The organism is Pseudoalteromonas sp. MMG022 (assembly GCF_021654245.1).
Lineage (GTDB): Bacteria > Pseudomonadota > Gammaproteobacteria > Enterobacterales > Alteromonadaceae > Pseudoalteromonas > Pseudoalteromonas amylolytica.
In genome coordinates this window covers 57,672-115,342 of sequence record NZ_JAKFZQ010000015.1, presented here as the reverse complement: position 1 = coordinate 115,342, position 57,671 = coordinate 57,672, and the positions used below count along the sequence as shown (strand labels likewise).

Genomic DNA, 57,671 nt, shown 5'->3' with positions numbered 1-57,671 from the left:
CCAATGCCTGAGCCACCATTAAATTGATAGATTAAGCGTTGATTCCATTGTGATTTTGCTAGCCTATCGCCGACTTCATCCACTGAAACAGGCATAATCAGCGTGTAGATAAAGCGGTTGATTGTACCTTGTTCGACTTTGAATAGTTTGTCTGTGCTGGTGTGTAGTGCTTCGCTGGAAATGGGGTAAGGCTGTAGGTTTTCGTCAATTGCAAAGTAGGAGAGTCGAGTTTTTACGCCACAATCTTTACTATATCCGATCACCTTTTTTTGTTCATCGTAAACGGGCACACCAAAGCCTTGTTGGTTGTCGATTTCTGGCTGGCCTAGCCCTGAGTCTAGCGTCATGCAAAAGAAAGGGTACTGATTGGGACCAGAATAGAGGTTTTTGCTGGGGCCAATCTCACCAAGCGCAATGGGGAAAGTAAATGTTTCTAAAGGGCGTGTAACCGTCGAAATATGAGGATAGAAATCCAGTAACAGATTATTGCTAGCAGGGGCTATCGCTTTGACCTGCCTGTGAGTGTATTCGTCTTGTGTGAGCATTGGCCATGTTATGAGTATGGCTGCTATGCCTACAAGCACCATCAAGCTTGCGGCTATCCACTTGAGGTATTTTCTCATACATCACCTATTTTTTATTGCCTGTTACTCTAAGTTTAGGGCAGCAAAATTTGTGACGTTGTTATCACTTTGTGAAAAGCTGATAAGCCAATGAAGCTGGGGTGAATTTAGTTTGTTTTTTTGTCTGAAACATTGATAGGCGCAACAAAGCGGTTAAAACTTTTTCGCAAACAGGTCCGTTAATCACGCTGTTTAGTGCTCAAGCAGTGACGACTTTATTGCGACCGCCTCGTTTGGCCTGATACAAGGCGCTGTCGGCCCGCTGTAAGGCTTGTTCATAGGACTTATCTTGTGGTGAGATTTGAGTCACGCCAATACTGATAGATATGCTGACAGGCATATTTTCCTGTGTATGCAGTTGATGGTTATTCAAAAGTGCCTGCTCAACTGACGTCCGTAAACGTTCAGCGGTAACCGTTGCATGCTCCAGAGTGAGATGTGGCAGAACGACAACAAATTCGTCGCCACCAAAACGGCAGGTGATGTCTGTTTGTCGCAATGTTTCTGTGCAAATCTGTGCAATCTTACGAATAGCAGAGTCTCCAGCATGGTGTCCGCAGGTATCATTGAGCAGCTTGAGGTGATCTAGGTCGAACATGAGAAGCGACACCGCGTAGCCATGCCTTCTAAAAGCATTAAAGTGATAACTTAGCTCTCGCTTTAATCTACGGCGATTGAATAAACCGGTCAGTTGATCGGTGTCGCTTTGTGCTCTGAGGCGTGTTTCAAGCTCATGACGTTGTGAAATATTACTGGCCACCCAAAGAACAACATCTTCATTATCTATTTTAAAATCCAGCGCTTTAATGCGTCCTTCAAACCAAATAGGCTCAGAAGGCCCCTCATCAGGTAAGCCGTTTACATCTTTATTGCTCAGTTCATACTCCTCAATGAGGAGTACTTTAGAAGCCAATGCACGTTCAATGGTGGCGATAAACCAAGCCGCTTTGTCTGGTTTGATTATGTCGCTGATATATTGACCTACTAGGCTACTACCATCGTGATAATAACGTTCATCCTGGCCTCCATAAATGGCCACATATCTACCACTGCGAGAAATTAAAAAGGCAGGATCGGGTAACGCCGCGAGTACTGCGGTCATCTGCTCAGCGTCTATCATTTGATTCCTCAGAGTACTACGAGATCAAAACTAATCCTTTATTATTGTATGTCATGCAACAAAAACGGCAACTTTGATATAAAATTTTACTGAAGAAAATGCGTAATAAAAGCAGGCAATCAACAGATTGGATGAGAGGATCTAGGGGCCGTTGCAACCTGTTATCAGTTAACGATATTGAGTTAAGTGGTCGTAAATCAAGGCATTTTTGGTATGCTGATAAACGCTCTCACCACTCGGTTTCTGAACTCGATATTGGTTGCTAAATTAGCATGTTGATATTCTCGGCAATAATCTATGGGGTCACCTGAGTGGCTGAGCAACTCATCACGCGCTTTACTATGGCTTTTTGTGCTCAACTGCCAGCTACTAAGCAGTGAATCAGGTGGCTCAGGCAGTTGCTTAAGAATACGTTCGGATAGGCTGAAATTACTGTCCATAGCCATTTTTATCGTGTCGTCATTGGCAGCTGCTAGCCACACTGTGCCGTGTTTGTTTTTACAAATCAAAGGCAGATATGGAGCCAAAGCAGGAAACACTGAATTTTTATAAACCGAAACTTGCCAGTAGGACTGTGCGATTTTTACAAATTGTTCAAAGCTCTGGATGGCCGAAAAACCTGACTCAGCAAGCGGCTTTATTTCAATTCTGGGCTTATTAGCATTTACGGTGTCGTTGGCGCAGTCGATGTACCATTTACCGACAACCATGGCATTTTGAAAATATTCATCTCTGAGTGATCCCCATACTTTTGTCAATGGCATATTTGTTTTTTGCATGTATTGGCGCATGGGAGATAAAGCTGAAGGGTCATTGTGCAGGTGTTGCTCAATCAACTTAAACATTGCATCGCGAATTTCTAAACAGCGGCCTAAAGGGTAGGGTTTATTCGACAACGAGGTACATTTGGGTGCCAAAAGTAAATCGACTTGCAAACGAAGGTTAGCAAGTTCGCGTTCCAGAGAGTCAATGTCTTTTAACGTCATATAGTTAGCAGCTGAGCAAAGTTTTTCTCATTATAGAGACATTTTAGCCTTGTTTGCCAGTACCAGTTATAATCGCCATCTTATAGGTGGCGTTGTGGCCACCTATAAGATGGGTTATCTATTCACTCACAGATAAAAACAACGCATCAAAATAACTGTCGTTGTCTGAACCATGGTTGCGTGTACCTGTCATAACAAAGTCCACAAACGCGGTATTCGTGGGTAATAACGCATTTGCAGAAACACTCTGCCACTGTGCGCTTTGTGAGCTAAGCGTTTGACTATCTGCTATTAACCCTCCGCTGACGTCGAAAAATGATAGCTTGATCGCGGGCGTATCATTGCCACTGTAGTTACGTATCTTACCGCCAAAATTCAAAGACACATTACCTGCTTGTATTGCTTCGCTAATATCTTGTAAGTCAATACGTTGCGCTACACTGCCGGATGCGCTCTCATTGGCACAAACACCGCCAACGGCAAAAAACTGATTGCCTTCATAGGGAGTTACGGCGTCACATTGCCCTGCGCTTAGCGATTCAATCGGCCCTGTGCCACTCCAACCATTTGTGCCCGTTTCAGCGCCTGGGTTTTGCAATAAGTTACCCGACGGTGTTTGCGCTTGAGTGATATGTTCACTAGGCGCCGCGGTTGGTCCACGGTCTGATATCACAGGGCAGTTAACGCTCTGGGTTTGTATTTTTAGACTAAGGGAATCGAAGTAGCTGTCATTGTCGGTGCCATTTTTGCGCGTGCCTGTTAGCACATAATCAATATAACGGGTTTGGGCTGGGATTGTGGTGCTGTTGGTGAATGCTTGCCAGCTAGAATTAGCACCTTGTAATGTGTCACTGGTGCCTAGTATTTGCCCTTGTGCATCTTTAAATTCCAAGTGAATTTGCGCAATGTCGCTGCCGTTAAAGTTGCGCATAAAACCTTGGAAATGCGCTTTGATCGAGCCTTGATCGATGATGATTGCATAGTCGCTTACATCAACACGCTGGAAGGCCGTGCCGACGTTTTGCTCGTTATTGCAAATACCACCAACAGCAAAAAAATGCTCACCGCTGTAAGGGGCGACAGAGTCGCATTGGTTGGCTGTTAGGCTTTCAATTGGACCTGCACCTTGCCAATGTTCAACACCTTGGTCTGCCTCAGGGTTAAGTAGTAGGTTAGGGCTGAGCGATGTGGTCTGTGTGGTACTAAAGGCAACGGGTGAGGACCACTCACTCCACGCCAATGCACGGTCACGCATACGCATTCTAAGACAATATTGCTGGTTGCTTTGTAAGCCGGATAACGTGACCCGATTTGGTACTTTACCTGCGCGGGTATCGCGTTCATTCCAGATATTTTGATGCTGATACCAAGTATCAAATACAGGGTTAGAAAAGTCGTCACACTGAGCGCTAACCTGCCAGTGGGCTGCGCCAAATTTGTCTAAATCCGCATCGGCAAACAATGATGCCACCGCAGTATTACAGCTTGGGTGAATATCACCTGCTTGTGGCCAGAGGATTTCAGGGGTATATGGCGCGGTGTTATTGAGTCTGACCTTTAAGGTGTCGCGAACGGTGTTATTGAGCGGGGTTTGTTCATCACCTAAGGAGATACGCTTGATCTCAAAGGCGGGATCGTCGCCTGCTTGTACATCAACCACCACAAACCCATACTCGTCTTGGCTCACTGAAAATTCGGTGTAATCAGCTTGAGCATATTCATCAAAATAATCTAAATTTCCGCCAGCGGATGCAACATTGACCATGGCATGTGTGTGATCGCGACTGGTTCCACGTGAATAGGCGTGTGTATGGCCAAAAAAGTGAATACTGGGCTTATTACAAGCGCTTGAAAACTGCTCTAACTTCGCAACAATTTGCCCGCTGTAATCAGTTTCTCCAGCAAGCCACATTTCAGACTTGTGAGGATGATGCATTTGGGCGAACAAAAAGTCTATATCTGTATTGCTACAAGTTTGTGCTAACAGGGTATCAAGCCATTGTAATTGCACATCTGTTCGATAGGCGGTATTGGTGTCTAACGATACCACTCGAATATTTGAGTGATCTTGATACCACCAGTGCTCTAAATGATTCGGCGAGCCATTTTTGGGCAGGTTAAAGTAATTGAAAAAATGCTCGGAGTCGTTCTCATGATTACCTGGGGCTGGGTAGGTAGGCACATGACGTGCAAGCGGTGCGATGGGGCCAAAAAATGTGTTGCGCCAACTGTCGTAGTGATTGCCGTTGTCTACCAGATCGCCTGGGATCAAGGTCATGTTTAAGCCATCGTGTAGGCTCACACCTAGGGTATTTTCAACATATGGGATCACGCCATTGTTTATTACTTCTCGAAACTTATTTGGGTTCGCTAAATCCTGCTGCATATCACTCATAGCAAGAATACGCGCGCTTTTTTCTTGTGCAGCAGTGGGAGGCGTTCTAAAGCTGTGAATATCACTCAAAGCATCCCCAGTTTTAACACGATAATAGTAAACGGTATCGGGTTGTAGCTCGGTTAGCTGCACCTCGTGAATGCGGCTAAGTAAATTGCCTTTTCTACTCGTGCCAGCGGTTTGCATAGAGAGTGCTGTGCTGGTGCCCCACAGTACAACAGACTCGTCACCCCCACTGGTTTCCCAGCTGATCCACATACTGGTGGGCGATGCAGTTTGTAAAAAGGGAGTGACATGAAAAGAGTGGGCGGCAACTGTATTTGAGCCAGCAAGTGTTGCAATGCTCATACTTGCAACGAATAACACGTACTTCATTGATAGTTCCTTGGTTAATGAAAACGAAGTAGCATCGCAAAGTAAGATTAAAGAATAATGTATATAGTGTTAATTTATTGTATTTTTACTCAAAAGGAATCGTGCAGTGCAAGCATCTTTGTTCATCCGCTGAACTATGGCGCGTTAGATTAGGCCGTCATACCGGCTTGCTTATAGTAAAGAGATTTATGATGTAGGTAGTGCTGCCACACCTTGTCCATTTGTTGTTGATAGTGGCAGGCTGTATCACGGCTGTGCAAACCCTTGTGTATCAGCATATCGCAAAGCTGCATGGCACTGGCCATGGCGTTGTACATCCCCTGTGATGAAAGTGGGTCAAAGCTCATTGCTGTGTCGCCAATCGCGTACCATTGTTTACCTGCCACCTGCTCAAGTTTAGAGGTATTGGCAGCTACCAACCCATGAAGCGTTTGAGTGTTTGGTATGAGCTGCTCTATAAGCGTTTTAAAGCCGTGGGTCATCCGAGCTTGCTGTAAAAATTGTTCAACATCTTGATGATCTTGCTTTTGCAGTTGTTCGGCGTTGAGTTGCCACGAGACTATTCGTGATTGAGCATTGTTTATTGCCTCGCCAAACTGATCTGATGGAATGGGCGCACTATACCACCAACCGCGTTGTGAGCTGCTGATCAAAGCCATATTTTTCGAGACGCTAAACTGTGCGCTGAGCCAAATAGACACAAGTTTATCGTATTGTTTTCGAGTAACACCCTGTTGGCGTGCAAATACACTATGTCTGCCACTGGCATCAATCACAACATTGGCACTTAGGCTCAGTGTTTGTTGTTTGTGTTCATACTCAAGGAACCAGCGGTTGTCGTGAAATTTGCTGGTAATGGGCTTGGCAGGCCAGATGCATTGTACCCCAGAGCGCAGGCATTGCAGCCGCAGTTGTGTTTCGAACTGAGTTCGGTTTAAGTGCCAGCCAAGACCATCTGGGTTGCGTAAGTTGTCTACTACAGCAGGTTGGCTACTTCCCCAATACGAGAGCATGCCTTGACTGACCAAGTGAGGACCGTTATCAAGTAGATGTTCAATCCCAAGAAGTTTCAAAATGCGCCGAGCCGCTGGTGGCAAACACTCTCCAGCCTTGGCCAGTGGGTGTGTATGTTTATCCAACAAAATGACCTGAAAATGCTTGCTCAGTGCCAGTGCAGCAATACAGCCTGCAATGCCTGCACCAACAATGGCAATTTGCGTTTTTTGGTTTGTCTCGGCGCGCATTGATTATTTACGTCCTGTAAAACGATTTGCTTTATCAGTTTTGCTTAAATCAGGACGAAGCAGTGCTTTATCAGCCTGATTGAACTCACTCAGCTTACGAGCTTTGACTGCTTTATGTTGCTCGCTGTTACTGGGGGTAATACCCACCTGCATTGACGCGGGAAAGTTAGTAACGCCAACTTTGGTTTGATCGAGTACTAATGCTAGTTGCGAAAACCCAGTGATCATAGAGTTGATTTGCGCTTCATAGTTGTTGGATGGGCCGATAGGTAAATCATCTAACCAAAACTCTCTTTCATTGAAGGCCGCTTGACGCTGCTCTAACGTTTTGCTTTCATCAATGACTACCTGATAGTTGTCTTGGTTGAGCATGTTGTTAGGAACACGAGCGGGCCAGAAAGTCGGCAAATATGGGTCATACGCCTGATTGTAACCGTCTCGGCAACTGGCGGTATCAGTTTGCCAAGGAATCGCCATCCAGCGTGTGATCCCACCTGCAACCTGCCCACTGAGTAGTGGCCCGTCAGGCTGGCGTGTGATCTCTGGGGTCATGACGGGACCGTAGTTTATGCCGTGCGTTGGCGCGGTATCGACAGCATGATGTAAACGATATGCTTCACTGTACATACCTGCGGTACGCATTGGCCACGTCATCTCACACCCTGGGTGAAACGCATCCGCTAAGCAAAACTCCATAGCTGCGCGTGTCAACATGTCCGGTTGCTCGCAAAGTGGTACGTCATCAATCGCTTTTGGTGGTTGATATTTAGGGTCATAATCGGCGATAAAGTCACCCTTAACCCACTGCGCCAAAGCATCAAGTTGTAGGCGGGTTAATGAGCTAAACTGGCGCGGTGAGTCATTGGCGTCAACGCTCATTGCATCACCGTAAATCCATGGCCATTGTTGTGGCGATAGCGCACTAAACTCGGGGTTCCAAGATGCGACGTTGGCAGGGTCATTGGTTATTGAAAACTCGGTATCAAGACGTCTGAAGTTATGATACAAGGTGCGACGTCTTTCTTGCCAAACAGGTGACGGGTTAGAAAGCTGGTTGAGCCATTGTTCACTGGTAAAGTCAAATGGGCTATTCCAACCAAAGCCCGCCAAGAAACCAGCGTTGACCCACTGTAGATTGGTCATACGTTGGAAAATTGGTAAAATATCGTGAGTGAATGAAGGTTTCTTGGGAGCAGGCAGCATACCTGCCGTTACCGCCACATCGCGCATAAGATCCCACATGGTACGTACCGACTTTTGTAGCGGCGCGTAATCTGGTGGCGCGCAAATCACCCAGGCGGGTTTAACCGTGAGCGTTTGCTCGTTATATACCACGGTTGCGGTGATAGGCCCATCGGAAGTGTCGTCATACCAGCCTTCGTTGTTACCAAAGGTGACTGCAGGCTCTCCTTTGAGGTTCTCTGACTTACCGTGGCCGCCTAGCATCACCAAGCGACCTTGCTCATCGGTGCGCATCTCGCCTAAATAAACGTCTTTGCCCTCAAACTTACCGACAAATTTGCTATTGGCACCATCTTGGTTTACACCGCTTACGGTATACTCTCCACCATCGATTAAAAGTGTTTTTCTATCTTCTGTACTCTTGTTGCGCAGGTATGACGGTGGCGCTTTGGCTGCTTCTGGGATATCCAGTGCCAGCTGAAACTCATACCAAGAAGCTTTTTGGTTTGCCAATCGAGCTTGCCAAGTAATCGCGGCATTGTCGCAAGTGAGTTCTTGTACCACTTCGCCAGCTTCGTTTAGACCATAAATACGAAAACGTGCTGCTTGTCGTTTTAATGCACCCGTAGTATCACGATAGAAATCTTCGCTTTGAATGGGTGGCTCATTGACCTCAGGGCCAATAAAGTAACCGTCAACGCTATTGCCAACACGCATCACCCCTATGGGTGGGTAAATAGCTGCGCTCACGATAGTTTTGTCAGAGACTGAGTGGGTCATTGAAATATTCCTTCATTGTTTATCAGGTTTGTACACCAAGGCGATGGCATGGTGGCATACTCACAGAGTACACATGCAATATCGCATTTAGGGCTGTTTTGACAAGGTCATCTCATTGACCCACAGCGCAAAACAAGAACGATAAGTGTATGCAGAATTTTAAAGTTCGCCAATTACGAGCGGTTACGGGCACAGATTATCAGCTGGGATGATTGCTGTTTTTCGTATATTTTCTAGTGTGTTATGGTGTGGTTTGCGATGCATACTTGGCCCTGACTAAGGCAACATAATGCTCTAAATTTTTGTTGCCACAGGTTGCAAAAGCCGTTGTTGTAGCGCTCAGATGTAGCATCCGGTCTAAGCGAAACTCTCTATAGTCATTTCTTAATTGGCAATAGGCCACTAACGTCCACTTTCCGCCCCAATAGACCATTCCTAAAGGCTCGATGATACGTTGGCTGTGTGCCTCATTGGCATCTTGATATTGTAGCTCTACACAATAATGAGCATTTATGGCATCTCGCAATAACTCGCTGAAAGCTTGTTGTTGCGCACCATGGTTGAAGCTGGCAACCAGATAAGGGGATTGTTCACTGAGTTGTTTTAATTGGCTTGGCAGTACCGCTTCGATTTTCTCCATTGCTGCTTTTGCGTGGCTACTGAGTGTTGGGTCAGTCCATGCACTGACCATCTTACTGCCAAGTAACAAAGCGGTTAGCTCCTCGAGACTAAACATCATAGGAGGTAGGGGGTGATCGTGTATGATGTAGCCAATTCCTGCTTCACCAGAAATAGGAACCCCAGAATTTTGCAGGCTCTCGATGTCTCGGTAAATAGTACGCTCGGACACTTCAAAACGCTCGGCCAGTTGTTTGGCCGTGATAGCCAGTCTCCGGCCCTTAAGCAGGTTGACGAGCTGAAAAAGTCGATCTGATTTATGCATCTGAACGTACGCTACTAAAAAATACCAGACTGAGCAGCTTAACCAGAGCAGGTACTTTGTGCAATGATCATATGGTGGGTCATATCTACAGATTGTTTGTCGATAAGCGTCAAAAAGTCCATACATACGGTCGAGTTGTTAAATGCTTCCGCGGTTCGCTTTGAGTCTTCCATTGATTGCCAGTAGATCACATCGATATAACCTTGGTTATTAGGCTGTTTAGCGAGTGAGCGATATAACAGGCCTGACTGTTTGTCGATAAACGTTTGAAAGGCATCGTTTAGTGGTAGAAAGTCCTGCTCGCTCACCCCAGGGGCTAGTTTAAACTTAACAATTTCAATAACATTTTGTGACATCATGATTTCCTTCTTAATGAATTGGTTTTGTCGTTAAGTAGTAAAGCATGAATGACTGTCAGGGAATGTCAGTAGTGTATGAGGCCAGCCAAAAGGAATGACAGCAGATAGCAGGCCTTACTCCGTCACATATGCTCAACGCTATGATGTACTATTGGGTAAGTAAACAGCGCCAAGTGTACAAAGTTTATCAAAAAGTGTGTGATGATGGCCCAGTATAACTTCCCGGTGAATGCATAGACCGCGCCGTATAAAACGCCCGCCAGAGTCGCGACCAACATATATTCCATGCCACCTGCAAAATGAGCAATGCCAAACAGCACACTGGATATAAGCAGTGCATAATAGGGGTTGATTAATGCACTGAGCTTGCTTTGAATGTAGCCTCTAAAAAATGCTTCTTCAACGACACAGGTCACCACTAAGTTATTGATAGCAAATATCCACCACCAACTGGGCAAGTGCAGATGTAACATGATCAATTCAAGCGACCATGCGCTTGCAAGTATTAGCGAAAACAGCAGGATAAATACAGCTCGCAGCTTGGTTTGATACTTCTCACCTACCGTTATCAAAGCGCCGTTATTTTGTAAAAGCGCAGGAGATAGCAGCAACAATACAAACAGCACGGCCGATTTATCAAAGTTAAAGTACAAGTCAAACGGTAAGCTATTGGAAGATTTTTGGACTTGTTCCAGTACAAGCAAATTATTAAATCCGGGTACCTGATGGGCGGCAAGCACAATACAGGCTATAAGTGTAATGGCTGTAATAGGGTAGCGAAACTTAGCTGCGCTAATACGATGAGCGAAATGTGCCAAAGACATAATTACGGCCAGCGAGACCAAGGCTTCAACGCCAACAATTTCGCCCAAAAACGCCACCATTAAGGTGACAAAAAATAATCCGAAACTGGCTTTTGTATGGATAAAAGCACTGAGTAAACTGGCCAGCAACAGACTAAAAGCAAAGCTTTCGATTAGGTCGGGGGTATGAAACACAGTTGGGTGATCCTTCTTTACTTGGCTATTTGGGCAAACTACAACGTAAACTGTCAATAACAGTATCAACAGCGCTTTGCCTCGCCTCCAATATTGTTCGACAAAATAACATAATAATCTTTTATTTCAACATGTTATATTTTCATGTTTGATCTTTTTTTGCCCATCATACGTTAAGTTTGGAGTTTTATTCATAAAAGGACTAAGCAATGAACAATAATCTGAGGCTCACTTTTGTCGTGAGTACACTGTTATCTAATCTAGCCTATGCCACGGATAATTTGGCGAACGTGCATGCTCACTTGCACGACACTAAGATATCCAAACCTCAGCCTGCAAAGGCAAAGCTCCACGGTTTCGGTCCGCAGTCGCCCAGAGATATAGACGACACAAAAGGGCTAAACCCAATTGTTTTCTCAGCGGCACCAAAGCGCAATGTGATGAACTTATGCAATATTCACTTTCATAAAAATGCTGAGCACAGAGGTGGGGAGTTTGACCTACCCGCTGTTGTCAATAATAACCAAGCAGGTTTTATATACTCTGGTGCGCTAAGCGAAGCCGAGCGCACACCAGTGCAGGCCAAAATTTGCCCTTCGGGCGATCAAGGACTGAGTTCTGGTGATACCATTGAACTTCATTATGTGCATAGCTCAGCACCTGTGAAGCCCGGCGTTACTTTAGCAGCCTGTTTGAGCGAACATATTAAAAACCCTCAACTCAGAGTTGAAGCGCAGGTAATGGTATTGACCAATGATGGTAAAGGGATAGATTTTAGTAAGATGACGCAGTTTGAGCGTGTAAACGGTTACTATCAAGCACCTAACATTCCGTCCGATACAGGCCGACCTGTAGAATACACAGGCTCTACGACGGGACCAAACTACAATCAAAAGGGTTCCCCCTTTAAAGTCACTTGGAATGTCAGACCACACGTTTTAAAGGTCGATATTTATAGTGTAGGGAAGTGGTGCCGAGATAACCCTTTTAAAGAATATGCAGCGCATGGAGTGAGAGATTTGGTTAGTGCTCCAGAGCATCTATCGCCTATTTTTAACTAGTGCTATTGCTAAAAATCTTATATTAATCAATTGTGCGACTTGTGTCGCACTTTTTTGTTTGGTAAAGTGCGACATATGTCACATAAGGAGGTTGCCATCTTGAAACCAAATAGTACAGAGCTAGAAATATTAAAATTGCTTTGGAGTTCACAGCCAAGAACTGCAAAAGAAATACACGATGCAATACAGGGCAAGTTTCATTGGTCCTACTCATCCACCCGAAAAACGCTCGAACGCATGGGCGAAAAGGGGTTACTGCTGATTGGTGAAGAAGGCAATAAAAAGTCTTATCAGGCCAAAGTAGATAAGGTCGCCACACTTGCGCTTTATGCGCAGGAATTTGCAAAAAATGTCTTTGAATTGGATGGGCCACTACCGGTTACTTTATTTGCAGATAGTCGACTCATTGAAAAAGAAGAGCTAAGTGAGCTTGAAAATTTACTGGAATCGTTATCAGCACAGGACAAAAAGGAAAGCTAGTATGGGTTTTGGGGTACTAATTGCACCGCTGATTAATGTGCTCATGTGGGTTTTGCTGTGCTTTATTCTGCTTGCATGTGGTCGTTATTTAAAACGATTCAACCCAGCAATGCCAAGTATGTGGTGGGGGATGTTACTAATCAGTGTGTTGCCTTTTGCTGGGGTAGATATACCGGCAAGGTTTGTAGCAATTCCAGAGGTGTTATTTGATGTATCTGAGCAAACCGAGCTGCTGCAACTGCACACCGAGTTGGTCACGCAAAGTAGCATGAATGGTAACTCAAGTATCTTGTTTATAATTTTATTGTGTATTTACCTCACAGTCACTTTTAAACGTTTACACCGCTTTTGGCATAACAGAAGAAGTGTTTTGAACTTATTAACGACAGGGGAAAAAGTAACTATCGGCACACATAATGTGAATGCCGTTATGCTACCGATAAATTGCTCGCCATTTGTAACAGGAGTTTTTAAAAGTCGGCTGGCTTTACCTAAATACTTTATGGAGCTTCCCAAGGAACAGCAACGAGCTTTGCTAAATCATGAGCTTGTTCACATAGATTATCGGGATCATCAGCTGTTAACCTGTTGGCATATCCTCTGTTGTATCTTCTGGTTTAATCCAGCTTTGGCCAAATTGGAGGTGGAATTAGGTAACGCCATAGAAGCTAGGTGTGACAAATCTACCTTGTCCAAATATGGGATCAACCCAAAAGTTTACGCCCAAGCTATGCTCACCGCGCTTAAATACAATAACACCCATTATCAACAGCATTCGACTATTGCTTTTGCATCACGAGCGATGTCTTTGGCTGATTATAAGCTGCGTTTAACACAGATCATGAGGCCGACTAAGAGTAGCCCGAGTCGTGTTGTGATTGCCTTGATGCTTTGCACGTTCACTTCTGTGGCGATTGTAGGCCATATCAAGTCATTATTTATTGTTCAACAACCAAACTGGCAAGCGCCAATCAACCAATATTCCATCAGTTCACACTTTGGGCATATTAGCGCGTTTAGAGATAACCGCTCACATGGCGGCGTTGATTTGGTAGCCCCTAAAGGGCAGCCAATTGCTTCCGTTGCTACAGGTAAGGTGCTGGTGGCTGATGCGCATACCTTGCCGGCTAACTATGGCAAGGTTGTGCTGATCCAACATAGTAACGGATATCAAAGTCTATACGCTCATTTAGACCAAATTTGGGTTGCTGAAGGAGACTGGGTGCCGGTTGGAAAGCGTATAGGAACCTTGGGCGAGAGCGGTAAGGTGACAGGACCACATCTACATCTCGAAGTCTTACACGAAGGTCAGCGTGTCGATCCATTAACTGTAGTGGAGTTGAATTAGGCTAATGAAAACATCTATTTATATCGCTTTTATGATTGCCATACTGAGCGCTTGTTCTGAGGGAGCGGTTTCACAGCCCGGCAAGGTGCAGGACGTGTCGACACCTACGGATGTAAAACAAGCAGCGAGCAAATCGCAGAGCGTTGAAGCCGATAGCAAACAACAAGACAACCCGTTGCAAACGACAATTATAACTATAGAGCAAGGACAATCTCTTATTGGTGTACTTAAGCCGTTTGGTTTTAGCGCCAATGATGCTTGGCGAGTACGAAAGCTTGCTAAGTCTACTTTGGACGTAGATCGAATTCGAGTGGGAGATAAGGTCAAGGTGGAACACAGCGGTGAAAATTTACGTTCTCTAACACTTGCCACAACGTTTACTGAGCGTCTGCGTATAGAACGCACGCCAAAGGGGTGGACAAAACGGGGTTACCAGTTACAGGTCAATTCTAAGCCTGTTATACGCTCTTTTGAGGTATCAAACAGTATCTTTGATAGTGCTCAAACTAATGATGTGCCGCTGGATATCATAAACCAAATGATCTTTGCTTACTCTCATTTTATTGATTTTCAAAGAGAAATACATAAAGGAGATAAGGTGCGTTTGCTGTTTGATGAGCAGGTAATACTCTCGCCTGATGCCTTGCAAGCACAGCATAGCAAACCCACTCAACTACGCTATGCCCGATTGTTCAACAATGAAGAACCAATCGAAATCTTTCATTTTGAAGATGAGGAGGTGCTTGATGGCTTTTATTTCAAAAATGGACGTCCTGCACGAGGCTTTTTATTGAAAACTCCCTTAAATGGTGCCCGCTTGTCGTCAGAATTTGGACACAGAAAGCATCCTATTTTGGGCTACACTCGACTTCATGCTGGGCTAGATTTTGGCGCGCCCCATGGAACGCCAATATTTGCGGCCGGTAACGGCAAGATAGAAAAAGCTGGTTGGGGAGGAGGGTTTGGCAACCGTATACTCATAGAGCACGGGCAGGGCTACCATACTTTGTATGCGCATTTGGATAGGTTTGTTGTGGGTCTAAAGCCAGGTGATAAAGTAACTCAGGGACAAGTGATCGGTTATTTGGGCAATACGGGGTTATCGCAAGCGCGACATCTGCACTACGAGGTGCATAAAAATGGTAAACCAATCAATCCATTATCACTAAAAAATGTAGTTCAAACGCCGCTGCAGGGGGCTTTATATGCAAAGTTTCAAGATCTGGTCATTGATGTAGAAGATACACTGCAAACCACACGCTTGGCTATGCGCTCGAACACGAGGTAAAGTCATTCAGTAAAAACAGGTCTAACATACTCGTGGTATGTTAGACCTGTTTTTAAGTTGGGACACTAGTAAAGTTAGTTGCGTGTTAGGCAGGTGTTTTTGGGTTGCTCCCCTGGTGCTAAAACCTGTACATGAGAGTATTTAATATCGCCGATAGTGGGAGTTATCAATGCTTCAAAGCGCTCGGCAGCGCTGCTTAGTTGCTTACCTTGTGCTTCAAGCGCAGTAAACTTATCTTTGTTTGCGTCTGCCAGTTGTTGAAGTTCAGCGGATACAGTTTGTTGCTGTGCTAGTAGTGTCTTATCCATGCTGAGCTTGCCATCCGTTACCACATAGGCTTGTTGCGTGAGCGCCTCAATTTGATTTCCCAGTTCACTCATTTTTGCACTGATCTTTTGTATTGGGCGCTCAAGTGTGTTCATTTTCTCTGATTGCTGCTTCATTATTAAGTAACTGTCTACTTGTTCAGCGCTCAGCGGTGCTTCAAGTACTTGCTGGCAGTGCTGAGATACGACTACGCGATAGCCATTTTTGTTGATTGGCGTGTGGTCTTCATGTGTTTGCGAGCGCATTTGTGCAAAAGAAGTAAAAGCGGCGGTGATGCTGATGATTGCGATAATGTTTACAGGTTTTAACATGGTTCTCGTCCTCTGTGCTTGGGTCTCGCGTATAAGTCGTCAAAACACGCACAAAGGTTTAAAAGTGTTGTGTTGAGGTTGACATAGGTTTTTAACTGTTCGGTTTTTGCGATGATATTGTGCGTAATAATGTGGTTTTATTTAACTAATTGGCTATGTACACTGAACTTGTTTTCACACTTATCCCTTCATGATTACCCATGATATTGGCCGCATCAGCGGCCTTTTTTTTGCTCGCTTTTCGCCAATTTAAATTATGATTGCTTGATTCATGTCTAAGCCAGCTTATGTGTACTAGGCTTTTATTCGATGCCATAGGGTTATTTTCTTGTTTAAGAGAGGTTTATATGAAAGGCAATCTAATCGCTACATTAATGGGTGTTGTTTTTTTACTAGTGGGCTGTGCGTCAGCCGGTAATACTGTCGCTGAAAAGCGTGCAGCAGTTGAAAGTATGCGCAGTGATGTATTGAGTCAGCTTTACTCTGAAAAACCAGATGTTCAACAGCAAATTGCAAGTTCAGCAGGGTATGCTGTTTTTGATAATGCTAATGTTAACGTCATATTTGCCAGTTTGGGTGGTGGTTATGGCGTAGCGGTAAATCGTACCACTGGTGCTAGAACTTATATGAATATGGCCGAGGCAGGCTTGGGACTGGGTATTGGTGCAAAAGACTTTAGCGTGGTGATGGTTTTCCACAGCCAAAGCGCATTGGCTCGCTTTATCGAGCATGGCTGGGCATTTGGGGGAAATGCGGATGCTGCAGCTAAGCACAAACATCAAGGCGGAGCTGTTGCTGCTGAAGCTGTGGTTGATGATGTAACCGTATACTCATTGACTGAAACGGGTCTGGCTTTGCAGGCTGTACTAAAAGGAACCAAGTTTTGGGTGGATGATGACCTCAATTAAGCGTTAGTACAAAGACCTATCAATAACAACGGCAACGCTTATGAGTTGCTGTTGCCTTTTAAGCAAAAATGATTTTTTTAATTTACGTATATTTTACCCTGAAATGGTTGTTATTAAGGTGGTTTGTTTGTTTTTAAATCAATAATGGCTGTATATTTTACGCTTTCTCATCTTTTTTGTTTTTTTACTCTACTTATTAACATATTAATATTGCGTTATGTAAAATTTAAATACACAGGAACACATGACTGAGTACTTTGGATGGTGAGAACACATGTGTTGTTTCAATACGTCATGGTTGATATGGATCTAAATAAGTGACAAGGAGATAGATGTATGTACATTTTTACGGAAAGCTGGGGTGTTAAAAACGTCTTCACGCAACTGCATACAAGTAACAACAAAAAAGGAAAAGCATTATTAGATCGCGTTTGGACATACTTATTCGGCGAAAAATCAATTGTCCATGTAGAGAAGGGTATACAAACACAAACCGAGAATCAGTTTTCTGTTAAAGACGTTACAAAGTATCATCTCAATGATGATTATATATACGTAAAGCACATGTTTGTTGAACTAAAAGGGCAATTGGTTAAACCAAAATTATCCAGTGAGGATATTAACTTCTTTAGAACCCTAGATAAGCTATCCATGCGATGTTATGTCATGGTTTACATTAAGAACTGCGTAACAAAGCGTTACGATCAGGTGCTGTTTTTAGATGATTTTGAAGCAATTCAAGGCATTAATATGAGTGAAGCAAACAAACGTTTGGTCAGTTTGCCTCAAGCAGCAGACATTATCCGAGCGATTCTGGCCCAGTGATAATTAACCTCAGCTGTGGATAATTACTCAGTAGTTTGCCACTTTGTTGTTTGTGTCTTCATCATCAATATAACTTCCAACAAGCTCAGATAAAGCCTCGTTCCCTCTAGTTTTTAGGCTTTGCATTATTTGGGCTTTCACTTTTGGTGACTTGTTTTGGCTAAGTTTAAAGTTGCCATGCCACTGCTCTATTGAGATGGTAAAAAACGCGATATGTTTGAACAAGGTATCTAGCTTATTTGTTTCAAGCGACGAGACCAGCCAAGGGTCGTGAAACTCGCGCTCAAAATGGTCAGTGATCTGTGTCATCATATCGCGCTTTAGTTGGTGATCTGCTACTAACTCAAAGCGTCCTTCAATCTGAACATTGGCATATAGCCACGAAGGAAGTGTGAGAGCTTCGCTGTGACTTGGTGAAATGTAACTATTTGGGCCATGAAACAGTAATTTCACCATACTATCGTTTTGCTGTACTAAAGGGTTGCTTTTTACCACATGACCAATAAAAACCCATTTGGCTTCATCAAAAACTAAAGGCGTATAAACAACCTCATTTAGGCCACTTAGATGGTTGTCAAACAAGATTGAAGCCAAAGGTGACTGCTGTACGAGCGATAATAAGCGCTCAGGGTGCTGCTCTTGGAAATATCTAGCTGGGTACATTATAACCACTCCTCGAGTTTAGGTTTTATTTCACTCCACTGCTCATCAATAATGCTAAAGCGCGCACTGTTACGAAAGTTACCATCAGCAAGGAGTCTGTCTTTGAAATGAATGCCTTCAAAGCGCGCACCGAGGCGTGCGATGGCGTTACGTGATTGCTGATTGTTTTCGTGTGTACAAAAAGTAACCCGAACCAAGTTAAGAGTTTCAAAGGCGTACTTGAGCAACAGATATTTACTGTGCGTATTAACATAGCTGCGTTGCCAAGGCACCCCAATGAAAGTATGGCCAATTTCTGCACTGCGGTTGAAAGTGTCTAGTCTGAACAAACGCGTGGTGCCTACTACTTGGTTATCCGCTCGATTGACGATTGCCATGACCAGCTGCTGTTGGGCATCAAACTGAGCGGTTTGCCAGAACCAATCATTTAATATTTCTGGTGTTTTACAATAGTTAGTTAAGATCCAGCGCCACAGTTTTGGATCTTGTCCTGCCTCAAAAAGGCCCGCTAAATGCTGTTGTGTTAAGGGCTGTAGTGCTACTTTCTGAGAGCTTAAGCTACGTTTTTCAAACATGTGTTATTCCTGTTTAGAGTCTTAATAAGGCTACTTTAATTCGATTTTTGGTTTAACATAAACAACCAGACTTTATTATTTACCTAGACCAGATTGGTGGCTATGCTACTGGCATTGGACAATTTAGATTGGATTCAAAATGCACCCTATTGTTTTTGAAGCTCAGCACAATAATGAAGCGATTTATCTACAACTTGCAGGGGCGTTGAGAGAAGCTATCAAGGCAGGCAAGCTCGTAACTGGTACTAAACTCAGCTCAGCGCGTGCCATGGCGTCGGCATATCAGCTTAATCGCCATACGGTTATGAATGCGTTACAACTATTGGTAGCAGAGGGATGGTTGGAAGCCAAAGAAAAGTCGGGCTACTTTGTAACACACACCTTGCCCATAGACTCAAGTGCACAGCAAAAGAAGCAGCCAAAATATGTCCCAAAGCAGCTAGTCTTTGCTCAGCCAATGAATGACCCAGTCACAGCTGAACTTGCCCAATATAAATATAACTTTGCGGGCGGCTTGCCAGATATAGAAAAGTTTCCGTTTATTGAGTTTAAGCGTGCAATGAGTAATGTGTGTCAAAGGGTTGATGCCAAGAAGTTGCATTATGGTGCTGTGGGCGGCGAAAATGAATTAAAATTGCAGGTTCAAGTATACCTTCAAAGCGCACGTAATTTACGCACTGAAGATCTAGTGATCTGCAATGGTTCCCAAGAAGCCTTGTTTCTTACTGCGAGAGTTTTTATCTCACCGGGAGACTATGTTGCTTGTGAAACTTTGGGTTATCCACCTGCTAGAAAAGCCTTTTCAGCCTGTGGTGCTCGTATCATCGACATTCATCAGGACGAGCAAGGGCTGTGTGTCGCAGATCTGGAAACGCAGCTTCAACGCTATAGCATTAAGTTGCTGTATCTCACTCCCTTACATCAGTATCCAACTACGGTGACTTTATCCCCCACAAGGCGTTTACAAATATATCAGCTTTGCTATCAGTACGGGGTGGTGATCATTGAAGATGATTATGACCATGAGTTTCACTATCGATGTCAACCCTTGCAACCTATGGCGTCGGATGACCCAGCGGGCATCGTCATTTATATATCCACATTCTCAAAAATAATGTTTGCTGGAGCAAGAGTGGGTTATATCTGTGCTCGCAAACAAATTCTAGAGCAAATACGTGCTCATAAGCAGTTAATTAATCATAAGAATGATGTACTGACCCAGCTTAGCGTTGCACATTGGATGCAAACCAGTCAATTTGAGCGGCACCTAAAACGTATGACGAAATTGTACAAATCTAGAAGCGAGGCTATGGCTGGTGAGCTTGCACACTATCAAAAAATGGGTTTGCCGCTACGTTTTATATATCCTGACGGTGGCATGGCCATGTGGGTAGATTGTGGGGTAAATGTATTAGGTGTTAAAGCATTAGCGGGCAAACATGGTATTTACCTGCAAACACAAGACGAGTTTTATTATGCAAATAGTAAGCGCTCGTTACAACCGAGCGCGACAGCGATAACTCATGTAAGACTAGGGTTTGCAGGGCAAGATACAGTTCACATGAGCCAAGGGTTGCAACAATTGATGCAGCTTATTCATCCTTTTTATCTGAGCTAAGCGTCGATAAACTCACTTTGCCAAACTTACCAAAGGTGATGACAAAGACTTTGTTAAACTCATCCTCAGCAATACTGACTTCCTGATGGCTCAAAAGGCGCACGAGTTCGGGGGTGGTGTTGCTGTGGCCTACGATAACCACTTCGCCCTTTAATTCCAGAACTTCATTTGAAAAAGCCTCTAAGTTTTGCGGATCATAGCTGGTTACCTCTAATCCAAAGTGCTTTGCCAATGGCGCAATGGTTTGCTGCGTTCGATGATAATCGGTGCTAAACGCATGCTTTATCGCCCTATCACTGAACATTGATACAAGGTGCTTGGCACGTTGCTGACCTTTTTCTGTCAGCTGTGGGTTATCGCCTTGGGCTTTTTCAGCATGACGAAACAAAATGACTTGTTCAGGAAGAGCTTGTGCCGTAGCGCTTAATAGTAACAAAGGAAATAAAAGAGTTTTGATTTTCATGATTCGTATTATTCACATCAAAAAAAATGGATGAAAACTTTAACAAAGCTTAGATGAGTGGGCAATGTCCTTGATAAATATGAACTCTTTGACAGTGGTTAGTCGCGGACGCTTTCGGTGTCCGCAGCGGACACTTTTAGTGTCCGTGGACACATTTTTCGTTAGGTGAATACAGGCAACTAATTGTTATTAGTGGCTTTTTTATTTTGGCATGTAAATCGAATAGTGAGTACAAGTTAAGTGAATAAGGGTGGGTTAAATATGTTGCTATATGTGTTTTTCTTATTGTCGCCAAGTATCGTTTTGCTGGGCGCTTGGTTGATTACCCTATTCGAAGCAAATGTCAGTCATTGAGGCTAATTATGATTAAAGATACCAGTGGACAGGATCAACTAGTTGTAAAAAATAAACGTTTTGGAAAGCCTATCTTGGCAGCTATTACCATGGCTGTGACAGTCGCTGCATCTGCGGCTTTGATGAGCGGGTACTCAAACGCAGAGTTTTCTGTACAACAGGATGAATTGAAAATTGCCAAAGTAGAGCGAGGCGACTTTGTCAGAGATATTGCGACAACTGGGCGGATTGTAGCGGCTAACGCACCGCGTATTTACGCTACAGAGCAAGGTGTAATCAAACTGCTTGTTAAAGCGGGCGATAAAGTCACTATGGGTGAACCAGTAGCAACCGTAGATAGTCCAGAGCTACAAAATGCTTTGCAGCAGCAAAACTCTGAATTGCAAAGACTACATGGAGAGTTAGAGCGCAAAAAGCTTGAAGCAAGACGACAGACATTAAGCCTTAATAAAACGCTGGATTTGGCACAAGTCGAACTTAATGCTGCTTTACGTGAGAACCGTCGAGCACAGCTTTCAATTGAAAAGCGTTTAATCAGTCAAATTGATTTGGAAAAAGCAGTCGATGATTTAGCCCGCGCGAAGCTGAACTTCAAACATGCGCAAAAAGAAGTGGCGCTCGCCAAGGACACATTAGCGTTTGAATTAAAATCGGCACAAAGCACGGTGTCGCGTCAGCAATTAGTGGTGGATGAGCTACAACGCAAAGTCAGCAATCTAGATATTGAAGCCAGTGTCTCAGGTATTGTGGGCAATATGTTGGTTGAGCCACAAGCATTGGTTGCAAAGAATCAAGCGGTCATGACGTTGGTTGATTTAAGCGCATTTGAAGCAGAGCTGCAGGTGAGTGAAAGTTATGCGAACGAACTGGGGTTAGGTATGCAAGTGTTGCTCAAAATTGGCAGTCAAGAAGTCATGGGTGAGCTCAGCGCTATATCTCCAGAGGTAAATGAACGAGAAGTGACAACTCGAGTTAGATTTTCTCAACAAGGGTTGAGCGGAATTAGACAAAACCAGCGCATATCCGCGCGTATTCTGTTGGAAAACAAGTCTGACGTATTGATGGTAAAGCGTGGTGCTTTTATGCAAGAAGGAGGCTCCGTGGCTTACTTAATCTCAGATGGTCAAGCGCAAAGAATCGATATAGCAACGGGAGCCGTGAGCATTTCAGAGGTTGAAGTGTTAGGCGGGCTAAAAGAAAACGATCAAATAGTTATTTCCAGTTACACACCATTTAAACGTGCTGAACGTGTTATGTTGCGCTAAGCAATGCATGTTAGTCGAAATATATTGAAAGGAACAGAACCATGTTAACAATGAATAAAGTAAACAAAATATATCAAACAGATATGGTGCAAACACATGCATTGAGAGATTTTGACCTACAAGTAAATGAAGGTGAGTTTATTGCCGTTACAGGGCCGTCTGGGTCGGGCAAGACCACCTTTTTAAATATCGCAGGTATGCTAGAGCCCTTTTCTTCTGGTCAATATATATTGGATGGTGTTGATGTTGGCCGCTTGAATGATAATCAACGTGCAGACCTTAGAAATCAGAAAATTGGTTACATATTTCAGGGTTTTAACTTAATTCCAGATTTGAATCTATTTGAAAATATTGAAGTACCACTGCGCTATCGAGGCATCAAGGCTGCGGAGCGTAAACGCCGTGTTGAGCAGCGTTTAGAGCAAGTGGGTTTGGCCAGTCGCGCGAAACATTTACCACAGCAGCTATCAGGCGGTCAGCAACAGCGTGTTGCAATTGCTCGCGCCTTAGCAGGGGAGCCAAGATTTTTATTGGCCGATGAGCCAACGGGTAACCTTGATAGTCTCATGGCGCGTCAGGTAATGGAATTACTTGAGCAAATCAATCGTGAAGGCGCAACGATTGTGATGGTGACACATGACCCTGAACTTGCTCGCAGAGCACCTAGAAATATTCAGGTAGTAGATGGACAAATGGCAGACTTTACCCTGTATCAAGGTAATCCTGCGGCTGTTGTAGGAGCATAACGATGTTGTTGCATTACATAGATTTAAGCTGGCGCAGCTTTAAGCGCACGCCCATGGTCAGTGTGTTGATGGTGCTGGCCATCGCGATTGGAATAGGGGTCACCATGACCAGTCTATCGGTATATTACATGATGGCAAAGGATCCAATTCCAAGTAAGAGCGGCCAATTGTTTCATGTTCAGCTGCAAACGATGGATGAGGGCAACACTTATTGGTCAAAAGATAATATGCCGCTTCAGCTAACGTATCAGGATGCAATGTATTTGCTTGATGCAAACTTACCGTATAAACGGACCGCGATGTATAAATCGGGCTTCTCTGTACATTTAGATAATGATCAAGTTAAGCCTTTCAAAGAAGCGACTCGTATGGCGTCAAAAGATATTTTCCATATGTTCAATTTAGAGTTTATCTATGGTGGTGCTTGGACACAGCAGCAACAAGATGACATCGCGCCCGTCGTGGTTATTTCTAAGCGTATCAACGATAAGCTTTTTAATGGCGAAAATTCGGTAGGAAAACACCTCTATCTAGACGACATGCGTTTACAAGTGGTTGGTATTATTGAAGATTGGAATACGCCTGTAAAATACTACGATACCAACAACGGGTCGTTTAAGCCCGCTGAAGGCATTTTTATGCCAATCACCATAGGCGCAGCCAATGAGATTTTCACGTGGGGTAATACCAATGGCTGGAAAAATGAAGATGCAAATACATTCTCTGACTTACTCGTGTCAGAGAGCTTGTGGTTGCAGTTTTGGGTTGAGCTTAACAATGGCCAAGAAAAGTCCGACTTCGAGCAACTGTTAATGAACTATATGATCCAGCAACAAAGCTTGGGTCGCTTCAACCGAGAGAAGCTCTCTTTCAACTTGTTCAATGTGACGGAGTTTATGGCGTACCGAGGTGTAGTCAAAGAAGACAATAAGATCATGGTGACGCTGAGCTTTATGTTCTTAGCTGTGTGTGTGGCCAATATCCTCTCGCTATTGCTGGCGAAATTTTTACGTCGTGCGCCGGAGGTGGGTGTTCGCAGAGCATTGGGGGCATCAAAGTGGCAGGTGTTTTATCAGCATCTAGTCGAAGTGTCTTTGCTTGGCGTGTTTGGCGGATTATTGGGTATAGTCGTAGCACAACTTGGATTGTGGGGGGTTAGAGTAAGCAATAGCACATATCATGAGATTGCTAATATGGATTTAAACATGCTGCTAACTGCCCCCGCGATTGCGATTGTCGCGTGTATTATAGCGGGGTTATATCCAGCTTGGTTGGTATGCAGAACAACCCCTGCCGTTTACTTAAAAACCCAATAAGGAGCGTATTTATGTCAGAACTAAAACCTATATTTAATGCCCTGCGTCGCTCCAAGGTTGGGGCCATACTGTTGCTGCTACAGATTGCGATTACAACAGCAATTGTGAGTAACTCCACATTTATTATCAAAGAGAAAATCGCTTATTTAGATCAACCAACGGGCTATTCAGAGCAGGATATTTTCAGTTTTGAAGTGATGTCATTTGGCAAAGACACCAACTTTAAATACCAAGCCGAGCTGGATGAGGCAACTTTACGGCAAATTCCAGGTGTGGTAGATGCAGTAATGATTAATTCTGTGCCCCTTAGTGGTGGCGGATACTCAACCACTTTTCGCTTGCGCCCCACAGGGGAAACGAGCCAAGAGGAGAACGCCTCTGTGTTTGAAGGAGATGAGCACCTCCTAAATACCTTTGGCGTAGAAATACTAGAGGGGAGAAACTTTCACGAGTCAGAGGTCATGGTGACGGATAACTACGACCAGTACCCAAATATTGCATTGCTCACAAAAGCTATGGCCGATACGTTATTTCCTGATGGAGATGCGCTTGGTAAAACAATTTATAGAGGTGATTTCCCAGTTAAAATTATTGGTATTACTGGCATGATGAAAGGCCCTTGGTTAAACGCAGAAAGAAAAGACCGTTCGGTGATTGTACCGTTTGCAAAAGCGGAAAAACGCAATCTTTTTATGGTGCGTACTGAACCTGGCAGACGTGCAGAAGTCACGCAGCAAATTGAAGCACTAATGCTTAAGCTTGATAGCAAGCGTGTAATAGAGAACATCGAAGGACTTGAACTAGTAAAAGACGGCTTTGTTGCGTCTGACAAGCTAACAATGCGGATGTTGCTGGTCATGATTGTGGTGCTGACGTTGATCACCGCGTTGGGTATCTTCGGATTAACCATGTTCAATATCAATAAACGCACCAAACAGGTGGGCACTCGGCGGGCGCTTGGCGCGCGTAAATCGCATATTATTAACTACTTCTTGATAGAAAGCGTGATGATATGTATCGGTGGCTTGGTATTGGGCACCGTGCTGGCTATTTTACTGGGGCAGCAGCTCATGCACCATTACTCTATTGCTAAGCTACCCTTGTTATATGTTGGTTTTACCGCTGTTGGAGTGTTGCTCATAAGTGTGTGTTCGGTCATCGGCCCAGCACAACGTGCTGCAAATATTTCACCTAGCGTAGCAACAAGAACCATCTAACTGATTTTCAACCACTTGTGCTACACTGCCTTTGGTGTAGCACATTGAAGTATAAATAATAATATGGAAAAAATACTCATCGTTGACGATAACGTTGCCATTTTGGAGGCGTTGTCATTATTGCTGGAAATTCACGGCTACAGTGTAGTGCTTGCGCAAACGCCTTTTGAAGCAGAACAGATTGTGCGCTATCAGCAAGTCAGCTTGGTTTTGCAAGATATGAACTTTTCCAGTGATACAACTTCCGGTGAAGAAGGTAAAACGCTGTTTTATCGTCTTAGAGAAATCAATCCGCATTTACCCATCATCTTAATTACCGCATGGACCGAACTGGAAACCGCTATTGAGTTGGTTAAGGCGGGCGCTGCTGATTATGTTGGTAAACCTTGGGATGATCAAAAGCTACTGACCAGCATTGGTAATTTAATTGAGCTGGGTAAAACGCGTCAAAGTAACGCGAAATTTGAACGCCAAAAACAAGAGCGTAGCGACTCGAAGCAAGGTGCCAACTTAGTGGGGCTGGTATACGAAAGCACCGCTATGGAGCGCATTGTTGATATGGCGTTACAGCTGGCAAAGTCCGATGTGTCTGTGCTGATAACGGGCCCCAATGGCAGTGGTAAAGAGCGTATTGCTGAGATAGTCGTTGCCAATTCGCACCTAAAAGATAAGCCCTTTATTAAAGTGAACGCAGGTGCGCTGCCTCACGACCTCATCGAGGCTGAGTTATTTGGCGCGGAGGCGGGTGCATATACTGGGGCGAACAAACAACGTATGGGTCGCTTTGAAGCCGCCGATGGTGGTACGTTATTTCTTGATGAGATTGGTAATCTGCCGCTGTCGGGTCAAATGAAATTGTTACGCGTGCTACAAACTGGTGAATTTGAACGCTTGGGATCAGTACAAACTCGCAAAGTTAATGTGCGGGTTATTTCCGCGACGAATGCTAACTTAATGCAGGATATTCAAGCTGGACGGTTTCGCGAAGATCTCTATTATCGGCTCAATGTGATTGAATTAAAACTGCCTCCTTTAGCACAGCGTCCAGACGATATCATTCCTTTGGTAAAGCACTTTTTACCAAAGCGAAGCGTGTCACTTTCAGCGCAACGCGCGTTGCAGGCATATAGTTGGCCAGGTAACGTACGAGAGCTTGAAAATGCTTGTAAACGGGCAGGTGTACTCAAGCGCGAAGGTGAGTTGAGTGAGCAGGATTTTGTACTCGAATCTTTGCTTGAGTCATCTGTTGGAAGTACTGTGAAAGCCAAGTGTGAGCCTTCTAAAGCTGAGTTGCAAAGCGCTATGCATACCCATCATGGCGTGATAGCTAAAGTTGCGCGCCATTTTGGTCTCACGAGGCAAGCCCTTTACCGACGTCTGCAAAAATTTGGTATCGAGTATTAGTATGCAAGCACAAAAGCCGTGGTTATCTCTAATTAATAAAATAAAGCTCATTGTAATGGTGGTTATCACGATATGTTTGTTGGCAGTTTTTATTGCTGTACAAGTGCCTTGGGGACTGGGGATTGTGATCTGGCTGGCTGCTATAACACTTGCTACTTTTATGGTCTCTGTTAGCTTTGCAACGCTTGAGCAAGGTTTAGATGCGCTGGAGCTTGGCTTACAAAATTTCAAAGATGGTGAGTTTGCTAACCAATTGACATACCACCGTGCAGATCAGTTAGGCTGGTTATGTACATTGTACAATCAAACTGCGGAGCAACTACGAAGAGAAAAGCAGTGGATCCATCAAAGGGAATTGATGCTTGATAAGGTGCTGGAAAGCTCTCCTCAGGCATTGTTACTGATTAACAGTAATGGTGTGGTAGTTTTTAGTAACCTTAGCGCCCGTGATTTGGTTATGTCGAACACACGTATCGAGGGGTTGCATCTAAATCAAGCGCTAGAGCATGCTCCAGCAGAATTACAGCAAGCGATTGGGTCTGCTCAAGATGGTTTGTTTAACATCCTCAATACTTCAGAAGAAGTACAAACGTGGCATCTGTCAACGGGTCAGTTTTTGCTGAACAATCAGCACCATAAACTCTTTATATTGAAGCAGCTTACTCGTGAGTTAAACCGTCAGGAAGTGGCGGTTTGGAAAAAAGTAATCAGAATTATTAGCCATGAGCTGAACAACTCGCTAGGCCCCATGTCGTCAATGTTACACAGCGGTAAAATATTGTCACAGGGCTTGGATGAGCCAAGGTTACAACGCGTGTTTGCCACCATTGAAGAGCGTATTAAACATTTAACTGCGTTTGTACAAGGATACGGTAAGTTCGCAAAGTTACCGCCGCCCAAACTCGAATTGATAGACTGGCAAAGCTTGATCAATGAGCTTGCTCAACAGTGGCAGTTTGTTGCGCCGAATAGCTTGCCTTCAAGCGCTTGTTACGCCGACAACATGCAGCTTCAGCAGCTGCTCATTAATCTGCTTAAAAACGCACATGAGTCAGGCTCTTGTGCCGATAAAATACGCTTAACAATTGAGACACAGGGGCAAGGAGTTATTGTAAGTGTTACTGATGGCGGACAAGGTATGAGTGAGCAAGTCATGGCCAATGCGTTGGTCCCCTTTTATTCAACCAAAGCCACAGGCAGTGGTCTTGGTTTGGCTTTGTGTCGAGAAATCGTAGAGGCGCATCACGGCTATTTAAGTTTGCACAATATTTATCAGCAAACCGAGGTGGTAGGGCTTCAGGTGAAGATATTTTTACCTTGTTCTGATTTACCAACTCAGCAATGTGATAGTCAAGTTTAGTTACTCATCCAACAGTTTATGCATGATAAAACTATCGATATAGCCTAGCTGTGGATGTTTATACGCTTTGGGAATGGTGCCGATAATGTCATAACCCAGCTTTTTCCAAAGTCGAATGGCTCCCTCGTTTGAGCTAACCACGCTGTTAAACTGCATGGCCTTAAACCCCAAAGATTGAGCGACTCGCTGTGAGTGCTCACAAAGCTTTTGCGCGATTCCTTGCCCACGGGCGGCTTCACTGACCATGTAACCACAGTTGCAAATATGACTGCTAGGGCCCATTGCATTGGCTTTGAGGTAATAAGTGCCTAAGATTGCTCCGTTCGCTTTGAAAGCAAACGCTTTGAGCGGGGTTTCACACCACAGGTGGTACGCCTGTTCCAACGTCATGTCGGGGTCAAATGCATAAGTTTGCTGTGCTTTTATGATGGACTCAAAGGTTGGCCAAAATAAAACAAAATCTTGTTTTGTTATTTCTGTGATCATGCATTTACCTCGTTACTGCTTAATTGTTTGTTATTACTCTATGCGTTCTATTTCCGTAAGGTTGCTTTGTGCTTTTTCTTCGCTGGTTTTACTGGCTTTATTTTGTTCTGCATTACGACTTTGAGCGTTGCAGTTTTTATTTTTCTCTTGCCAATATACGGCATTTTGAACCAGTACGATGCTGCCCGAAATAACTAAGCTTGCAGCGCTTACTAAGCCCTCAGCTGCGAGCCATCCTCCACATGCTGAGCCGCTGCAACTTGTTAAGAGTGAAGCCCTTTCGCTATCCAATACTGCCTTTTTTGCGTATGTTTGACAACGTTCATCAAAATAGGAGACCTCTTTGGGGTGAAATATACAGCCAGAGGTTAATGTTAGTATCGCTGCCCACAAAAATACTTGCTTCATGTTATATGCCATCCTTGTTTTACCAAGGCACATAATATGAATGTTCGGTAAGATGTGAAGTAAAAAAGTGTAGCTATTTCAAAAATACATTACTGAGGGGGGTCGATGTTGCCTGCAACACTTGTGTTAACCCTAAACCAACCTGCAATAGAGTAACGTGCCTTTTTAGCGGGTAATACCTCGTGTGGAAACTCGTCGCTCAAAAAGGTAACCAAAGTACCGTAACTAGGTGGCACGATAAGTAATACTTGCTCACTATCATTTGGATCGTATATTGCCAATTCGCCACCATCGCCTTCCTGCCAATCTGGGTTTAGATACAATACGGTTGAAAGAATGCGGTTGGCTTCGCCTTTAAACGCGTCTAGGTGTTTTTTATAAAATGCACCTGGTTCATAATGAGCAAAATGACATTCGTAGCTAAACAGACCCAAAAACAAGCGGCGATTCAAGTAGACTTTTAAATCCTGCATATAGGTTAAAAATAGCGCTTCATTGGGGTCGCTCGCTTCTAACCAGTGGATCTTGTCACGGCGAACTTGCTCATTTTTCATGTGATCTTCTTGGCGGCCAATACCTGCTTTATGAAAATCTTGTTGGGATAAAATATCGAGCCTTTCGCTCAAGGCCAAAAGGGCGGGTTCTTGTAAATCTAAACTTTGAATACTGACACCATGAACTTGTAAGTCCAGCGCAATTTGTTCAAATAAATTGGTCGATGTTGCCAAAGGGGTAGCTCTCAAAAATGGGGCGATATATTTACCACAAGCCCCCCTTTTAGGCGAGAAAAATAATCAGCTATTTGGGATTTTTTTGCAGTTCAATGATCAGCCTGTCACATGCGTCTTCAATGAGATCTAATACTGTTTCAAAGCCATCGCCGTTACCATAATACGGGTCGGGGATCTCGTCATATTCTCCAGCAGAAAAGTTCATAAATAACATAACCTTATGCTGATGTTGAATAGGGCACAGCGCCATCAAATCAGCAAGGTTGGCTTTATCCGCAGCTAGAATCAGGTCAAAGTCGACGAAGTCTTGGGGTTTGACTTGTCTGGCGGTCATGCCTTTAAAGTTATACCCGCGTTTTTGCCCAGCAGCAGCACTACGTTTGTCAGGTGGGTTGCCTTGATGATAGGCAATAGTGCCAGCGGAATCCACGACTATGTCTAGTTGTGCTGCTTCGAGCTTGTGTTTGAGTACGGCCTCACCTGTTGGGGAGCGGCAAATATTACCCATACAAACCACCAGTATTTTCTTTACAGACTCTGGTAAACCGAGTGTATTCATCAATGATGCCCCTTGTCGTGCAAACCAATCATTTTTAGCAATTTAACATACTCAAATAACAAATACATAACCGCGTCAGCTATTAAGAGGCGGTACACAGGTATTAACCCTTTTGACAACTGCAAGTTATACCGGGCTAATTTGTGAGCGTTTGGCTTTAAGATTAGGTGTCTACAATTTTGCAGACTTTTTTAATAAGGAAATCAATCATGAAGTTAAAACTTAACAAAAAGAAAATCAAAAACCTATCGAACGACGCACATAAGCTGCAGCAAGATATGACCCCGCAGGTTGCAGGTGGCATTTACTACAGCCGTGCAGGCCAGTTTGGTTGTGGTAGTTGGATGTTCTGTGAGCTGCCCACGGAGGATAAAAACAATAAGATGTAGGATATCGGCTGGCGGTAAGTCAGCCACAATCGAGTGATTTATTGCCCAGTCATTAAGACTAAAGAGTTTGCCAGCGGCCTTCGCTTTGTAGGTTACGAATAAATGCGTGTTCAACCATACACTTACTGGTATCTATACTCGTTACTAGGTTTTCCAGAGCAAGGGCTAGCTGATGGTTTTGAGCATACTTAGCGCTGATCAGCGCTGAGAATGCCAGCTCACACTGTACACTTATATCTTCTATACGAGATAAAGTATCTAGGGTATTGCTGCTCAATTTATTATGTTTGATATCAAGCAACACATGTTTTAGCAATTCAGCGTCTTGCTCAACCTTGGCCAATTTAAGTGCCTGTTCGATATAATTTAAATGAGTGGCGGCGCTTTCTTTAGATAATAAAACATGACTCAGAGCTAAATCAGCTAGGTAAACACAGCTTTCAACGTCTTTATAGGACTCGCTCAACGCCTCTTGCAACGTATCGCGGCGTTGATACCACTCATAGGGTGTAACGCTAGTATTAATTTGGGGAAATAAGGCGGTCACTTTAGCCAATGCGTTGGCTGAGTAAATCCCCGCACAGGTGTATTCAGTACCTGTATTGTACACTTTCTTATGCCATTTGATGGACTCTTGTATATTCACACTTAACCCATGGGCACCCGTAAAGCTATTACCTGCCATAATATTCATACAGCCAGAGTGACCATCTTCAGCGCATTGCTGCCAATACTTGTAGGCCAAATCAGGATACTTCAATAGGTGCAATGCAGTATGGCCGCCGGTGTACGCTAAGTGTTTGTTAACGTTATAAGAGCCTGAGCGCAAAACAAAGTCGATATCTTTAATCGCAAGTTCTGCTTGTGCGATATCAACACTTATGTTGCTAAGTAGGCGCTTTAAATTCACGCCGTACAAGCTCAACGCACGCGTGGCGCGATATTGAATGGTTTCTAACTCTGAGAGCTCGGTACTATCGAGGTGCGCCGAAATACGATCTATCGCTTGTTCTGACTTTTCAATATCGAGTGTTTCTTTGTCATACTTTTGGACCAAGTGTGTCCACAAGTACTGCTGTGCTATCTTAGCGTCAACGAATGTGTCTTGTGCTTGGGCATTGCCCCAAAGTGCTGGTATCAGGTAGCAAGCAAATAAACAGCCGAAAAGCGACTTGAAGTTGATCATGTAATGTATCTTTTTATATTTTTTTGTTCTATTTTGAGCGGGGGAGGGATTATAGAGTGTGTACTCAGTTATGGCAATAAAATAGGTGCACAGAGATGAGCCCGCACTCAGCATATCATCACAGCACTCAATACTCGCTATTGACTTTAAGAGATAATATCGTCAATTTTGGACCTTTATTAGGTTAGTTTTTCTAAGCAGGGTAGCGTATTTAATGGTGTTACAAACCATCGACTTAACTCAATCTAGGCACTGGCTAAGCGATTCGCAAAGAGTGGCGATTCAACAAGTGATAAAGGCCAGCTTTTCCAATATCGATCCCGATGAGTATCTGGCGAAGTATTTTGACGCTACTAAACCTTTTGAGCGCAAATTAAGACTGTATTACGGGGATGGTAAATTGGTGGGCTATTGTTTACTCACATTTACCAATGAACCTAAAGCGACAGTGATCAGAGCGTCAGCGGCGTTTTTACCCGAATATCGCAAAGGGGGAAATACATTTGCATTTTCAATAAAGCATAGTGTTTTTTGTTGGTTGAAAAGGCCATGGCGAAAGCACTTTTATGCCGATACTATGCTTAGCCCTGCGATGTATCGTGCGATAGCCAGTAAAACAGCCACAATTTGGCCGCACTTTGCATACCAAGCGCCAACAGGCATATTTGAGCAGTTTAACGCCAAAGGTGAGGTGAGTGGCAGCAACTCGCTACGCTGTTTGGTGCCAGTCAACAGAACAAGTAACTATTCACTACAGGAGTTAGACACGCTGAAAAATAGCGATAAAGCAGAGATAAAATACTACTGCCAAGTCAATCCTGAGTTTGCTAAGGGCACAGCGCTGTTTGTGATCATTCCAATTAACTTGGCTCAGGTGCTTAAAACCTTGTGGAAAAATTTGCTTAACTAAGGCGCACATAAAAAGGTGCTTACAAAAATATACACAAAATCGATATTCGCCCCCAGTGCGATAGTCTAAGGTGGTGTTCTTGCAAACTAAAAGGAGCTTAACGTGGCGATATTTAGATGGTTACTGTTTAGTGTAATGATAATTAGCCTAGCGGGCTGCGCAAAGAATGATGGCTCACCTCAGCAAGCTGATCCTGATTTTATTCCCCAAAATACAACGGCCACTTTTAGCACCGAACAAAGCCCCGTGGTGGTGTTAGACGAAGCACACTATAACTTTCATACCGCAATTGGGCGTTACAAGCCATTTGCTCAAGTTTTGAAAAGCGATGGTTACACTTTAAAGCGGGGTAAAAAAGCCTTTACCTCTGATAATCTTGCAGGTGTTGATGTGTTGGTTATTGCCAACGCCTTGCACAAGGATAATAGCCGTAATTGGGACGGCCCTTATCACAGCGCCTTAACGCAAGCAGAAGTCGACACGTTAAAACAATGGGTGACACAAGGTGGTGCGTTATTATTAATTGCCGACCATATACCATTTCCCAAAGCGATTGCGCCGTTGGCTGGAGCATTTGGCTTTGAATTTGTGAACGGCCATGTTCAAGAAGTAACCTACAGTATTGAAAATAACCTGTTGCAGCCTCATAGAATTGTTACTGGGAACAAGCAAAGTGAGCGAGTCAGTAAGGTAAGAACACTCGGAGGCGATGCGTTTAAAGCCCCAGAGAATGCTATATCGATACTGCAACTTCCAACTGGAGCCACGGCATTAGTGCCTGATAAACCTTTCGCCATCAACCAAGATACCAAAAAACAGGCGATAGGCGGCTGGTCTCAAGGGGCGGTGCTTGAAATCGGCCAAGGCCGTGTTGCGGTATTTGCCGAAGCCGCCATGTTTACCTCGCAGGTGTATTTACCAACGGGGCAAAAAATCGGTTTTACCTCAGTGGATGCCGAACAAAATGAGCAATTCTTATTAAACGTGATGCACTGGCTATCTGGTGCTCTTTAGCTTTTAACAACAAATTCTTTCTCTAGGCTGATGCTTTTGCTTATCAGCCTCTTGTCAATTCGGCCCAAAGTGGCCAGCGACTATCACTAGAACGTATCAATGCTGGCAAGTCATAACAGCAGTATTAAAGCCTGCTAAATATGACAGTTGTCAAGGCCCTTTACATACAAGATAATGACGCGTTAAATTTACCGAGTTTGTCACCTGTTTTCTCAATAAAGCTGATTAGATAAGGATCATTAATGCGTATTTGCTTTTTGTTTGCCTGTTTATTGTTGTTGTCGTTACCAAAAAGCAGTTTTGCCAACGCGCCTACTGAACAAGAAATTAGTTCGATCAGAGGGCAGCTTATTGCCATAAACATACAACTTGCCCGCTTAGATGAGCGACTTAAACAACAACAAATACAAGGGCGTGATGTTAAAGCGTTACAAGCAACGCAACAGGCTTTGAGCTCTCAGCTAGCAGGCTTAACCGAGAAACTTAATCTGCAAACGCATGGCGATGACATCAAGGCACTACAAGCCACAGAAAAATCACTCAATACCCAGCTAACTAAACTAAACACCCAATTAGTCGGAAAAGAAATCAACCATGATATTCGTATTAATGGTGTTGAAAAAAGAATGTCTGACTTGATAGGTACGACCGACCTGTGGCTAACCATCTTGAGTATCGTGATCACGGTGATCACTGTTGTCGCCGCATTGGGTGGCTATTTGATCTACAGACAAAGTAAGGGTGAAGCGACAAGAATTGCACATGAACAGATGAGGAAGTTTCTTGATGAGAATAAAGATGAGCTCATTGGAAATGCTAAAACAGAGCTAGATCAAAAGCTAACAGAAGCTCACTCATCCGTTGAAGAATTGAAGAAGTATATTGAAGATGCCCATGGAATAGTACGCAAAAAGCAAAGAGAGTTTGAAGAAGCGGCACAAAGTGCGAAAGAATCTTTTAGTGAAGAAACCATGCAAGGCGCTCAAGCAAATGGCGAAAAAACGGAGCCAAAGCTGGAATCGCAGGTTACTCCAAAAAATAGTATTAGAAAAACTGACTTGGCACATGCCTCAGTTAATGAGCTTTATGAAGTTGCTACAACTTGCTACGAACAAAAAGATTATAGTGGCGCATTAGACCTACTAGAGCAGCTGTTCAACAAAGCTCAAGAGCAAGGTATAGATGATGTTGTCTTAGCTAAGGCTCAATTTTACAAGGCTTTATTATTTTCAAAGCTTGCAGAAGGTAATGTAATCGATAGCCAAGAGATCGATGCGTACAATGAGCTGATTGAGCGCTTTAAAGATTCGGACCAAGAACAAATAAAAGTAATAGTTGCCAAGGCAATGCTTAATAAAGGCATAGCACTACGACTGCAAGGTAACGTCGAGGAAGCGCTTGCGAGTTATAACATGTTGATTTCGCATTTTATGGAGTCTATATCCGAAAGCATCCATGTACTCGTTGCCAAATCTATGTTCAATATTGGCATGGTGTATGTTGATAGAGCTGAATACAAAAAGGCGCTAAAAGCTTTCGGTGACTTAGTGACGAAGTTTAAGGAAATGAATAACCCCGAAGTTCAATTAAGGGTTGCCAGAGCCATGTTAAACAAAGGTGTTACATATGGGAAACTTAACGATTTAGATCTCGAAGTCGATACATATGATGAGCTGATTGAGTTGTATCTTGGTTGTGGTATTGAAGAAGTACAGCTACAGGTTGCAAAAGCAATGATAAACAAAGGACTTGTGTTTGGTAAGCGCGGAAAACTTGAAGACGAAATCGCTGTTTACGATAAGATAATTGAACATTATCAGAATTCAGCTGATGAAGAAGTGCAAGTACGTGTTGCCAAAGCCTTGTTAAATAAGGCGGTTACTCACGGTAATCTGGATAGGCCAGAAATTGAGATAAACACGTATGATAAGCTTATTGCACTTTTCCTAAACTCATCTATTGATGAGGTAAAATCGCAAGTTGTGAAAGCGATGATAAATAAAGGGATTACGTTGGGCAAGCTTGGAAAACCACTATCTGAGATAGATAGTTATACCAAATTGATCGCTCACTTTGGACATTCTCGCAATGAAGAGGTGTTAGCTCGTGTTGCTAAGGCTATGTTATATAAAGCAATAACTCAATCCGAGCTGGATGAAACTGCGGACGCGATTGCAACATATAATGTGCTCATTGATAGGTTCCAACACTCAGATAATGATGATATTAAGGAATTTGTGGTGCGTGCACGGAACAATAAAAATATATTGTTAGAATAATAATTGCTTGGGTTCGCTGTTTTATTAAAACGAGTGACTACACAAGTCACCCGTTTTAATGGTGTTGTTCAAGCTAAAGAATGCTCACAATGCCTCATGGGGCCCAAACACTTCATACAAAATCCGCTCTGGCGCGACGCCCAGCGCCAATAGCTGCTGCTTTATCGCGGCCATAAACGCGGTGGGACCACATAGATAAAACTCACCTTCTGCCAACGGTAGTGGCAAAGCGCTACGCTGTAACTCGATTCGACCGGTTTTATCACCGCTATCGCTGTGCTCATACCAAACTTCTTTGCAAAGGTTTGAATGTTGCGCCGCTAGTTGCTCAATAGGGTGTTTAAAGCTGTGTTGAGACTCATCCACACAGGCATGAATAAATGCGAGTTGGGCACAGCTTTCAATGGCTAAAGCCTGTTCTAACATCGCCATCATGGGAGTGATGCCTACGCCTGCGCTAATAAATACTTTGTCATTAGCGGTTGCTTTTAGCACAAAATCCCCAGCGGGTGGGTAGAGGGTAACGGTATCGCCAACGTGCAACTGGTGGAGGTGAGTTGAGACCAACCCTTCACGTTTTACACTGATACGATAATGATCGTGTTTGGGCGCTTGCGACAGTGAATATTGGCGAATTTGTGTGTTTTCGCTTGCTGCTGGGTTAACACTGATGGCGATAAACTGGCCTGCCTGATAACGGGTGATAGCGCGGCCATCGCAAGGTTTTAGATAAAAGCTCATTACATTTTCTGACTCTTGTACAAGCTCAGCAATCACAAACTCTCGGCCATCTCGCCAACCCCCTGGTTGCTGTTCAACGGTGCGATATAGGCCTTCTTCTTGGGTGATAAACAAATCCGCTAAAAAGCCATAGGCTTCACGCCATGCTTGCTCGATGTCTGGGGTAAATTGCTCAGGTGCCAGCTCTTTTAGGGTTTCGATCAGGTGATGCCCTACTATGTCATAATGCTTAGCTTGGATATTTAAACTCACATGTTTGTGATTGATACGCCCGATGGCCTGCTCTAAAACCTGTGGGTTATCAATATGGGTTGCATAGGCGGCGATGGCGTTAAACAAAGCAAACTGCTGCTTACCAGTGTGCTGATTGGTCATATTGAAAATGTTTTTAAATTCTGGGTTGTGCGTAAACATACGCTGATAAAAATGTGCGGTCACGGCAGTGCCTGCACCACTTAACAAAGGAATGGTGCTTTTGACCAAAGAAATCGTACGCTCAGATAACATATAAACTCCAAATAAAAAATTAACCACGACGACCGTCTACACGCTTTTGCGTGAGCACGGTAAAGTAGTAACGAACAAATAAAGCAAAACCAACACACCAAAGCGCGGCGCTGTATAACCAAGCATGATGTGGGTTGATGAGATAGGGTAAAAACGCTCGACATATCGCCGCCAATGCAATCATTAAAAAGGCCGCGTTAACCGTGGCATTGACCTGTAAGGGTCTACCGGTGTGACCCAACGATACGCGGGCCATCATGGCGATAATGAGTAGGCCAATACCACCGAGGGTGATCAAATGTAATGCATCGGCAAAGGCGATAACGGGGCTAAAAAAGTGACTTGCTAGCAACAATAGGCCTACGGCACCAAAGGCATAACCAAGGTGTAATGACCAAAGCAGTGAAACGGCCAGAACCTTACGGTTAAACCACAGTACACTGCGAGTTAGATGCAACAAGGCTGCAAGTGCCAGTAAGTAACCGGGATTAAGCGGCAGCCTAAATACTTCACTGAGTACAAACCCGGTGACACCAAAGATGCTTACCCAAAGCAGTATTCGGTCAAGTTTAGGCGTGCGTATTTGTGTATCCAGCGCTAGCCCTCGGGCGGTAAAAAATGGGATCACGCGACCCCCAATGATGCCAATCAGCAGCATAAACATCAAAACTGCCACTTGTGTGAACGAGCGTGCTAACACAAAATCACCTCGTTCAATTATCAGTAAAAACAGTGCATTAAAAATGCAAAGGACGGATAGAATGACAATAAATATATAGTTGTTCTTAGATTTAGCGCGTAGCAACATGGTGCTTAAAAAAGCAATCGCGGTTAGCCAAAAAGTCAGCTGGCCAATTAACACCAACCACACAAGATTAGGATGTACAAAGAACACATAGCGGGTAAGGCACCAAATTGCGACCAATAGGCCAAGTTTGAAACCACTCACACTTGGCACGTTGGTCCAGTTTTGCGCCGCCGTGAGCAGAAAACCGCTCGCGACGGCCCCTGAAAAAGCAAAGATCATTTCATGTGCATGCCAAAGTGTGGCGGGAACTTGGGCGCGCCAGCTTAGCTCTCCTGCTAAGACGCCAGCCCAAAGTGCAACGCTTAAGATTGCCCAAATAGCGGCGCATAAAAACATAGGCCTGAATGCCAGCATAAAGAAAGGCCAATATTGAATTTGATACCACTTATATTCGGCTATTGGCTCAAGCAAATTGATGGGGCGCATTACTTCACCTCCATGCCTAATTGATACTGACAAACACAGCGCACTACATAGCTGAGTTTAAACAGGGCAGCGATAACAATACTCGAAATATGCAGCGCAACCTGTGTTGGTAACGCGAAATATGAAGCCAAAGGGTAACTGGCCAGTACGCTGGCGCTAAAGCACAGCGCCAGTAATACCAGAGTGACATTAGCGGCTTTGAGTAAAATGGTGGCATCTAGCATGAGCAATCACTTCTAGAGATAAACAGTGCTTTGCTATAGCAGACTCTGTGCCAAAATATAATTTCTTATAATTCAATTGGTTGTCGTTTTTGTGATTGAGGTGTGAGTCAAATTGACATATATTTATTTGTATCTAAATAAACTAAGTGGGTCATTTTGACATGAACGCGCAGTCTCTTTCTCAATTACTCACGCTAAGCGTGGCTTTGACCCGTGCACAGTCCTCGGATACGTCCCATTCAGTGACAGGGTTTTATAATGCACTGATCCAAGCGGTTAAAGCATGTATCAATGCCGATGCGGTCGCTTTACTGCTCAATCAAAACGGGACTTTGACCCCTGTTGCACTGGAAGGGTTAACACGGGATACCTTTGGCCGTCGTTTTGAACTGAATGCTCATCCACGGCTTGCGGCCATCAGTAAAGCGCGAGGTCCGATAAGGTTTGATGAACACAGTGATTTGCCAGATCCCTATGATGGTTTACTGTTGGCAACCGATGGTGATATGCCAGTACATTCTTGCATGGGTATGGCGTTGTTTGACGAACAACAGCTATTAGGCGTGTTAACCTTTGACAGTTTAACAATTGGCCGCTTTACCAGATTTAGTGACTCTTTTTTGCAGCATATTAACGACATCGTGAATGAGCAGCTCAAATGTGCGCTATACAATGAGCAACTGCTTAGGAAAGCGCAACATGGCAATGCGTTGATGAGTGCTTTAAATCAGGCTGCCCACGATATGGTGGGGCAAAGCGCGCCAATGCAAGGACTTAAAAATGACGTGCAGCTTGTAGCCAGCTCAGACTTTACCGTTTTGATTTTAGGCGAAACGGGCACAGGTAAAGAGTTGGTGGCACGTAATATTCACAAGTCTTCACAACGAGCGGAGCAGGCTTTTGTGCAGGTTAATTGTGCTTCGTTGCCAGAAAGTCTGGCTGAAAGTGAATTTTTTGGTCATCGTAAAGGCGCGTTTACTGGTGCTGATAAACACCGAGAAGGTAAGTTTCTACTGGCTGACGGTGGCACTATTTTTCTTGATGAGATTGGTGAGTTACCGCTTAGTATTCAGAGTAAGTTATTGAGAGTGCTACAAAGCGGCGAAATTCAACCGGTAGGGGCGGATCAAACACAGCAAGTTAATGTACGCGTGATCGCAGCCACCAATCGTGACCTTAAACAGGAAGTTGCTCAGGGCCGATTCCGCGCCGACTTATACCACCGTTTAAGTGTTTATCCCATTAGTGTTCCGCCACTTAGAGCCAGACGTGAAGATATTCCGCTGCTGGCGGGCTTTTTTATCGAACAAGTAAGAAAAAAGCTTGGAATCAAGCAACTTACCATGCACAACCAGTTGTCAAAGCTGTTAATGAACTACGACTGGCCGGGCAATATACGAGAGCTTGAACATGTTATAAGCCGCAGCGCGCTCAAAGCCAAGCAGGCACAGTGGCCCACACAGATCATCAGTATTGAACCTTCGCACTGTGAATTACAAGCTCGAGATATGATGGGTGGAGCGCACGTCATTGAAGAGCCAGTAAGTATTGATATTGAGCCTTTAAAACAGGCGGTAGATGAGTTCCAGAGTAAGCGGATCATTCAAGCACTTGAAGTGAACAATCTAAACTGGTCAGCGACGGCCAGAGCTTTACAGGTAGATAGGGCCAACTTAGTGCGTTTGGCTAAACGCCTAAATATTCAGGTTAAAAAACATTTGTGAGTTGGGCGAGCAATGAGTTTGGGCGGGTAGGTATAGTTGCATTGAGCCGCTCTAAACTAGTTTTAAATCTACGAAAAAAGCATTGCAATTACAACTACGATTAGCAATGTGAATCACTCTCAATAATGTTATAAGTCATTTATTTTAAAAGAATATATTAAATGTCTGCTTAGTGCTAATCAGTCTTGCGTTGTGCTTATTTTGAACTAGGGTTATGGAGCGTGTGTTTGTATTTTTAGGGGGCCCCATGCAGGGTAACAAGCAAGTTTTAAACGTATTAAACCGAATACTGACGTTAGAGCTCACCTCAATAAACCAATATTTTTTGCATGCCCGCATGTATAAAAACTGGGGCTTAGAGGAGCTAAACGAAAAAGCCTACAAAAAGTCTATCAAAGACATGAAACAAGCCGACGACTTGATTGAGCGTATTTTGTTTTTAGAAGGACTACCCAATTTACAACATCTTGAAAAGCTGCGTATTGGTGAGCAAACAGAAGAAATGCTTAGCTGTGACCTTGCGTTTGAGATGGAGCAAATTCCTGAGCTGAAGTCAGCCATTGCTTTGTGTGAGCAAGAACATGATTATGTGAGCCGAGAGCTACTAGAAGATATTCTTGAGTATGAAGAAGAATACGTAGACTGGATAGAAGCGCAGCAATACCTGATCAAACACACTGGCATTGAAAATTATCTGCAATCACAGATTGAGGAGTAGAGTATGCAAGGTAGTAAAAAGATTATCGACTTGCTCAACAAGCAGCTGACCCTTGAACTGACTTCAATGGACCAGTACTTAGCGCATTCAAAAATGTATGAAGATTGGGGCATAGGTAAGTTGGGCCATAAATTGGCGCATGAATATGACGAAGAGCTCGATCATGCAAAACACATTATAGAGCGTATTTTGTTTTTAGAAGGCACACCAGATACCGCAAGCAGGCAGCCAATTCATGTTGGTGACAACGTGCAGCAAATGCTAGAAAACGACTTAGCAGCTGAAATGACGGTTGCGGCAAGTTTAAAAAGTATCATCGCGGAGTGTGAAAAAGAAAAAGACTATGTCACCCGTGAGATACTTGAAAAGCTGTTAGATGATACCGAAATGGACCATATTTACTGGCTTGAGCAACATTTAGGTCTTATCAAACTGGTTGGTCTGCCCAATTATATCCAAAGTCAAATGGGCGGAGGCTCTCCGGATTAACGCGTAAATGTAACAAGTACCTTTGTATGGTGTGTGCACCATACCGATTTAAAAGCAGCCAACAACGGCTGCTTTTTTTTGCAAAGTGTATGGCCTTAAATTAATCGCCCTTTTTTTGTTAAAAATAAGTTAGGATAAAAACACTTAAACGTGAGCTATCTCCATTAATCAATATTCACTTATCGCAAAGGACGTTTTATGAGTGAACAATCGCCCACACAGCCAGAACAAACATCGCAGTCAGGTCAGCATACAGTTGGCTTTTGGGCCAAAACTGTTGCGTTTGTTGCTGCAGTTGCAGCATTGCTCGGCTATTACGATGATATCAAGAAAAAAGGAAAAACCATTGTTTGTGATTTACAAGCGGTGGTTTCTTTTGGTCTTGAGTGCACACAAATATCTCCAGCTGAGTTGACATTTTTGGAGCAGCTCGCGCACAAAGGCCAACTCAGTGAAACTCAACAGACGCAGTTAAAAGCGTATCAAGCAAAAAGAACAGCGGATGTACTCGCTAAGCTGGAAAAGCTCAGTGAAGGTAGTTGGTCCGAGGAAGATAAGTCAAGAACGGCGCAAGCAGTTAAAGAAACTGTTGAAGAAGGCACCGAGCTTGAGAAGCAAGCGCTTGATTTAATTGCTCAAGGGGATGCGCAAGCGGGCTTTGATTTATTAGCAAAGGAGGTTGAACAAGATATAGCAGACAGTGCCAACAAGCTGCGTCGCTTGGCAAAGCTATCATATGGCGTATCTGTTGATACCTCACTCAATGCCTATCAAAAGCTCTATAACCTTGGTGAGGCAACGTATGGGGATAGAATTTACTTAATCAGGTTATTAAAACGTAATGGTTTTATGAGTCAAGCACTCGCACTCGCAAATGAAACGCTGGCTTTAATACCTGAATCACAGTTAAGACTAAAGTTAACGCTGCTAACCGAACTGGGAGATATTCAAACCCTAAAAGGTGACCTGCAAAGTGCCGAGCATAGCTACAAAGCAAGCTTTAAATTGGCGCAGACACTGCAAGAGAGCGACTCCAGCAATAGTGAGTGGCAACGAGATTTATCAGTGTCGTTCGAGAAGCTGGGTAATATCCAGCAACAACAGGGCGACTTGGTTAGCGCGGCGCAAAGCTATCGCGCAGGGTTAAAAATAGCTCAAACACTGGCCGAACGTGACCCCAGCAATGGTCAGTGGCAGCGAGACTTATCGGTGTCATTCGATTACTTGGCGAGTATCCAACAGGACCTAGGCGATTTGGCGAGCGCGGCGCAAAATTATCGCGCAGCGTTGAAAATAGCTCAAACACTGACCGAGCGAGACCCGAGCAATAACCAGTGGCAGCGAGATTTATCCGTGTCATTCGAGAGGCTGGGGAGTATCCAACGGCAACAGGGCGATTTGGCGAGCGCGGCGCAAAATTATCGCGCAGGGTTGGAGATAGCTCAAACACTGGCCGAGCGTGACCCGAGCAATAGCCAGTGGCAACGAGATTTATCTGTATCATTCAATAAACTGGGTGATATTCAACAGCAACAAGATGATTTGGCGAGCGCGGCGCAAAATTATCGCGCAGGGTTGGAGGTAGCTCAAACACTGGCCGAACGTGACCCCAGCAATAGCCAGTGGCAACGAGATTTATCCGTGTTATTCGAGAGGCTGGGGAGTATCCAACGGCAACAGGGCGATTTGGCGAGCGCGGCGCAAAGTTATCGTGCAAGGTTGAAGACAGCTCAAACACTGACCGATCGCGACCCCAGCAATAGCCAGTGGCAACGAGATTTATCAGTATCATTTAATAATCTAGGTAATATCCAGCGACAACAGGGCGACTTGATTAGTGCGGAGCAAAGTTATCGTTCAGCAATGTCTATCAGCAAAACGTTAATCGAGCATGATCCCAATAATAGTCAGTGGCAACGAGATTTATCAGTGTCATTCGAGAAGCTGGGTAATATCCAACGGCAGCAGGGCGATTTGGCGAGCGCGGCGCAAAGCTATCGCGCAGGGTTGAAAATAGCTCAAACACTGGCCGAGCGTGACCCGAGCAATAGCCAGTGGCAACGAGATTTATCTGTATCATTCAATAAACTGGGTGATATTCAACAGCAACAAGATGATTTGGCGAGCGCGGCGCAAAATTATCGCGCAGGGTTGGAGGTAGCTCAAACACTGGCCGAACGTGACCCCAGCAATAGCCAGTGGCAACGAGATTTATCCGTGTTATTCGAGAGGCTGGGGAGTATCCAACGGCAACAGGGCGATTTGGCGAGCGCGGCGCAAAGTTATCGTGCAAGGTTGAAGACAGCTCAAACACTGACCGATCGCGACCCCAGCAATAGCCAGTGGCAACGAGATTTATCAGTATCATTTAATAATCTAGGTAATATCCAGCGACAACAGGGCGACTTGATTAGTGCGGAGCAAAGTTATCGTTCAGCAATGTCTATCAGCAAAACGTTAATCGAGCATGATCCCAATAATAGTCAGTGGCAACGAGATTTATCAGTGTCATTCGAGAAGCTGGGTAATATCCAACGGCAGCAGGGCGATTTGGCGAGCGCGGCGCAAAGCTATCGCGCAGGGTTGAAAATAGCTCAAACACTGGCCGAGCGTGACCCGAGCAATAGCCAGTGGCAACGAGATTTATCTGTATCATTCAATAAACTGGGTGATATTCAACAGCAACAAGATGATTTGGCGAGCGCGGCGCAAAATTATCGCGCAGGGTTGGAGGTAGCTCAAACACTGGCCGAGCGCGACCCCAGCAATAGCCGATGGCAACGAGATTTATCAGTATCATTCAATAAACTGGGTGATATTCAACAGCAACAAGACGATTTAGCTAGTGCTGAGAAAAGTTATCGTTCAGCAATGTCAATCCGGCAAACACTGGCCGAGCGTGACCCCAGCAACAGCCAGTGGCAACGAGACTTATCGTTGTCATTCAACAGCTTGGGTAACATCCAACAGCAACAGGGTGATTTGCTGAGCGCGGCGCAAAGTTATCGCGCAGGGTTGAAGATAGCTCAAACACTGGCCGAGCATGACCCCAGCAATAGCCAGTGGCAACGAGATCTTTATATTTCATACTATTTCATAGCTCTTTTATATCAAGACGAAGGCAAAGAAAAGGCGATTATTGCGCTTAATAAAGCCATAGTAGTGTCTGATAAACTATTGCGAAAATACCCGCAAAACCCCCAGTTTATCAGCGATAACGAGATCCTATATTCACTCAAAAAGGAACTGGTGCAGTGATATCATCTGGAATATCCAAATGTATTAGTTTATTCCGCTTGATTTACGGATATGAAAAAAATTATCTCCATAACTTGAATTATTTTCATTATTTGTCTATTCGTTATGTTGCAACAAGGTTGCATTAAGAATAACTAAGTTTTAATACAAGGAAATAAAATGAAAACAACATTAAAAGCTTTCACTCTGGTAGCGGGTTCTTTATTTGCAGGTTCAGCGTTAGCGACCACATTAGTGTGTGATGTATACCCAAAATCTGGCGGTAATTCATTTGGGAATGGCACTAAAAACTGTGGCGCATTTGACTACTCATTTGGCAACTCAACATCAGGTAAGTTTTATTTAATCAATATTTCTAAGCCTATTCAGGAAGTGCGTTGGGAAGGGAGAGCCACTTGTAGCGGCGGTACTAGCTGTAATGCAACAATCAGAGCGTACACACAAAATAAAGCATCAGCGCTGATTTTATATAAAGATGGTACCTGGGAGCAGGCTAATACAGCCAGCGCATGGTATGAAACTGGCCATTAATCTAAGTTTCAATGGTGTAGCGGTTGTTTAAAAGCAACCGCTTTATCGTTATTGACCGTTCGGCTTTTTCGTCTTTTCAATCATGTGTGTACGGGCTAGTTTTACAGTGTGAGACAGTAACTTCACATCACCAATCTTGCCATGCCCCGGTACCACCTGTTCTATCTTTGGATATTTCTTCAATACGTTGTTTAGTGATTTAGGCCATTTTTCAACAGATGCATCAGCAATATTACCTAAACCTTTACTTTCGAGGCTTTTAACAAAGCAACCACCAAATAGCAGGTTATGCCGTTGCAACCAAATTACGACATTATCTTTGGTGTGCCCCGCACCAGGGCTGAATATTTCAATGCTATTGTTGGCCAAGGTGAGCGTATGACCAGTAAAGCTTTTGCTAGATTGTGGACGGTTTTGCTTGGCTAAAAGGGTATTGGTGAGGGAGCTTGCATAAGTTTCGATACCCACTTCATTTAAATATGCGATGCCATTGCTGGCATCTTGGTGAAAGTGACTGACTAATGCGGCTTTTGGCACAAGGCCCTGTGACTTGATCCAGCTTACCAATTGCCGAGTATCAGCAACAGTCCATGGTGTATCTACGATATAGGCATGTTGCTGCTCAATAACAACCAAGCCGTTGGCGGCAACCAGCCCCCATGGCTTCACATCCAAATAAGAGACATGTTGATAGACATTTTCTTTTATAGGGTGGATTTCAAGCGTTGATGATTCAGCGTTGGCCCGCACAATAAACGGAATAAGTAGCAAAACAAAAGGTATGATTTTCATAAAAGGTCGCAACGTAAATTGTAGTTTATGGGTGATAACTCTATTTGTATCAATCGTATTGCCGTCAGCATATCTGGCATGAAAATGGGGCCGTTGACGGTTGAGCATCATGCCGTGAAAAGTATGAATCTATCCTGAGCATAACATAACAAGCGAGTTGCAACGGCAAAGTTATACGAGTATTATAAAAACGAACGTTCGTTCTATTTTTGATGTGTTATGGGTAAAGGTAAGCAAACAAAACAACAAGTGTTAGCCACTGCGCTTAATATTGCGACGGCAACCAGTTTAAATGATTTGACGATCGGTGGTTTGGCAGCCGCAACGGGTATGTCTAAATCGGGGCTATTTGCTCATTTTAATTCGAAAGAGAATTTACAATTGGCTGTATTGGAACATGCAAAGGAGATTTTTGTCGACACGGTTATCAAGCCGGTGGATACAAACCTTTCCGCCCTCGCCAAGCTGCTAAAAACCTGCGAACTTTGGCAAAGTTGGTACCAAGAGCAAGCGTGTACATGTATTTTTATCTCAGCAGCAGTAGAGTTTGATGATCAGCCAGGGGCTGTACGCGACTCGGTGAAATCACAACTGCAGCACTGGCTTAACTATTTAAATAAATTCGTTGACGACGCAATTACGGAGCAATCACTTGCCCCACAAACAGACGCTAAACAGTTCACCTATGAGTTGTATTCTTTATATTTGGGGTCACAGCATATGACGTGGGTTGGCCTTGAAGACGATAACCATTCTCGGTTTAACCTTGCATTACAAAATTTGGTGAAACGCCACCAAGGAGCACATTATGAGCAGTAAAATATATTTCTCGGACAAGTCTGGTGCTAAACCATTCAGTTATTATGGTGTCAAGGCTCTATCTAGTACCGTCGCTCGAATAGCCCCTGCGGTTGGCAAAAAATTTGCGCGTCGGCTGTTGTTGACGCCGGTTCGCCATCAATCAAAAGCGAGTAAGCCGCTGGAGATGTCGAGCTATACGATTAACACCCAATTTGAAGCACTACACGTATACGAACTTGGTCATGGCCCCGTTGTACTATTTACGCATGGCTGGTCGGGTAGTGCCAGCCAGTTTTACCCTTTGATGGAAAAGGTTGCATCTTTGGGCTTTAAAGCGGTTGCATTTGACCACTATGCCCATGGTATGAGCGCGGGGAAAGAGGCTAATCTTCCGCTTTTCATTCGTGCTATTGATGCTGTGCAAAAACATCTGAACGAAGGTATTCACGCAGCGATTAGCCACTCTATGGGATGTGTTGCGGCGTTGAACACTATCAATCCGTTGCTACATGTTTTGATAGCGCCGCCATTTGACTTTTACAATGGCTTTGAACAGCGCATTTTATCAACGGGCATCTCTAAGACTTTATTCAAAAGTGTGATCCACTCGGTAGAACAGCAGCACCAAATGCGCTTTGATAATTTATTACCTGAGTTACATCTTGCCAAGCATGACAAAGTGCTAATCATCCATGATGTGCAAGACAAGTTTGCACTGCATGACAACTCACAGGCTGTTGTGAAGCAATATCCTCACGTAGAGCTGATAAGCACACAGGGGCTTGGTCACGGGCGGATCATCAATGATGATCACACATGGCAATCCGTGCAAACTCAGTTACAAAAGCTACAAGCACAATAAAGATGCGATGGCGTGATAGTACCTATCACGCCATTAATGTTTGGCAGGTAGCACGTGTTATAGGTGAGTTTGATAGTATCCAGCTACCGTGCCTTGGCTGAATAGTTGACCATTTAGATAGGTGTCTTGTATTAAGCGGCCATAATTCGCATTGTAGTGTTTAATGCGGGCGGCCATCTCTTTGCTTGCTTGCGCTTGAAAAGGGTCAGTGACGGGTGGGTCACCCACAAAGTTGGTAAACCACGGAAACCAGCTATTGTCTTGTCCGCCGACATTTAGGTTGGGGTAATAATTACCACCTTGCCAGCGATCAAAGGTCAGGCTCATGAGTGAAAACAGCCCAAAGCCAGTTTGCGTCATGCATGCATCAGCAGCCTGATATTCAGGATATCCCGAGCTTGCAGCAAAATGATTACAGACGTTATGTGGTAAATTGCTACTGTTGGCGGCCTGATACTCTACTTCTCTAAACATGACAGGTTGTGAAGGACTACCTACAGGATACACAATGTTTGCTGCAACAGGAGAACCCCAGCGGTAATGATACATGGCTATTGCTAGTGCTAAATCTTCTTTACTGGTGGCAATGTTATCTGGGTGTGTCCAAGAGCCTCCAGGGTCAACCGGGTTGCTACCATCTTTAAAGATAATGCCATGTTGATTATCTTCCAATTGATTCATTAAGGTAGGAGTGGTGTTATCAACCACTGTGACGGGGATCATGGCGCTATTTGCTGGTGTGTACGTAAGCGTTGGGTTATTAAGCGCTTTCCAACATAGTAAGCCATAGCCATAGCCACTGGCGATCATGGGACATCCAGCCATTGCACTGGACGACTGATTGGCCACATAGCTATGGCTTGTTGATTTAGCAGCAGCTTCACCTGTGCCAACTAAAACGCCCCATTCGTGAAGCTCAACGGTAGCATAAGGCAATTCAGACTCAGGCAGATAAATCGTTGTCGCGAAAAGCAAATTAAGCGCGTGGTCTAATTCAAGCAGTTGTGTTGCGACCATCGGGCTTGTACTTGTTTCCGGGTATTGGCTGATAATAGTTCGTGACGAAGGGCGGGGCTTTGCGTATTCATATGGCACGCCTAACACAAACACGCTCTCGCTTTTGATATCGCTACTAATGATCTGTTGTAGACCTAAATTTTCGATTCGCATTGCACTTTGCACATTCGCGCTATGGTCGGTCAGCATTAAAGACTCATCTTGGCTCATCAGCCAGTGATTATCACCCATTCCATGTACTTGCGTATCGTAAAAAGTGTACTGATTATGGAGTTCCCCTTGTTGCATCATGATGACACTGTCTTGGTTTAGACTAAGACTCGATTGCGATAAATCCTCTTGGTGATGGCGCTTGTTAGGTGGCTGATATTGACCAATCAAGGTAGTTAGTTCCAATTTTACAGCATCATTGCTGCCGTGAACGGTCCACCCTCCCGCTTGAGTTGGTAAGAATTTGGCGCTGGTATAACGGCCATCCTTATCGATGTTGAATGCTTGCCAAGTTGTTGAACAAGTTGACTTACAAGCCTTTGAAATTCGATTCAAAGAAGCGTTATCATCACTTATGCTGGTACTGTAATCATCACTGAATTCAAACTGCAAGGATGATGGTTGCTCTGAAACTTGCAATGTAAAGGTGATGCGTCTTTGGTTACCACTGGCATACAAGGTACCTTGTTCATACTGGCCAAGGTTAAGCTGGGAGTAAGTATCCTGCTTTTTCATACCACCTGCCTGACCCGCGAAGCTGGCATGGTAGTTTCGCTCATCAAATGAATTGGTGGCCTCTAAGCCATTGAACTTGATGCTTTGTATGCAGGCCGCTTCTGAGCAGGTTTGTAGCTCGACAAGCTGTGCTTGGTAACGTAATGAATACCAAGGAGAAAGCGCTCGGTAACTGTCCCCTTGTGCAAAAAACAAAATAGGTAGTGTGGTTGAATCAAGGTTCTGCGCTTGCACTGGCGTTACGATTGAACCCAATAGGGCTATGTGGGCCAATGCCGTCAAAGTTAACTGTTTCATAATTATTCCTTTTATCTTGAAAAAGGCGCGATGGCGCAACTTAAGTACGCCATCAATATATTCGAGCTTAATGCACGATCCCCTGTGACTGGCCAGCGCTAACTGGTTTGTTGAGTTGCATTGATAACCAAGTTTCTACATCGCTGCGAAGTGACGCAATGCTGTCTGGACCAGATTGATCTGCATAGAACCAAAGGCCAGTTGGTAGAGGAGGCGTGACACCACTGGCGCATGTAAACTGATTTGCCGCATACATGATTGCACCCGAGCTGCCGTATTCAAAATGACTATCAGAGTAACCGCCGTAACCTCTGGCTTTGACTCTGGCATTAGAGTCAAGCGTGAAGTGATATACCTCGTTGGGTTGCAACATAAAAGGGCTCACATCTGAAGAATCAAAACGCGCCCGCATGGTGCTATTCACAGTCGCTTCATTACCTGAGCGAGTGATCATGCCTGCGATGTTAGTAATAAGGTCACTGGCAAGTTGCCCATCAAGCAAACTACCTGGATTGTCACTGACAATCGCAGCGGTGATGCCAAGTGCTGCTTTAAGTGCACCAAGCACTGAATTTATATCCCAGCCGGTGTTATAGCTCATAGCTGCTCCACCGGCTTTGTTAAACAACACGATTTCAGGAGCGGCGCCTGGCAAGTCTACCGCAAATTTAGCACCATCTGCAGAGTGAGAATTGGTGGCCTTTGACCAAATTTTCTTTGCTTGTCCTGTAACATGAAAACGGGCAGCGTAGGTGCCACGCACCTCTAAATTACCTGAACAAGTGTTACTTTGATTACAATCGTAACCATTGGTGTCGGCACAGAGCATTTTTACATAAAACTCGCTGGAATTATGATTGATACTAGAGTCGTAGCCATAGACTTTGTGCTTTGACCATCTTTCACCATCCCCCGAATGAAAAGCACCATATGCGGTGGTTTTAAAGTCCAGCTTATGTTTTGAAAGACCGCTGTCATCACTGGAATAGTCGCTCCAATTGCTTGGGCTAGAAGGATAATTGGTAACAACATGTCCTGAACTGGTAAGTGGAGTTATCATCTGGCAAGCACATTGCGAGCGTTCTCCCCCAAGTGGCAGTTTGTTGAGCAAGTCCTTTAGCTCAGCATACACTTCACTAGGCAAGGTTTTATCATATTCCAACACCGACAAGCCTTTGCGTTTTGGTGCTGCATGTTCGTTGTACCAAGTTTCGTAAAGTTGCGGTGATTGTTGTTGAAGATATTCTGCCAGTGTGAGCGCTCTGTTGTTTTTTAACCACTGATCGAAAAGTGCGGGCTTGTATTGTGCTGCATATCGGGTGAATAGGAAATTATCTTCATAAGAAGCTTCATCCATCGCCTGTGACCAAAGGTCTAAAACAGTTTTGTCGAGTGCTTGAAACTGAGCAACAACGTCACCGTCTCGGTAATCACGAATTAAAACATCAACATAGCGCTCCAGCTCAAACTCCTCGTCATTGTCAGCAATAAACTCAAGTAATGATACTGAGTCAGTTGACCAATTGGAGATTGCACGCCACGTTGTTTCGCTCACTGCTGTGGGCGTCATCTGTCCATATTCTTGGGAGAGCTGTTGTGTTTGATCACTGTTTGTGAACTCAGCAGCGCCAGCATATGCAAATGTAGCGCTGCTAAGCAGCATAGTGCAGGTTAAATTTGCCAGTACTTTGGCATTTAAAATTGTACGTTTCATTTTCGTATTCCTTCATCATTAATGGGCACGGTAATTAAATGTGCGCTTTGATGATGAAATGCTTTTGAGGTGCAAAAAAGGAAGTTACAGGGTCAGAAACGGGAAATATGGGTAAATCATCTAGGCAAACTAGCGTTGGCGAGTGTACAGTGGAGTAACACAATCGATATTGAAAAATAAAAGTTTATTAATTAAATATTTGAACAGGTTTTTACCCAAGTTTACCCATTTGCCCCGTATCTTTATGTGCATTGATTTTTTCTTTAAGGCAGTATTTTTTTGAACCTGACGAAGGCATATTACGTGAATATTCCTTTGTCCACCATGGAGCTGTAAAAAAGGAGACAAGCCATGAAGCAATTGATCCTATTATGTTCACTGTTAACGGCCAATTTTGTGTATGCACACAACGCGCAAACAATTAAAGAAATAACGTTTAGCGAAAGCGCTATATGCCCTAAAAAGCAGACCGTTTTGCTAGGAAAAATGAACTTATCAGCAGGCACCTTCAAGTACTTGAATAGTGAAGGTAGCAATGTATGTAATGCGTTGAATAGCAAAATGTTAAGTTGGAATTCTGCGACACCAATGCTTGATTGTGGTCAGTTTGATGACTGGCGTCTAGCTTATGAAATGGGCAATAAAATGTGTCAATCGCTGCTTAACAACATGCGCGGTTTTAGCCATACAATCACCACAGATATGCCCGTATTTACACGATTTGAGGGACCCTACGAATTTAAAGGGGACTCACACCACCAAACTTATGAGGCAAGCATGGGCGTGACCCTTGCGTGCTATATGTGCGATGTTAGTCGCTGATGACTGAGTGCGTCTTCCATCTCGGGGCTTCGGCCCCTTTTATTTATCATTAGCCGCTAATAAGGGCAATTTCTTCTAATTGACTTACTTTGTTTTGCAAGTCTTTTAGTTGTGGGTGGTCGGTATCACAATGTTGTATGACGTGATTTGCGGTTGCAATAATGTTTCGCCAACGGGGCTTTTTGGGTAGTGTTTTAATACTTAGATAGCGCTCAAAGGTCCTTACTCTCAGTCGACCATCGTCAATATTTACTTTCCATACTTTGCTTTGTTCTGCCAATTCTATTCTTGATTGGCCAATACTTTGCTCCCAAATACTCAAAGCAAGCGTCATAATTTCCACCATTAATATACGGCATTGCTCGTCATCCAAATGTTTCGAGTTTGCGTTGACTACAACTGTATCGGTACTCGATGATGATGAATTTGTCACTCGACGTTTGAAATACACTGTCGTTATCAACACACCAGCAATGAAAGCGAGGCATACCAAGGTGATCATCAAATCGTGGTTTGATGCTGATGAAGTTGTGTTAAGTACGTTGGCCCTTTGCAGTCGAAACTGATAGAGGCTCTCACTTTGAGAGCGACTATTTTTGAGCATATTAACGTAATTTTGTAATGTGTCGACAGCTTCTTGGTAACGTTGTGTCTGCTGCTGAGATTGTATCAACGCGATGTAGAACAGTTCAGTCAATTGACTATTTTGTTGGTCGTGGGCATTAAGGCCTTGTTGTAGAATAACCTGTGCGCTATTGTGGTCTCCTTCTAGCTGCTTCAGTTTAGCCTCAATAAGCAAAGCGCGTTGATCTGTATTACTGCTTTGAATTAACTGGCGCGTGTGTTTTTGTGCGTTTAACCATTGGGTGGCCTGAACAGTGTCATTTTGTGCAATAGCAATTTCTGCCAATAGTAAGTACGCTCTGGAAACTTGCGCGTGAGAGCCACTTTCGTTGAGAGGCGCAATGAGGCCATGAATGAGAGTTTGTGCTTTCTCAAACTGGCGTTTCTTCATTAAGACTTCTCCTAGACTTAACAAAGAATGGTTTGCTTTTGTAATGTCACCGGCTTGTTGGTGTAAAACATGGGCCTGACGAAAGGAGAGTATGGCATCATCTAGCTGATTAATATCTCGTGAGACATTTCCTAGATTATTCAATGTAATAGCTTGTCGGCCAGTGTCGTTTAGTTGTTTAGCCAGTTGGTAGCTTTGTAAGAATAGTGTCAGGGCGGTATCTAAATCTCCCAGTGCTTGATAAACATTAGCAAGATCGTTAGCTGACTTGCCGCTGAGACTAAGATCATCGAGCTGCCCAGCAATAAGCTGGGCATTATGAAAGTACTCAAGAGCTTGAATATAATTGCGCTGGCGGTAAGCATTAATGCCTTTTTGCCGTATGACATTGTATTTTTGAATATTAGTTAAGTCTTGTTCAAGTAGGGTGTCTAGCACTTGGTTGGCAAGCTTTAAATCTCCTGCTTTTCGATATAGTTCAACCAGCTCAAGTGATGCCCTAAACGCACTGTCGCTTTTTGGTGGCAGGGTTTGAATCATTCGTTTGCAGGTCAAAATGTCTCCTGTGACATTAGTATCCCCTTGGGGTTGGCACACATCGGCCCACGGAGAACCATGATTTAACAGCAATAACAAAAACAGACGACGTAACATTAAGTATCAGCTAAATTAAACACAATATTTACATGTTAATATAATATCAACAGTATGTCTTAACAGATTTTTTCCAAAAAAGCTGGTTTAGCATAGTGATAGGTTGGATAGTAATTAGAGTAATACCTTGGTTATTGGTATGTAGCTACTACAAGTTTGCTGAATATGAGCTATTTTTAAGCCATTAAAAACCTTAATTTGTGTACTATGAGATTTTATAATTGGTTGATGTGCTGTTGCTTATTTATTTGCTTTACGAGCATGGCCAGAGAGGCTCCTCGAATACTTAAAATCTATCATGACTCGGATTATTCAAATCATCACGCTTCAGCGCTTGCTATGAAAATGGGCTTAGAAACTGCTTTTGCCGAGGTCAATAATCAAGTGCAAGGGTATGAGTTGCAATTAATAGAAAAAGATAATCGTGGCAACAGTAATCGCAGCTTTTTACACATACGACAATATTTAAACGATCCGGATGCACTGGCAGTATTGGGTGGTTTACACTCTCCACCTTACATTAAATATCGGAAATTTATCAATGAGAGTGGCGTGTTATTGCTGATACCATGGGCCGCTGGTGGTCCGATAACGCGTTACCCTGACGCACAGAATTGGGTTTTCAGGTTATCCATAGACGATAGCAAAGCAGGTTACACCTTAGTAGAACATGCACAGCAAAGCTTACGCTGCGAGAACATACATCTATTACTTGAAAATACCCCATGGGGCAAATCCAATGAAAAAACCATGCGTACTGCGATGGGAGATACTCCAATAGCTGGCGTGACGTGGTTTAATTGGAATACCCAGTATGCCAGCGCTAAAATTATCATCCGGGATATTGTGACAAGTGATGCTGATTGCATTGTATTTGTTGGTAATGCTCCTGAAGGCACGCATTTTGTCAACGCGATGGCTAGCTTAAAAGATCGATATAGGCTACCTATAGTTAGTCACTGGGGGATCACGGGTGGCGCGTTTTATCCCGCCGTGAAAGAGTCGCTCAACAATGGTTTGGTATTACACTTTATCCAAAGCTGCTTTTCATTGAGGGATTATCGGCACCATACATTGGCCAAAGAGGCTGTAGATTTAGCCAAAAATCAATTCCCTGATCAATTAGTTCACCCCGAACAATTAGCCGCACCCACAGGCTTTATCCATAGCTATGACTTAGGAAGGTTACTACTCCAAGGGCTTGGTCAGATCACGCTCAGTGATGATATGAAGAGTAATAGAGCACAGCTTCGCGCTGCGTTAGAGCGTTTGGATGGCTCTGTAGTTGGTTTGCTAAAAACTTATCAAAGGCCGTTTTCAGTTTGGTCAACGACCAATCAAGATGCGCATGAAGCGCTGGGTCAGGATGACTTTTGCATGGCTAAATACGATCTCGATGGCGGAGTTACATTACTGCCAAAAGGAGCGAAAAAGGCGTTAGGGAATGAAGCAACCAGTGACTAGGTTACTAAGATTATCATCTGATAATGCGTTTTACGCATTTCTTGTGATGAGCTTGATTTTATCGGTACTAATTAGTGTTTTCTTAGTTGGTCAACGCGCCAGTGATTCTGTGACTGAACTGCAAACCAACACCAGTAGAGTACAAGCGGATCTTACCAAAAACTATTTGCAACAGTTTCTTGAAACAAGACAGCAAATATTGCGAGACCTCGTGCGTCATCCGGTTATTATTCAGGGGGTAATGGGAGGAGAATATTCACAAGCTTCTTTGTCAGATTTTCTGACGGCTTACCATCTGTTAGGTCAAAAAGAACATCTAATAATTGTGAACATGCTTGGCGAAGAAGTTTATAACAGCCATGCGAGTGTGCTATCAACCAGCCCACATTTACCGTGGTTACAACAAGTACTGAACTCGGAGATAAAAACAGCAATTTTATTGAATAAAGTTGAAGGAAAAGAACACGTTAAAATTGCAGTGCCGATTCATTACAATGGCTTTGTTGAAGGTGCTCTGATTGCTCAATTTAACACCAGCTTAAATGCTTTAATGACTGACACCTTAAAAGATGACAATACGGCGATTGTACTCGAAGGAAAGTGGTTTACCTTTAATAACTCAGACTTAGACAGTCACTACATGAGTATCAAAACTGACGAGATAGGCACGACGGGAATAGTCTACGAGTACCTGGTTAAAACCAGTTGGTTAGACGATAAGGTATCCTCATTTCAGGGCGATATCGCTTGGGGAATCGCAATAAGCTTAACTCTTTCGGCAGGGTTGCTGCTGCTTTTTGGCCGCCAATTATTACTTAACCCATATCGTCGTTTAGAAAAGTCAGAGCAGCAAGCGAAGGCGAATGAAGCACGGTATAAGCTAGCCATTCGTGGCAGTCATGACGGTTTGTGGGATTGGGACCTAGAAAAGCAACATATATACTTTGCGCCTAGATTTAGGGAGCTGCTTGGTTACGACAAGGATGACACCGATAGTTTTCCAAACGATTTGAAGGCGCTTGCGTCTCACCTCCACAAAAAAGACCTGTTACTGTTACAGGAGCAACTGCATTACCACTTCAAGTACAGCAAGCCTTTTGATGTTGAATTACGAGTACGTGTTTATGGTGGGGAAGTTCGCTTTTTTCGCGCCAAAGGTGTCGCATTAAAAGACAAAAGTGGTCGAGCAATTAGGATGGCAGGGTCGCTGACAGATATCACTGAACAAAAGGTATATCATAGTGCTTTAAAAAGCGCTAAAGAACATAATGATATGCTTGCAGAGGCCATTGAGTCATGCACTGTGGGTATATCCATTTCAGATGCAACACAGCCTGATTTCCCATTAGTATTTATTAACCGAGCATTTTGTGAAATAACGGGCTATGACAAAAGAGTATTAGGGATGAATTGTCGTTTTTTACAAGGTAAAGACACATCCCAAGAGGTGGTTGCCCATATGCGTGACGCCTTGAACGCGAGAAAAAAGCTTTCAGTCAAGCTAATCAATTACAAACGCAATGGTGAAGCATTTTGGAACAGTTTGGAGTTATCACCTGTGTTTGATAAAGCTGGGGGGCTTAAA

52 protein-coding genes (2 of these 52 cut by a window edge) are annotated in these 57,671 nt (G+C 43.9%); 27 read left to right on the top strand and 25 right to left on the bottom strand.

The genetic code is table 11. The annotated features are described in order from the left end of the window. The 9 genes from L1070_RS14425 to L1070_RS20430 all read right to left on the bottom strand — a co-directional run. Positions 1-623 carry the start of a DUF6351 family protein gene (locus tag L1070_RS14425; RefSeq protein ID WP_237126052.1) on the bottom strand. 1,525 nt of this gene lie to the left of the window's left edge, so the window shows 623 of its 2,148 coding nt (coding positions 1-623); the start codon lies at positions 621-623; the stop codon falls past the left edge of the window. 199 nt (positions 624-822) lie between these two features. After that, on the bottom strand, positions 823-1,743 hold the full coding sequence (locus tag L1070_RS14420; protein WP_237126051.1) for a GGDEF domain-containing protein: 921 nt from the start codon (positions 1,741-1,743) through the stop codon (positions 823-825). 197 nt (positions 1,744-1,940) lie between these two features. Beyond that, complete coding sequence (locus tag L1070_RS14415) at positions 1,941-2,729, bottom strand: hypothetical protein (RefSeq protein WP_237126050.1); 789 nt, start codon at positions 2,727-2,729, stop codon at positions 1,941-1,943. 118 nt (positions 2,730-2,847) lie between these two features. Next, on the bottom strand, positions 2,848-5,499 hold the full coding sequence (locus L1070_RS14410) for a fibronectin type III domain-containing protein (protein ID WP_237126049.1): 2,652 nt from the start codon (positions 5,497-5,499) through the stop codon (positions 2,848-2,850). A 149-nt stretch (positions 5,500-5,648) separates the two neighbouring features. After that, the gene (locus L1070_RS14405) at positions 5,649-6,743 is read right to left on the bottom strand and encodes a tryptophan 7-halogenase (RefSeq protein ID WP_237126048.1); all 1,095 of its coding nucleotides are present in this window, start codon (positions 6,741-6,743) and stop codon (positions 5,649-5,651) included. A 3-nt stretch (positions 6,744-6,746) separates the two neighbouring features. Continuing rightward, positions 6,747-8,705 (bottom strand): LodA/GoxA family CTQ-dependent oxidase, encoded by a 1,959-nt coding sequence (locus L1070_RS14400; protein ID WP_237126047.1) that lies wholly within the window; start codon positions 8,703-8,705, stop codon positions 6,747-6,749. Positions 8,706-8,946: 241 nt separating this feature from the next. Further along, positions 8,947-9,648 (bottom strand): YafY family protein, encoded by a 702-nt coding sequence (locus tag L1070_RS14395; RefSeq protein ID WP_237126046.1) that lies wholly within the window; start codon positions 9,646-9,648, stop codon positions 8,947-8,949. A gap of 38 nt (positions 9,649-9,686) precedes the next feature. After that, positions 9,687-10,007, bottom strand: coding sequence for a hypothetical protein (locus L1070_RS14390; RefSeq protein WP_237126045.1), 321 nt, complete (start codon positions 10,005-10,007; stop codon positions 9,687-9,689). A gap of 122 nt (positions 10,008-10,129) precedes the next feature. After that, on the bottom strand, positions 10,130-11,005 hold the full coding sequence (locus tag L1070_RS20430) for a CPBP family glutamic-type intramembrane protease (RefSeq protein ID WP_237126044.1): 876 nt from the start codon (positions 11,003-11,005) through the stop codon (positions 10,130-10,132). Positions 11,006-11,214: 209 nt separating this feature from the next. Between L1070_RS20430 and L1070_RS14380 the strand changes: the two genes are divergently transcribed. The 4 genes from L1070_RS14380 to L1070_RS14365 all read left to right on the top strand — a co-directional run bounded on the left by L1070_RS14380 (position 11,215) and on the right by L1070_RS14365 (position 15,182). Then, positions 11,215-12,066 (top strand): delta-class carbonic anhydrase, encoded by an 852-nt coding sequence (locus L1070_RS14380; RefSeq protein WP_237126043.1) that lies wholly within the window; start codon positions 11,215-11,217, stop codon positions 12,064-12,066. 99 nt (positions 12,067-12,165) lie between these two features. After that, positions 12,166-12,546, top strand: a complete 381-nt coding sequence (locus L1070_RS14375; protein WP_237126063.1) for a BlaI/MecI/CopY family transcriptional regulator — start codon at positions 12,166-12,168, stop codon at positions 12,544-12,546. A 1-nt stretch (position 12,547) separates the two neighbouring features. Next, on the top strand, positions 12,548-13,894 hold the full coding sequence (locus L1070_RS14370; protein WP_237126042.1) for a M23/M56 family metallopeptidase: 1,347 nt from the start codon (positions 12,548-12,550) through the stop codon (positions 13,892-13,894). 4 nt (positions 13,895-13,898) lie between these two features. Beyond that, positions 13,899-15,182: a M23 family metallopeptidase gene (locus L1070_RS14365; RefSeq protein ID WP_237126041.1), complete on the top strand. Its 1,284-nt coding sequence runs from the start codon at positions 13,899-13,901 to the stop codon at positions 15,180-15,182. Positions 15,183-15,256: 74 nt separating this feature from the next. On the opposite strand, the gene L1070_RS14360 is transcribed toward L1070_RS14365, so the two are convergent. Beyond that, entirely contained in the window at positions 15,257-15,820 is a 564-nt protein-coding gene (locus L1070_RS14360; RefSeq protein ID WP_237126040.1) for a hypothetical protein, read from the bottom strand. Positions 15,821-16,167: 347 nt separating this feature from the next. On the opposite strand from L1070_RS14360, the gene L1070_RS14355 reads away from it, so the two are divergent. Next, a complete protein-coding gene (locus L1070_RS14355; protein ID WP_237126039.1) occupies positions 16,168-16,728 on the top strand; it encodes a YSC84-related protein in 561 nt (186 codons plus the stop codon). A 336-nt stretch (positions 16,729-17,064) separates the two neighbouring features. Beyond that, complete coding sequence (locus L1070_RS14350; RefSeq protein WP_237126038.1) at positions 17,065-17,553, top strand: hypothetical protein; 489 nt, start codon at positions 17,065-17,067, stop codon at positions 17,551-17,553. A gap of 27 nt (positions 17,554-17,580) precedes the next feature. Here the strand turns inward: L1070_RS14350 and L1070_RS14345 are convergent, their stop codons facing one another. Both L1070_RS14345 and L1070_RS14340 read right to left on the bottom strand, forming a co-directional pair. Then, positions 17,581-18,216, bottom strand: a complete 636-nt coding sequence (locus L1070_RS14345; protein ID WP_237126037.1) for an FMN-binding negative transcriptional regulator — start codon at positions 18,214-18,216, stop codon at positions 17,581-17,583. Further along, on the bottom strand, positions 18,216-18,791 hold the full coding sequence (locus L1070_RS14340) for a GNAT family N-acetyltransferase (protein ID WP_237126036.1): 576 nt from the start codon (positions 18,789-18,791) through the stop codon (positions 18,216-18,218). The genes L1070_RS14345 and L1070_RS14340 overlap by 1 nt, the downstream gene beginning before the upstream one ends. Before the next feature lie 139 nt (positions 18,792-18,930). On the opposite strand from L1070_RS14340, the gene L1070_RS14335 reads away from it, so the two are divergent. Then, positions 18,931-20,409, top strand: a complete 1,479-nt coding sequence (locus L1070_RS14335; protein ID WP_237126035.1) for a PLP-dependent aminotransferase family protein — start codon at positions 18,931-18,933, stop codon at positions 20,407-20,409. Here L1070_RS14335 and L1070_RS14330 read toward each other — a convergent pair. Further along, positions 20,384-20,872: a histidine phosphatase family protein gene (locus L1070_RS14330; RefSeq protein ID WP_237126034.1), complete on the bottom strand. Its 489-nt coding sequence runs from the start codon at positions 20,870-20,872 to the stop codon at positions 20,384-20,386. The genes L1070_RS14335 and L1070_RS14330 overlap by 26 nt on opposite strands. Before the next feature lie 362 nt (positions 20,873-21,234). Here L1070_RS14330 and L1070_RS14325 point away from each other — a divergent pair, with 362 nt between their 5' ends. The 6 genes from L1070_RS14325 (at position 21,235) to L1070_RS14300 (ending at position 28,534) form a co-directional block, all read left to right on the top strand. Further along, positions 21,235-22,491 (top strand): HlyD family efflux transporter periplasmic adaptor subunit, encoded by a 1,257-nt coding sequence (locus L1070_RS14325; RefSeq protein ID WP_237126033.1) that lies wholly within the window; start codon positions 21,235-21,237, stop codon positions 22,489-22,491. A gap of 41 nt (positions 22,492-22,532) precedes the next feature. Beyond that, complete coding sequence (locus tag L1070_RS14320) at positions 22,533-23,237, top strand: ABC transporter ATP-binding protein (protein WP_237126032.1); 705 nt, start codon at positions 22,533-22,535, stop codon at positions 23,235-23,237. A 2-nt stretch (positions 23,238-23,239) separates the two neighbouring features. Continuing rightward, the gene (locus tag L1070_RS14315; protein WP_237126031.1) at positions 23,240-24,553 is read left to right on the top strand and encodes an ABC transporter permease; all 1,314 of its coding nucleotides are present in this window, start codon (positions 23,240-23,242) and stop codon (positions 24,551-24,553) included. Between the two features lie 11 nt (positions 24,554-24,564). Further along, the gene (locus L1070_RS14310; RefSeq protein ID WP_237126030.1) at positions 24,565-25,770 is read left to right on the top strand and encodes an FtsX-like permease family protein; all 1,206 of its coding nucleotides are present in this window, start codon (positions 24,565-24,567) and stop codon (positions 25,768-25,770) included. 63 nt (positions 25,771-25,833) lie between these two features. Beyond that, a complete protein-coding gene (locus L1070_RS14305; protein WP_237126029.1) occupies positions 25,834-27,174 on the top strand; it encodes a sigma-54 dependent transcriptional regulator in 1,341 nt (446 codons plus the stop codon). Position 27,175: 1 nt separating this feature from the next. Then, positions 27,176-28,534: an ATP-binding protein gene (locus tag L1070_RS14300; RefSeq protein ID WP_237126028.1), complete on the top strand. Its 1,359-nt coding sequence runs from the start codon at positions 27,176-27,178 to the stop codon at positions 28,532-28,534. Here the strand turns inward: L1070_RS14300 and L1070_RS14295 are convergent, their stop codons facing one another. The 4 genes from L1070_RS14295 to L1070_RS14280 form a co-directional block, all read right to left on the bottom strand. After that, positions 28,535-29,020 (bottom strand): GNAT family N-acetyltransferase, encoded by a 486-nt coding sequence (locus L1070_RS14295; RefSeq protein ID WP_237126027.1) that lies wholly within the window; start codon positions 29,018-29,020, stop codon positions 28,535-28,537. Between the two features lie 33 nt (positions 29,021-29,053). Beyond that, positions 29,054-29,428: a hypothetical protein gene (locus L1070_RS14290; RefSeq protein WP_237126026.1), complete on the bottom strand. Its 375-nt coding sequence runs from the start codon at positions 29,426-29,428 to the stop codon at positions 29,054-29,056. An 89-nt stretch (positions 29,429-29,517) separates the two neighbouring features. Next, on the bottom strand, positions 29,518-30,156 hold the full coding sequence (locus L1070_RS14285; protein ID WP_237126025.1) for a 2OG-Fe(II) oxygenase: 639 nt from the start codon (positions 30,154-30,156) through the stop codon (positions 29,518-29,520). Between the two features lie 70 nt (positions 30,157-30,226). Next, positions 30,227-30,718, bottom strand: a complete 492-nt coding sequence (locus L1070_RS14280; protein WP_237126024.1) for a low molecular weight protein-tyrosine-phosphatase — start codon at positions 30,716-30,718, stop codon at positions 30,227-30,229. A 209-nt stretch (positions 30,719-30,927) separates the two neighbouring features. On the opposite strand from L1070_RS14280, the gene L1070_RS14275 reads away from it, so the two are divergent. Continuing rightward, positions 30,928-31,107 carry a hypothetical protein gene (locus L1070_RS14275; protein WP_070987689.1) on the top strand — a complete coding sequence of 60 codons (180 nt, stop codon included), beginning with the start codon at positions 30,928-30,930 and terminating at the stop codon, positions 31,105-31,107. Between the two features lie 58 nt (positions 31,108-31,165). Here the strand turns inward: L1070_RS14275 and L1070_RS14270 are convergent, their stop codons facing one another. Continuing rightward, complete coding sequence (locus L1070_RS14270; protein WP_237126023.1) at positions 31,166-32,293, bottom strand: hypothetical protein; 1,128 nt, start codon at positions 32,291-32,293, stop codon at positions 31,166-31,168. Positions 32,294-32,507: 214 nt separating this feature from the next. On the opposite strand from L1070_RS14270, the gene L1070_RS14265 reads away from it, so the two are divergent. The 3 genes from L1070_RS14265 to L1070_RS14255 all read left to right on the top strand — a co-directional run bounded on the left by L1070_RS14265 (position 32,508) and on the right by L1070_RS14255 (position 36,496). Further along, entirely contained in the window at positions 32,508-33,203 is a 696-nt protein-coding gene (locus L1070_RS14265) for a hypothetical protein (RefSeq protein WP_237126022.1), read from the top strand. Positions 33,204-33,305: 102 nt separating this feature from the next. Next, a complete protein-coding gene (locus L1070_RS14260) occupies positions 33,306-34,217 on the top strand; it encodes a DUF4350 domain-containing protein (protein WP_237126021.1) in 912 nt (303 codons plus the stop codon). A 242-nt stretch (positions 34,218-34,459) separates the two neighbouring features. Next, positions 34,460-36,496: a tetratricopeptide repeat protein gene (locus tag L1070_RS14255; RefSeq protein ID WP_237126020.1), complete on the top strand. Its 2,037-nt coding sequence runs from the start codon at positions 34,460-34,462 to the stop codon at positions 36,494-36,496. Between the two features lie 84 nt (positions 36,497-36,580). Here L1070_RS14255 and hmpA read toward each other — a convergent pair whose 3' ends face one another. From hmpA to L1070_RS14240, 3 genes are read right to left on the bottom strand one after another with little or no spacing between them, the layout of a single operon-like run. Next, a complete protein-coding gene (hmpA, locus tag L1070_RS14250; RefSeq protein WP_237126019.1) occupies positions 36,581-37,744 on the bottom strand; it encodes an NO-inducible flavohemoprotein in 1,164 nt (387 codons plus the stop codon). A 19-nt stretch (positions 37,745-37,763) separates the two neighbouring features. Then, on the bottom strand, positions 37,764-38,978 hold the full coding sequence (locus tag L1070_RS14245) for an NnrS family protein (RefSeq protein WP_237126018.1): 1,215 nt from the start codon (positions 38,976-38,978) through the stop codon (positions 37,764-37,766). Beyond that, on the bottom strand, positions 38,978-39,202 hold the full coding sequence (locus L1070_RS14240; protein WP_237126017.1) for a hypothetical protein: 225 nt from the start codon (positions 39,200-39,202) through the stop codon (positions 38,978-38,980). Before L1070_RS14240 ends, L1070_RS14245 begins: the two co-directional genes overlap by 1 nt. A gap of 161 nt (positions 39,203-39,363) precedes the next feature. On the opposite strand from L1070_RS14240, the gene norR reads away from it, so the two are divergent. From norR to L1070_RS14215, 5 genes are all read left to right on the top strand, one after another. Next, a complete protein-coding gene (gene norR, locus L1070_RS14235) occupies positions 39,364-40,926 on the top strand; it encodes a nitric oxide reductase transcriptional regulator NorR (RefSeq protein ID WP_237126016.1) in 1,563 nt (520 codons plus the stop codon). Between the two features lie 247 nt (positions 40,927-41,173). Further along, on the top strand, positions 41,174-41,644 hold the full coding sequence (bfr, locus tag L1070_RS14230; RefSeq protein WP_070987847.1) for a bacterioferritin: 471 nt from the start codon (positions 41,174-41,176) through the stop codon (positions 41,642-41,644). A gap of 3 nt (positions 41,645-41,647) precedes the next feature. After that, complete coding sequence (gene bfr / locus L1070_RS14225) at positions 41,648-42,133, top strand: bacterioferritin (RefSeq protein ID WP_070987703.1); 486 nt, start codon at positions 41,648-41,650, stop codon at positions 42,131-42,133. 198 nt (positions 42,134-42,331) lie between these two features. Next, positions 42,332-45,391 carry a tetratricopeptide repeat protein gene (locus L1070_RS14220; protein ID WP_237126015.1) on the top strand — a complete coding sequence of 1,020 codons (3,060 nt, stop codon included), beginning with the start codon at positions 42,332-42,334 and terminating at the stop codon, positions 45,389-45,391. Positions 45,392-45,550: 159 nt separating this feature from the next. Continuing rightward, positions 45,551-45,922, top strand: coding sequence for a hypothetical protein (locus L1070_RS14215; protein ID WP_070987705.1), 372 nt, complete (start codon positions 45,551-45,553; stop codon positions 45,920-45,922). 48 nt (positions 45,923-45,970) lie between these two features. Here L1070_RS14215 and bla read toward each other — a convergent pair whose 3' ends face one another. Beyond that, entirely contained in the window at positions 45,971-46,714 is a 744-nt protein-coding gene (gene bla / locus L1070_RS14210) for a subclass B1 metallo-beta-lactamase (protein WP_237126014.1), read from the bottom strand. A gap of 219 nt (positions 46,715-46,933) precedes the next feature. Between bla and L1070_RS14205 the strand changes: the two genes are divergently transcribed. Then, on the top strand, positions 46,934-47,533 hold the full coding sequence (locus L1070_RS14205; RefSeq protein WP_237126013.1) for a TetR/AcrR family transcriptional regulator: 600 nt from the start codon (positions 46,934-46,936) through the stop codon (positions 47,531-47,533). After that, on the top strand, positions 47,523-48,377 hold the full coding sequence (locus tag L1070_RS14200) for an alpha/beta hydrolase (RefSeq protein ID WP_237126012.1): 855 nt from the start codon (positions 47,523-47,525) through the stop codon (positions 48,375-48,377). The genes L1070_RS14205 and L1070_RS14200 overlap by 11 nt, the downstream gene beginning before the upstream one ends. Positions 48,378-48,434: 57 nt before the next feature. On the opposite strand, the gene L1070_RS14195 is transcribed toward L1070_RS14200, so the two are convergent. After that, entirely contained in the window at positions 48,435-50,417 is a 1,983-nt protein-coding gene (locus tag L1070_RS14195; protein WP_237126011.1) for a hypothetical protein, read from the bottom strand. A gap of 67 nt (positions 50,418-50,484) precedes the next feature. Beyond that, positions 50,485-52,131: a hypothetical protein gene (locus L1070_RS14190; RefSeq protein WP_237126010.1), complete on the bottom strand. Its 1,647-nt coding sequence runs from the start codon at positions 52,129-52,131 to the stop codon at positions 50,485-50,487. 351 nt (positions 52,132-52,482) lie between these two features. Here L1070_RS14190 and L1070_RS14185 point away from each other — a divergent pair, with 351 nt between their 5' ends. Further along, positions 52,483-52,953, top strand: a complete 471-nt coding sequence (locus L1070_RS14185) for a hypothetical protein (protein WP_237126009.1) — start codon at positions 52,483-52,485, stop codon at positions 52,951-52,953. Between the two features lie 49 nt (positions 52,954-53,002). Here the strand turns inward: L1070_RS14185 and L1070_RS14180 are convergent, their stop codons facing one another. Then, entirely contained in the window at positions 53,003-54,622 is a 1,620-nt protein-coding gene (locus tag L1070_RS14180) for a tetratricopeptide repeat protein (RefSeq protein ID WP_237126008.1), read from the bottom strand. 261 nt (positions 54,623-54,883) lie between these two features. On the opposite strand from L1070_RS14180, the gene L1070_RS14175 reads away from it, so the two are divergent. Beyond that, a complete protein-coding gene (locus tag L1070_RS14175; RefSeq protein ID WP_237126007.1) occupies positions 54,884-56,086 on the top strand; it encodes an ABC transporter substrate-binding protein in 1,203 nt (400 codons plus the stop codon). Continuing rightward, positions 56,067-57,671 carry the 5' end (the start) of a PAS domain-containing hybrid sensor histidine kinase/response regulator gene (locus L1070_RS14170; RefSeq protein ID WP_237126006.1) on the top strand. It continues 1,701 nt past the right edge of the window, so 1,605 of the gene's 3,306 nt are visible here — the first part of the coding sequence; it begins with the start codon at positions 56,067-56,069; its stop codon lies off the right edge, out of view. Before L1070_RS14175 ends, L1070_RS14170 begins: the two co-directional genes overlap by 20 nt.

Coding starts and splice junctions, on each gene's coding strand:
- hmpA (WP_237126019.1), bottom strand. CDS start 37,744: ATGTTATCTGAGCGTACGATTTCTTTGGTCAAAAGCACCATTCCTTTG.
- L1070_RS14360 (WP_237126040.1), bottom strand. CDS start 15,820: ATGTTAAAACCTGTAAACATTATCGCAATCATCAGCATCACCGCCGCT.
- L1070_RS14320 (WP_237126032.1), top strand. CDS start 22,533: ATGTTAACAATGAATAAAGTAAACAAAATATATCAAACAGATATGGTG.
- L1070_RS14220 (WP_237126015.1), top strand. CDS start 42,332: ATGAGTGAACAATCGCCCACACAGCCAGAACAAACATCGCAGTCAGGT.
- L1070_RS14245 (WP_237126018.1), bottom strand. CDS start 38,978: ATGCGCCCCATCAATTTGCTTGAGCCAATAGCCGAATATAAGTGGTAT.
- L1070_RS14300 (WP_237126028.1), top strand. CDS start 27,176: ATGCAAGCACAAAAGCCGTGGTTATCTCTAATTAATAAAATAAAGCTC.
- L1070_RS14315 (WP_237126031.1), top strand. CDS start 23,240: ATGTTGTTGCATTACATAGATTTAAGCTGGCGCAGCTTTAAGCGCACG.
- L1070_RS14205 (WP_237126013.1), top strand. CDS start 46,934: ATGGGTAAAGGTAAGCAAACAAAACAACAAGTGTTAGCCACTGCGCTT.
- L1070_RS14295 (WP_237126027.1), bottom strand. CDS start 29,020: ATGATCACAGAAATAACAAAACAAGATTTTGTTTTATTTTGGCCAACC.
- L1070_RS14270 (WP_237126023.1), bottom strand. CDS start 32,293: ATGATCAACTTCAAGTCGCTTTTCGGCTGTTTATTTGCTTGCTACCTG.
- L1070_RS14195 (WP_237126011.1), bottom strand. CDS start 50,417: ATGAAACAGTTAACTTTGACGGCATTGGCCCACATAGCCCTATTGGGT.
- L1070_RS14340 (WP_237126036.1), bottom strand. CDS start 18,791: ATGTTTGAAAAACGTAGCTTAAGCTCTCAGAAAGTAGCACTACAGCCC.
- L1070_RS14335 (WP_237126035.1), top strand. CDS start 18,931: ATGCACCCTATTGTTTTTGAAGCTCAGCACAATAATGAAGCGATTTAT.
- L1070_RS14190 (WP_237126010.1), bottom strand. CDS start 52,131: ATGAAACGTACAATTTTAAATGCCAAAGTACTGGCAAATTTAACCTGC.
- L1070_RS14185 (WP_237126009.1), top strand. CDS start 52,483: ATGAAGCAATTGATCCTATTATGTTCACTGTTAACGGCCAATTTTGTG.
- L1070_RS14380 (WP_237126043.1), top strand. CDS start 11,215: ATGAACAATAATCTGAGGCTCACTTTTGTCGTGAGTACACTGTTATCT.
- L1070_RS14365 (WP_237126041.1), top strand. CDS start 13,899: ATGAAAACATCTATTTATATCGCTTTTATGATTGCCATACTGAGCGCT.
- L1070_RS14325 (WP_237126033.1), top strand. CDS start 21,235: ATGATTAAAGATACCAGTGGACAGGATCAACTAGTTGTAAAAAATAAA.
- L1070_RS14240 (WP_237126017.1), bottom strand. CDS start 39,202: ATGCTAGATGCCACCATTTTACTCAAAGCCGCTAATGTCACTCTGGTA.
- L1070_RS14215 (WP_070987705.1), top strand. CDS start 45,551: ATGAAAACAACATTAAAAGCTTTCACTCTGGTAGCGGGTTCTTTATTT.
- L1070_RS14265 (WP_237126022.1), top strand. CDS start 32,508: ATGGTGTTACAAACCATCGACTTAACTCAATCTAGGCACTGGCTAAGC.
- L1070_RS14305 (WP_237126029.1), top strand. CDS start 25,834: ATGGAAAAAATACTCATCGTTGACGATAACGTTGCCATTTTGGAGGCG.
- L1070_RS14400 (WP_237126047.1), bottom strand. CDS start 8,705: ATGACCCACTCAGTCTCTGACAAAACTATCGTGAGCGCAGCTATTTAC.
- L1070_RS14180 (WP_237126008.1), bottom strand. CDS start 54,622: ATGTTACGTCGTCTGTTTTTGTTATTGCTGTTAAATCATGGTTCTCCG.
- norR (WP_237126016.1), top strand. CDS start 39,364: ATGAACGCGCAGTCTCTTTCTCAATTACTCACGCTAAGCGTGGCTTTG.
- L1070_RS14255 (WP_237126020.1), top strand. CDS start 34,460: ATGCGTATTTGCTTTTTGTTTGCCTGTTTATTGTTGTTGTCGTTACCA.
- L1070_RS14175 (WP_237126007.1), top strand. CDS start 54,884: ATGGCCAGAGAGGCTCCTCGAATACTTAAAATCTATCATGACTCGGAT.
- bla (WP_237126014.1), bottom strand. CDS start 46,714: ATGAAAATCATACCTTTTGTTTTGCTACTTATTCCGTTTATTGTGCGG.
- L1070_RS14330 (WP_237126034.1), bottom strand. CDS start 20,872: ATGAAAATCAAAACTCTTTTATTTCCTTTGTTACTATTAAGCGCTACG.
- L1070_RS14310 (WP_237126030.1), top strand. CDS start 24,565: ATGTCAGAACTAAAACCTATATTTAATGCCCTGCGTCGCTCCAAGGTT.
- L1070_RS14345 (WP_237126037.1), bottom strand. CDS start 18,216: ATGTACCCAGCTAGATATTTCCAAGAGCAGCACCCTGAGCGCTTATTA.
- L1070_RS14355 (WP_237126039.1), top strand. CDS start 16,168: ATGAAAGGCAATCTAATCGCTACATTAATGGGTGTTGTTTTTTTACTA.
- L1070_RS14370 (WP_237126042.1), top strand. CDS start 12,548: ATGGGTTTTGGGGTACTAATTGCACCGCTGATTAATGTGCTCATGTGG.
- L1070_RS14405 (WP_237126048.1), bottom strand. CDS start 6,743: ATGCGCGCCGAGACAAACCAAAAAACGCAAATTGCCATTGTTGGTGCA.
- L1070_RS14275 (WP_070987689.1), top strand. CDS start 30,928: ATGAAGTTAAAACTTAACAAAAAGAAAATCAAAAACCTATCGAACGAC.
- L1070_RS14410 (WP_237126049.1), bottom strand. CDS start 5,499: ATGAAGTACGTGTTATTCGTTGCAAGTATGAGCATTGCAACACTTGCT.
- L1070_RS14390 (WP_237126045.1), bottom strand. CDS start 10,007: ATGATGTCACAAAATGTTATTGAAATTGTTAAGTTTAAACTAGCCCCT.
- L1070_RS14420 (WP_237126051.1), bottom strand. CDS start 1,743: ATGATAGACGCTGAGCAGATGACCGCAGTACTCGCGGCGTTACCCGAT.
- bfr (WP_070987703.1), top strand. CDS start 41,648: ATGCAAGGTAGTAAAAAGATTATCGACTTGCTCAACAAGCAGCTGACC.
- L1070_RS14280 (WP_237126024.1), bottom strand. CDS start 30,718: ATGAATACACTCGGTTTACCAGAGTCTGTAAAGAAAATACTGGTGGTT.
- L1070_RS14395 (WP_237126046.1), bottom strand. CDS start 9,648: ATGCATAAATCAGATCGACTTTTTCAGCTCGTCAACCTGCTTAAGGGC.
- L1070_RS14290 (WP_237126026.1), bottom strand. CDS start 29,428: ATGAAGCAAGTATTTTTGTGGGCAGCGATACTAACATTAACCTCTGGC.
- L1070_RS14415 (WP_237126050.1), bottom strand. CDS start 2,729: ATGACGTTAAAAGACATTGACTCTCTGGAACGCGAACTTGCTAACCTT.
- bfr (WP_070987847.1), top strand. CDS start 41,174: ATGCAGGGTAACAAGCAAGTTTTAAACGTATTAAACCGAATACTGACG.
- L1070_RS14200 (WP_237126012.1), top strand. CDS start 47,523: ATGAGCAGTAAAATATATTTCTCGGACAAGTCTGGTGCTAAACCATTC.
- L1070_RS14350 (WP_237126038.1), top strand. CDS start 17,065: ATGTACATTTTTACGGAAAGCTGGGGTGTTAAAAACGTCTTCACGCAA.